Here is a 55385-nt window from a genome sequence, read left to right as displayed (position 1 = left end):
TTCGGACAATTCGTCAGGGCGCGGGAGTACGCCCCCAGAGATCCGCATCCCATGTGGCCAGACCCCGTGCCAATGAATGCAGTGCCGGAGTAAGCCTGCCGCGTTTCTTCAAGATCCCGCCGCAGCCGCCCAGCTAGCCTGCGCCCATGACCTCATCTCCCCCAAGAAAGTCCCGCTCCTCTTCTTACTCGTCACCGCTTTTTTGTTTGCTATGGGCATCAGCCTGGTCTTTCCGGTGCTGCCTTACATCGTCGCCGAATATGTGGCGCAAATCTCGCGGCAGGCCGCCGTCATCGGGATGCTGGGCGCGGCCTATGCCTTCATCTTGTTTTTCTCGGCTCCGGTGCTGGGTACCATCAGCGACGCCTACGGACGCCGTCCCATCCTGATCCTCACGGGTTCGGCCATCGGCTATATCCTTTTCGGCATCGGTGGCAGCTGGTGGGTGCTGTTTTTGGGCGCATCGACGGCCTGTTCGCGCGCGGCTTCGGCGCACTGTTCGGCTACGTGGCCGACATCACGCCGCAGGAAGAGCGCGGCAAGATCTTCGGGCAAATCGATGCGACGACGGGCGCGGCCTTCATCCTCGGCCCGGCGCTCGGCGGCCTGGCGTCGCACCTCAGTCTCAGTGCGCTCAACGCGCTGTGGGGCCTGTTCGTGCTGCCGGAAAGTTTGCCCGTCTCGCGGCGCAGCAAGCACTTCGACCCCTCACACCTCAACCCGCTGCGACAGCTCTCGGGCGCGTTGGCGTATCCGGCGGTGCGGCGGCTGGTTACGGTCATCGTCATGTTCCTGTTGCCGCTGTCGGTGATGCAGGTGACCCTGGCGCTGCTGGAGCACGAGGTCCTCGGCTGGGAACCGTCGCAGGCCAGCACGCTGTTCATTATCGTCGGCGCAACCGACATCGTGGCGCAGGGCTTCGTGTTGCCGCGATTGATCAAGACCCTCAAAGAACGCGGCGTGGCGATCCTGGGCATCTCGCTGGGAGCTGCCGGGATGCTCGGGATGGCGCTGCTGCCCCTGTTCACGTACCCGGCACTGTTATATGTCAGCACGCTGCTTTTCGCCGTTGGCGAGGGCATTTTCACCGCCTCACAGAACACGTTGATCTCCATCGCTGCGCCCGCCGGGGCCCAGGGGCAGGTGCAGGGCGGCGCGCAGTCGTTCGGCTCACTGGCGCAGGTCGCCGGGCCGCTGGGCGGCGGACAGCTCTACTCGCGCTTCGGCCCCGGTGCGACTTTCGGCACGGTGGCGGCGCTGGGCTTGCTGCTGTGGCAAAAGCCGCTCGCCGCTGACGCACAGGGAGCGGCCTCGGAACCGGCCTGAGCGCGGGGCCGCGCCCGCTTCAGTTCTCCTCGGCGCTGCCCGGCGGCCCCGCCTCGCCGAGCAGCGCCTGCACCGTCTGCTCGCCCAGCGAGGTGCAGAACAGGCCCGACAAAAACAGGTCGTTGATCGCCTGCGGGCCGAACATCCGGTGCATGGTGTACAGCTTGAGCGACACCCGGTGTTGGCCTGCCTGCACCTTCACGGTATCGAAGGAACCGGGCTGCCAGGTGCAGCGAACAGGAATGAGTTCCGGATAGAGCTGGGGCATTCTGGAGTGCAGCATCATCTCTCATTGGTGAGTCGAATTAGTGTGGCGGATCTAGAAATCATGAAGACATATGCCAGTAAAATGGCTGTATTACCCAAAAAAGATGAAGCTACCTTTACTTTCCCTGACTGTCCGGTGCGTCCGCTTTGGTGAAGCTGGGCAGAGATGAACAGTCAGAACGCCAACCCGGACCCCGGCACGCCGGACAGCCACCACCAGGCGGCAGCGCCCCTCCCTGTGGTGGTGATCGGCGGCTCGGCGGGCGCGCTCGAACCGCTCAGAGACCTCGTCTCGCGCCTGCCTGCCGGACTGCCTGCTGCCGTGCTGGTGGTGCTGCACTGTCCGCCCGACATGCCCAGCTACCTGCCCCAGATCTTGCAGGCCGTCAGCGACCTGCCGGTGCATCCGGCCCAGCAGGGGGAGGTCTTGCAAGCCGGACATCTCTACACGGCGCTGCCCAACCGGCACCTGCTGATCGCGGGCGAGAAGCTCCGGCTGGGCTTCGGCCCACGCGAGAACCGTTCGCGGCCCAGCATTGACGTGCTGTTTCGCTCGGCGGCCTACACCCACCGCGCCGCCGTTATCGGGGTGCTGCTCTCGGGCATGCTCGGCGACGGGACCTCGGGGCTGTGGACCATCAAGCGCCTGGGCGGGCAGGTCATCGTGCAGCACCCGGAAGAGGCCCTTTATCCGGGGATGCCGCTGAGCGCCCTACAAAATACTGAGGTGGACGCCATCTTGCCGGTGCAGGGCATCGCGGCGCGTTTGCAGACGATACTGGCCGTGCCGGGCTTCGGGAGGCCAAATGATGGCCAGGAGGACGCTGAAATGACGGAGCGCGAACTGCAGCGCCTGGAACTGGAGGTCGGCGTGGCCGAGGGAGCCAACGCCTTCGCAGCGGGCATTCTCAACGAGGGGGCCTTCACGGCCTTTACCTGTCCGGAGTGTCACGGCGTGATGGTCAAGCTTCAGGAAGGCCGGGCACTGCGCTTTCGCTGCCACACCGGGCACGCCTACAGTGCCCAGGCGCTGCTGAGCGAGCTGCGTCAGACCGGGGAAGTCAGTTTGTGGAACGCGGTGCGCGGTCTGGAAGAACACGTGATGCTGCTCGATCACCTGGCCAAGCACAGCGCCGAGGCCAGCGAGGCGGCCAGCGCCGAACTCTACCGCCAAGAAGCCGAGGCGGTGCGCCGCCGTATCGGGCCGCTTCGACTGGCCGCGACCCAGCCTATCGAGGCCTACGGCTGGCCGCCGGAGCCGCCCAGCGCCGCGCCCGGCAGCCCAGCGTCCCGAATCCCGCAGTCCAGCCAGCAGGACCTGGCATCCAGCGACCTGGAAGACGGCCCGCTACCTCGAACTGCCCAGCGGCGCGGGCAGCCCCAACAACGTGCTGGAAATGGTGCAGCCCGATGTGCGCTACGGCCTGACCGCCGCACTCAAGGTGGTGCGCGCCGAGCAGCGCGAGGTGACGGTGCGGCGACGCCGGGTCAGCACCGAGCCGGATACGCCGGGATCGATCGCGCAGATCACCGTGCGGCCCCTGCACGGCCCGGAAGAAGGCCTGATGATGCTGGTGTTCGGTGAGCAGCTGACCGAAGCCCTGCCGCTGCCGGCTGCGCCGGACGAGCAGTTCGATCAGGTGCAGGGCCTGACCCGCGATTTGCAGTACACCCGCGAGACCTTGCAGGCCAATATCGAGGAAATGCTGATCTCGCTCGAAGAACTCAAGAGCACCAACGAGGAGTACCAGACCACCATCGAGGAACTCAAGAGCACCAACGAGGAACTGATGACCTCCAAGGAGGAATTGCAGTCGCTCAACGAGGAGCTGATCACCACCAACAGCGAGCACCAGCGCGTCATCACCGATCTGGCCCAGGCCAACGACGACATGAACAACCTGCTGGAAAGTGCCGGAATCGCCACGCTCTTTCTCGGCAACGACTTCAGAATCAAGCGCTTCACGCCGCGCTTTGCCAGCTTGATCCGGTTGCTGCCCAGCGACGTGGGGCGGCCCATCGGCGACTTCTCGCTCAAGCTGCGTTACCAGCATTTTCTGCGCGACGTGGCCCAGGTGCTCGACACCCTGCTGCCGTTCGAGACCCAGGTGCAGACCCAGGACGACCACTGGTATCTGCTGCGCATCACGCCCTACCGCACCGCCAGCAACTTCATCGACGGCCTGGTGGTGACCTTTACCGATCTGGACCTGATGGACCGCCCGATGACCCAGCCCGGCGCGGCCTCCGGCGTGCGGCCCGAGCCACCGGATTCCGACCCGTCCGAGTAAGCCTGCGCCGCCTCTCTCCACCCCCGGCGGCCGACCCCCCGCTCAATCTCAGTGGTGCTGTGCCGGGCGCTTGGGCAGCGCCACCCAGAAGCGCGCGCCCTCTTCTTCCTTGCCCTCGCCCCAGACCCGCCCGCCGTGACGCAGCACGATCCGCTTGACCATTGCCAGCCCCAGTCCCAGCCCCGTGAACTGCTGGGCGCTGTGCAGATGCTGAAACAAGGCGAACAGCCGCCCCTTCTGGCGCATGTTGAAGCCGACGCCGTTATCCTCGATCAAGATGACGTACTCGCGGGCGTTTTCCTGGGCGCTGATGCGGATCTGAACGTCGGGGCGCGCGGCGCTGAACTTCAGGGCGTTGTCGAGCAGATGAAAGAACACCAGTTGCAGGGTGCGGCTGTCGCCGGTGACGGTGGGCAGTGGTTCCTGCGTCCAGGTGACGACGCGGCCCTCGAGCTGGGGCCGCAGGGTCTTGCGCACCTCGGTCAGCACTTTTTCCAGGCTCACCGGAATGAAGCGCGCCCGCTGCCGCCCCAACCGGAAGTACTCGGTGAGCGCTTCGGCCAGTACCTGCACCCGTTCGGCGGCGCTCACCACTTCCTGAAGGTAGTGCTGCTGGGTGTGGTCGGCGGGCGGGTCGGTCAGCTGAGGCAATTTCTGGCGCAGCAGGGCCGCGAAGCTGCCGATGTGGCGCAGCGGGGTGTCGAGGGCCTGCATGGTGGAATGCACGAAGGTTTCGAGTTCCTCGTTGAGTTCATGAATCTGGGTGGTTCGCTCGGCGACGCGCTCCTCCAGCGTTTCGTTGAGCGCCAGAATGGCGGCCTGCGCACCCTTGAGCGCCGAGATGTCGGTCACGGCCACCTGAATGTCCGCGCCGCTCATGACGGCGTCGAGTTGCCCGTCGAGGACGTCCGAACCCTGGCGCAGCAGCCGCAGTTCCAGCCGCTGTCCCCGCGGCTGCCCCGGTCCGTTCAGGCGCTTGAGCAGCGCGGCCAGCGAGGTGCGCGACGCCTCGTCGACGAACAGAAGGAAGCGCCGCCCCAGAAGCTGCTCGCGCCCCAGGCCCAGCAGCGCCCGGCCCGCCGCGTTGACCTCGGTGATGTGTCCGCCCGGATCGAGCGAGAAGTAGCCCACCGGAGCCAGGTCGTAGAGTCGCCGGTAGCGGTCGCGGGCTTGCTCGAGTTCCGAATTGCTGCGCTGCAATTCCTCGTTTTGCAGCGTCAGCTCGACCTGATGTACCTGAAGTTCGTGCTGCTGAAGCTGAAATTCAAGCTGGAGCTGCTCGAGCGTCGGCGTGGTCCCCGCCAGCGGCTGCGTCAGGAGTCGGTCCTCGGCCTGCTGGCGCAGATCCGGGGATGGGCGTCCAGACGCAGAATCCCCTGGGGCATGGCCCATTTCAGGTTCTCCGCCAGTATTCAAGCGCACTGCAATTCAGCACGCCTGCCCCAGGAGAGGGCTGAAGCAAGCTCGAAAGGGGACGGTAAGACACTCATCAGGCATTTATCCTAGTGCTTGCCCGGCGTTCAGAAACAGCAGTAGAGGACATTGTAAGGAAAAGAAAGCGCCGGGTTGCCGCTGGCCGGGTGCCGTAGACTGGGTCATGAAACCCCGCACCCCGTCCGCCCACCTGGCCCTGATGCTCGCCGCGCAGACCGAGGCGGCGAGCGAGCGGTATCTGAAACTCATCTACGCGGGCGGGGTCTTTCATGACGCCGCGAGGGTGAGTGCCGAGCGGCTCGGGCGCGGTGAGCGCGGCTACACCCTGATGCCCAACGCTTACGGCGGCGAGTGGAGCCTGGTGCTGGGGAGCGGGGCCGACCTGATGACCAACAAGGTCCACCTGACATATCTGGGCGGCGACCAGACACTGGCACACAACCTGGCCCGCAGCGGTCCCACCATCGGCAAGCTGATGGCCCGGCTCAGTTCGGGCGCAGCCACGAGCTGCTTTCAGCTCAGCGCCGAGCGATTGCCTGCCCTCAAGAGCTGGGTGGAGGCCAGTGTCAAAAGCGGCGCGCAGGGCGACGTGAACGCCGAGCGCCGCTTCGGGCCGCTGCGGGTGCAGGTGCTGACCAGCCGCCGCGAGCAGCAGGCCGACGTGGACGTGTTGCTGTGGCGCGGCGGGTTGGTGGGCAGCACGGGAGAGATGCCACGCCCCCACCTGGAATTCAGTTCGTGAACAGGAGCGGGGTCGGGGAGGATTCGGCGCAGGCCAACCGCCAGCCGGAAGAGGAGGACCAGACGCCGCCGACATCGCCGGGTTTGGTGGGCAGGGCCTGCGGCTGCGGCACGCTTCCGGAGATCAGCTACGGTCCCTGAGCGCGTTGGCCAGGGTTGCATTCAGGCTGACCTTGCCCCCACACATCAGGTGCCAGCTGTTCAGATACACCCATGTGCAGCCCGCTGGCGTCCGGGAGGGGTGTGTCGGCAACGCCTGAATCGGCGGCATGACGGGCTTGATGGGCAGGGTCTGGACGATCTGCACCGGCTGAAGTGGCCGGGCCGTTAGCGCGGCGCGGGTCTGGGCCGAGGCGCTGCCGAGCGAACTGGCGAGAGTGGCGAGCAGCATCCGCGCACGGCGAAGAATTTGGGGCTGGGCATGCTGGGGCCGGGCGGCTCGGCATGCGGGAGCGGAAAGCGTGCCTTCCCGCTGCTTTCCCTTGCTCTGTGACTAGTTCCCGGCCCCTTGAACGGACCATGAACAGGTGCGGCAGGCCACCGAGGACCCAGGAAAAAGCCGGGCCGCCTCTGTAGCCGTTCAGGGACTTTTCCCTTTCCCGGCGGTGTTAAACTGCCTTCATGACACGCCTGACTCCAGATGACGCCGCCCTGCTCGCCAAGGCTGAGCGCGGAGAGCGGCTCAACCACGCCGAAATCACGGCCCTATACTCGCTGCCGCTGCCGGATGTGGCGGCGGTGGCACACCAACTGCGGTTGCGCCGCAGCGACCCCGAGACGGTCACCTTTCTGATCGACCGCAACATCAACTACACCAACATCTGCAACGTGGGCTGCAACTTCTGCGCCTTCTACCGCACCAAGCGCCAGAAAGACAGCTACACCCTCGATTACCAGCAGGTGTCGGCCAAGATCGTGGAACTCGAAGCGGTGGGCGGCTCGCGCATCCTGATGCAGGGCGGGGTCAACCCCGAGTTGCCGCTGGAGTACTACACCGGCCTGCTCAGCTATGTCAAGTTGCACCACCCCAGCATCCGCATCGAGGCGTTCAGCCCCGAGGAAGTGTTGTTCATGGAAAAGACCTTCGGTCTGGACCTCGACACCCTGCTCGACACGCTGATCGCAGCGGGCCTGGACGGCCTGCCCGGCGCGGGCGGCGAGATTCTGGAAGACGACATCCGGGCCAAGGCGGCCCCGGCCCGCATCCGCAGCGCTGATTGGTTCCGCATTCTCGATGCGGCGCAGCGCAAGGGCCTCTACACCATCTCGACCATGGTCATCGGCTTCGGCGAGAGCTATGCCCAGCGCGCCAGCCACCTCATCAAGATCCGCGACCAGCAGGACAAGGCCCTGCACGACTACGGCGTCGGCTTCGCGGGCTTTGCCATGTGGAGCCTGCAAACCGAGCACACCCGCTTGCACGGCAAGGCCCCCGGCGCGTCGGCGCACGAGTACTTGCAGCAGCTCGCCATCGCCCGCATCGCGCTCGATAACCAGCCCAACATCCAGGCATCGTGGCCCGCCCAGGGTTTCAAGGTGGCCCAGGCGGCGCTGTATTACGGCGCATCCGACCTAGGCAGCACCATGCTGGAAGAAAACGTGGTGTCGGCGGCGGGCGGCGGCGGGCGGCACAAGGCCACCGTGCGCGAACTCACCCGTATTGCCCACGACGCCGGATTCCGGCCCGCCATCCGCAACAGCTACTTCCAGATTCTGCGCTACCCCGACGTGGAAGCGGTGCTGGACACCGGTAGGGGAGCCGAGGCCGAGGAGGCGCGGGCGGTGGGCGTCTGATCGCGCCAGCACCCTACCGGGCGGGCTGGATTCACTACACCAACGTGGCCCCGATTCTCGACGACCTGAAGTTGCCGCCGGACGTGAGCGCCGTGACGGGCGTGCCCACCCAGATGAATGCGGCGCTGCTCTCGGGCGAGGTCGATATCGCCAACATCAGCGCGGTGGAGTTTATCCGCAACGCGGACAGCTTGGCCGCCCTGCCAGATTTCAGCGTCTCGGTGCTGGGGCCGGTCTACAGCGTCAACCTGTTTCACCGGGTGCCCTGGCGCGACCTGAAACGGGTGGCCCTGACTGCCCAGAGTGCCACCAGCGTGGCCCTGCTGGAAGTGCTGCTGCGCGAGAGCGGCGTCATGCCGGTGCTGGAGCGTGCCGAGGGCAACGCCCAAGAACTGCTGGCCTCCGGCTACGACGGGGTGCTGCGCATCGGCGACAGCGCCCTGCGCGAGTGGTACGGGGTGGTCGGGCCGCTCACCGAGGCCACCACCATGACCGCCCTGCCGCACACGCGCGGCGGCGTCACCGTCACCGATCTGGCCGAGAAGTGGTTTGAACTCACCGGCCATCCCTTCGTGTTCGCGGTGTGGGCTTACCGCCAGGCGGCGCCGCCACCCCCCGCGCTGGTGCAGGCCATGCGCGAGGCGCGGCGCAGCGGCATCGGCCACCTGAGCGAGGTGGCCGAGCGCCACGCCCGCAAGCTGGGCCTGCCCGCCCGCGTGGTGCAGCACTACCTCTGGAACTTCCGCTACCACCTGGAAGCCCCGGACCGTCTGGGCCTGAACGAATTCGCTGCCAAGGTCGCGCCCGGCCACGCGCCGCTGGTGTTCGGAACGCCGCCGGGCTAAGAACACCCGGACGCGCCGCTGCCTGTCAAGACTCTAGGCTCAAGATCGGCGGCGGCGGCGCTTGCAGTTCCATGTCCTCGCCGCTGAGTGGGTGACGGAATTTCAGGCGGTGGGCGTGCAGCCAGTACCCGCCGTCGCCGGGCAGTCCCGGCAGGTGGGCCAGCGGCAGGCCGCCCGGCGCGTAGAGCGGATCGCCGATGAGCGGGTGCCCGATGCTGGCCAGGTGAATGCGGATCTGGTGCGGGCGGCCCGTGCGGATATCGACTTCAAACAGGGTGCCCTGCTCTCGGCGCTCCAGCACTGTCACCAGGCTGCGCGAGGGTTTGCCGCTGGGGCTGGCGGCGTAGACCTCGCCTAGCCGGGGGTGCGGTACCGGGCCGATCGCCGCGCCGATGTCGTAGCAGTCTCGCTCGGGGCGGCCCTGCGCCAGCGCCAGATAGAACTTGCCGATGTGCTGCTCGCGCCAGGCCTGGCCCAGGCTGGAGGCGGCGGCAGTGGTGCGCGCAAACAGCACGATGCCCGAAGTCCCGCGCCCCAGGCGGTGCAGCGGACTGGCTCCCGGAAAGTCGGCGCGGACGAGGTACAGCAAAGTATGTTCCAGAAACCCCCCACCGGGCAGGGTGGGCAGGCCGCTGGGCTTGCTGACGGCAATGAGGGCGGCGTCCTCATGCAGCAGCGAGAAGTGCAGCGGAGCGGCTTCCTCGTGCCACGGCGGGCGCTGCCAGACGAGCTGCTGCCCGGCCCTGAGCCGCACTTGGCCGCTGGCGACCGTTCCGCCGAGCGTGACCTCGCCGCGCGTGAGCCGGACTTGCCACTCCTCGGGCGTGGAGTGCGGGTAGTGCTTTGCCAGGTACGGCACCAGCCACTGCCCCTCGGCGCGCTGGCCCAGGTGTTCGCGGTAGGTGTAGCCGCCGTTGAGGGCCATGCACCGAGCTTAGCGCAGGCTCCCGGTCTCGGCGGCGCAAGTTTCCACGCCATTATCTGATGCAAGCTGACTCAAGCCTAAAGAGCACACTCATGTGTTGCCGTTAGGATACGTTTCATGTTGATGGCTTTTCGCCCCCCGGCCCTGCTGGCCGCGACCCTGCTGCTGACCGGCACCCTTGCGGGCCAGGCCGCCGCCCAGACCACCGCTCCTGCCGCACCCACGACGCCTGCCCCCGCGACTGCGGCCCCGACCACCCCGGCTCCAACCACGACCAGCCCCGCCCCAGCCACTCCGGCCACGCCCAAGGCGCCGGTGCGCCTGAACGTGCCGGGCAATGCGGCCTCGGCGCTGGGCATTGAGGTCAGCGGCGTGGTGTCGGGCCGCTTGCTGGGCTGCCCCAAGGCGCTCAAGCTGAGTGCCGGGGCGCTGTGCCTCTATGCGGCCAACTCGGCCTCAACGCTGCGCCCCGCCATCAAAACCAAGCTCGGCACGCGGGCAGGCGAGTGGAAGCTGTCGGGCAAGGCCAGCAGTCTGGCCGTGACCAGTGGCAAGAGCCTCTCGCTGGTGTTGCTGGCCGAAATTTCTGCCAAGGAAACCCTGGTGGTCGTGGACACCCCGGCGGCGGCACCCGCGCCCAGCGTCGCCCCAGCGGGCCGCCCGGCCACCCCGGCGGGCGCGGTCAAGGGCGAGCCGTACCTGCTGGGCAGTGATTTGAAGGGCCTGGCCAACGTGACTTCACTCGGCGCAGGGCAGTTCAAGCTGGAGCGCACCGGCCAGCCGACCCTGACCGTCACGGCGGGAAAGACCAGCGCCCAGCTCGGCGGCGGCGGCGTGACCCTGCCGCTGGCCCCCATCTCGGACGGCAAGAACCTGGTGCTGCCGTTCTCCGCGCTGGGTGCACTCGGCTGCACGTCCACGCCCAACGGCAAGGTGCTGACCGTGGCCTGCGGCGCGAACAGCGTGGGCATCAAACCGATTATTTTCTGATACGGACTGCAATCGATCGAAAGCGGAGGAACAGGTCGGGTAATCTGCTCCTCTGGTTTTCATGTTGGTCTGTCGGAGTGCGCACCACAAAAAACCCCGCCCAGGCTCGGGCGGAGGGGTTCAGAGGCGCGCCGTGAGGCTCAGTCCGTCGCGGGCGCGACGCCGCCCGGCAGCGCTTCGGCCTCCACTTCACGCGGCTTCTGGCGGTTTCTCTCGAAGCGGTAGAACACGCTCGGCACCACGTAGAAAGTCAGCAGTGTACCGGTGACGACGCCGCCCAGAATCACGATGCCCAGGCCGCGCCGGAATTCTGCGCCCTCGCCGCCGCCGAAGATCAGCGGAATGCTGATGACCAGCACCGTCACGGTGGTCATGATGATCGGCCGGAAGCGCAGTTCGGCAGCCTCGATCAGCGCTTCTTTGATCGGCAGGTGGCGCATGCGTTCCACTACGAATTCCAGGTACAGAATGGAATTCTTGGTCGCCAGGCCCAACAAGATGACCATGCCCAGAATGGTGATCACGTCCAGCGAGGTCTTGAAGAAGAACAAGGTCCAGACCGCGCCGACAATGGCCAGCGGCACCGGCAGCAGCAGATACAGCGGGTAGCGAAACGAGTTGAACTGACTGCCCAGCACCAGGTAGGTCGCCAGCACCGCCAGGATCAGCACGGCGGGGCCGTAAACCACCAAGTTGCCGGTCAGGCCCGCCGAGCCGAAGCTCGAAGCGTTGCCCAGCGCGACCCCGCCGCCCAGAATCCCGGCCTTGGTGGCGTTGTCGATGACGGTCTGCTGATACGCGAAGGCGTTGGGGCCGCCCTTTTTCAGGTTGATGTCGATGGTGGCGGTATAGGACTTGTTATAGCGGTTGAGGGTGGCGGGCGCTTGCTGAAGGCGGAAGCTGCCCAGGCTGGAGAGCGGCACATTGGAGGAAAGTGCCGAGGAGTAGACCGTCTGCGACAGGAGCGACTGCTCGGTTTGCAGCAGGCTCGGGTCGAGCTTGACCACGATATCCACGCTGTTGTCGCCGTCGCGCAAACTGCCCGCCTTGCTGCCGTCGTTGTAGCTTCTGAGCGCCTGGGCCAGATCCGAGGTGGTCAGGCCCGAGCCGACGAGCTGCGACGGATTCGGCACGAAGTTGCGCTCCTGGCGGGTGGCGCTCAGGCTGCTGGTCACGCTGCTGAGGTTGGCGTCCTGGCCCAGCAGCCGCACCAGATCGCGGTTCCTGGCTTCCAAGAGGTCCTGATTGGGCGCGCTGAGGGCCAGGCTGATGTCCGAGGAGCCGCCGGGGCCGTTTTGTTGGGCGGCCACGCTGAGGGTGTCGACCGGCACGCCCGCCAGCACCTTTTTCAGGCCCTGCTGATACTGCGCGACCAGATCGTCGATGCCGGGGCGCAGCTTCTTGTCGGTCAACGTGACGCTGATGGTGCTGCCGTTGGCCCCGGTGCCCTGCGAGGAGCCGCTGCCCACGCTGGTCGAGACCAGCCGCACGTCTTTTTGCGCCAGCAGGTACGCTTCCATTTTGCGCGTCGCGCTGTTGGTCTGGTCCAGGCTGGTGCCCACCGGCAGGCTCAGGCTGGCCGACAGAATGCCGCCGTCGCTCTTGGGCACGAAGGCAAAGCCCACCTTGCCGATGGGGATGGCGATGGTGAACAAGAAGGCCACCGCCAGCAGGATGATCAGCAGGTTGCGCGGCAAGGCCCAGGCCACGCTGCGGGCGTAGGCGCGCGCCAGCCGGATCACGGCCCCGTTGACGATGCCGTGCAGGGTGGTCGTGACCGCTTCCAGCAGACCCAGCAAGGCCATCAGCACGTAGCGCACCACGCCGATGATCAGCGGGTAGAGCAGCAGCGCGGCGAAGATGGCCGGGCCGGTGCGGCGCGCGACGACGGCCAATCCCACGCCGGACACCACCAGTCCCAGGAGGCCCCAGGCGCTCAGCAAGGTGCGGCGCGCAAAGCCCCACCGAATGATTTCCGGCAACCGGCCCAGCAGCTTGCCAAACTGCGGCCAGCCGATGGGGTCGGGGTCGCGGGTGTAGGCCATGCGGACGGTGAGAAACAGCAGCGATTCCAGCCAGCTCAGGGCGATAGCAGCGATCAATCCGATGGCGAACTGCCGGAAGAACTGCCCCAGGATGCCCGGCATGAAGCTCAGCGGCACCAGCACAGCCAGCAACGAGAAGCTGGCCGCCGTGACCGCCGAGAACACTTCCGAGCCGCCGTAGAGCACCGACTTGAGCTGGTTGTAGCCCAGATCGCGGTAGCGCTGCACGTTCTCGGCCACCACGATCGAGTCGTCCACCACGATGCCAATGGCCACGATGATGGCCAGCAAGGAAATCAGGTTGAAGGTAAAGCCGAACAAGCTGTAGAGCAGCGGCGCGGCGCTGATTGAGATGGGAATGGCCAGCACCACCGCGAAGACCGTGTTGAGCCGCCCCAGAAACAGCAGCACGACCACGCCCACCGCCGCGATGCCGATCAGAAATTCCTTGAAGGTGTCATTCACCGTGGCGCGGGTGGTGCGGGTGGAGTCTTCCGAGAGGGACAGGCTGTAGCCTTTGGGTAGCTTGACCGTTTCCATACTGGCGCGCACACTGTCGGCCACCGACACCGAGTTGGTGCCGGACGCCTTGCGCACGCCCAGCAGCACGGCGGGCTGGCCGTTGAAGCGGGCGTAGCTGGTGGCCGCCGCCGAGGTGTCGCGCACCGTCGCCACGTCACTGACACTCAGCCCGGTCTGTGGGTCCACGGTGATGCGGCCCACGTCCTGCACGCTGGTGGGCGTGTTGCGGGTCGAGAAGCCGATGGAACTGCCGTTCTGGGTCAGCGACCCGGCAGGCAAATCGAGCGCCGACGCATTGATGGCCGCCGTGAGCCGGGCCGGGGTCAGGTTGTAGCTTTGCAGCTTGGACGGATCAATCAGCACCTGAATCTGCCGGGTCGGCCCGCCCGACACGGTGATGTCGGCCACGCCCGCGACCCGCTGGAGCCGGGGCACCAGGGTGTCGGTGGCGTAGGTGGTCACGTCGGCGGCCCGCGCGGTGCCGCCCTGCAGGGCCAGCGTCAGAATCGGCTGGGCGTTGGGGTCGAACTTCTGCACGATCGGTGCGTCGGCGTCGCTGGGCAGGGTGCCTCGGATGGCCGCCACTGACTGCGAGACGCTGTTGGCCGCCGAATCGATGTTGGTGCCGTCCTGAAAGGTGATGATCACCGCACTCTGGCCGCTGGTACTGGTGCTGCGGATGTCCGAGACGCCGCTGATGGTGCTGATGGCGTCCTCGATCTTGCGCGAGATCTCGCGGTCCACCTGATCGGGTGTCGCGCCGCTGTAGCCGGTGGAGACCGCTAGGATCGGCACCTCGAAGTTGGGCAGCAGCTCGACGCCCAGCCGGGTGGTGTTGAGGAGGCCCAGCAGCACCACCGCCACGAAGATGCCGATGGAAAACACGTAGCGCGCCACGCTGAAATTGATGGCCGGGTTGATCTTGGGCAGCGGTTCGGAGGAGTGCGGGCCGGCGGGGGCCGTCTTGGTCAAGCTGACCTTCTCCGCCTGGGCCTGCTCGCTCGCCTCCGCCCGGCCCTTCATCCGGGCGCGCATTTTGCCGATCAAGTTGCTGTCGTCGCCTGGGGGCTGATCCGCCATACTTTATTCACCGACCTTGATGCTCGCGCCGTCTTGCAAGCTCGGCGGGACCGGATAGACGACCTGCGTGCCTGCCGGAATCCCGCTGACCGCCACCTTGCCCTGCGACTCGGCCAGAATCTTAACGGTCTGACGCTGGGCCGCGCCGCCGTCGGCCAGATACACCGCGTTGTCGCCGCCGTCGTTTTGAATGGCTCCGCTGGGCAGCAACGTGCCGGAGGCCAGGCTGACCCGGTAGCGCATCTGGCCCACCCCGCCCACCGGCAGGGTGCTGGCGCTCGCGCCGGAGAGCCGGGTGGTCAGCGGCACCAGTCGGTCGCTGCCGGTCACCCGGTCACCTTCCTTGATGACGGCCAGGTAGGTCTTGCCGCCGTAGTCGAAGTTGAGCTTGCTGCCTGCGCTCAGCGCGGCGGCGTCGCCCGGTGAGACGTTGAAGTCGGCGGTCAGGCGGCTGCCGTCCACCAACCGGAACACGGCGGTGCCGGTGTTGACGTACTCGCCCAGCTTGGCGCTGACCGACGCCACCGTGCCGGAGAAAGGAGCGCGCACACTGGCCTTGGTCAGATTCTCCTGCGCCTGGCGCAGCGACACCTCGGCGCTGCTGACCTGGTTTTTCAGCAGGGCCAGGCTGCTGCCCCCGCTCTGGCCGTTCTGGGTCAGGTTGTTCCTGGCCAGCGCCAGGGCCGACTGGGTCTGGGCCAGGGTCGCCTCACTGGCGGTCAGATCCGCCTGGCTGATGCCGCCGAGCGCGTACAGCTTGCGGCTCGACTGGGCGTCTTGCAGGGCCTTGTCGGCGTTGGCCTGCGCCGCCGTGATGGCCGACTGAAGTTGCCCGGTGCCCTGATTGGTGTTGCGCTGGGTTTGCGAGAGGTTGATCTGGGCGTTCTTGAGCTGAAGCTGGGCACTTTCCAGGGTCTGGCGCAGCGCCGAGGTGTCGAGCTGCACCACCACCTCGCCCGCCTTGACGCTCTGGCCTGCCGTGACCAGCACCTGCGTCACCGCGCCGCTGGTGAGGGCCGCCACCTGACTGTCCTGAACCGCCGTGACGGTGGCGCTGGCGGTGCGGCTCACGCTCAGCGCTCCCTGCGTGGGTTTGATCACGCTGACGTCGAGGGCGCTGCTCTTGGGCGGCGCGGCGTCGAGATTGTTGGTGGTGCTGGCGGTCGTTTTCGCGTCGGTGCCGCTGTCGGCGGGCTTGGTGCAGGCTCCCAGCAAGAGCGCCAGACCCAGCAGGGTCGCCAGGGCCGGTGAGGGGGGGCGGCCAGCCTTCATTACTGCGCCAGTCCCGTCACGTCTTTGCCAGCGGCCACCGAGAGCGCGGTCAGCGCCTTCCAGGACGCGTCCTGGGCCTGGGTCAGTGCGAACTGCGCCGAGAGCAGCTGGACCTGGGCGTTTTGCACGTCGATGGCGGCGGCGGTGCCGGCCTTGAGTTTGGCCTGGGCCTGATTCAGCGTGGTCTGCTGGGCATTGAGGCTGGCCGCACTGATGCCGACCTGCTCGCGGGCGTTCTGAGCGGCGCGGTAGGCGTCGTTGAGTGTGGTGAGGGCGGCCTTGCGGCCACTGTCGAGGTCCCGCTGGGCGTTACTCAGGGCGGTCTGGGCGTCTTGCAGGGTGCGAACCGGGGTGTAGTCGTTGTCTGAGACCTTGACCTGGAGCTGGGCCGACTGCACCGCACCCGCAGCCTGCACCAGCGTCGGCAGGCGGTCCCCCAGTCCGGCTTGCAGCGAGGCCAGCGTGGCGCTGAGCTGGGGCGGCGCGGGCGGCGCCTTGACCGTCACGGTGCTCTGGCCGAGGCCCAGCGTCTTGGCGAGCTGCGCGGCGGCAATCGGGCGCTGCGCCCTGGCGTCGGCGAGTTCCTGCTGGTTGCTGCTCAGGCTGTTCTGGGCCTTGGTCACATCGAGCGGGGTGGCGACCCTGGCGGCCAAGCGGGCCTGGGCAATCTGCAAGCTGCGGCTGTAGTAGTTGACCTGCGCCGCGTTGAGGTTCTCGCGCTGCTCGGCCTCATAGATACTGAGGTACTGCGTCACCACCGTCTGCATCACCGTCAGCTTGGTGTTGCTCAGATTCACCTGGGCGCTCTCTAAGCCCTGCTGGGCGCTGACCTGATCGGTGATGATGCTGGTGGGGTCGGCCTGCACGGCTTTGATGGTGGCCTGGGCTTTTTGCAGATTGGCGCGGCTGGTGGTGGTGTCGGGGCCGCTGGCCAGGGCGCGGGTCACGGCGCTGCCCAGATCGAGCGCCGCACTCTGCGCGCCAGCCTGCGCCGCCAGGCTGAGGACGGCCAGCAGGGCCAGGGTGTTGAGGGTAAAGGGCCGGGCAGTGGTGCGGCTGGGGGTCGTCATGGTTTGGCTCCGTTATTGGGGTCTGGGGTGGCGGGGTCAGGGGTACTGGGGCCGGGGACGGTGGAGGTGGTGGACACGGAACTGAGCGACACCAGCAGCAGGGCCGGATCGAACTGGGCGCTGGCCACGGCGAGCTGCACCTGGGCCAGGTACGCGGCGTTGAGCGCCTGATCGACGCCGAACTGGGCATTCTGCACGCCCACGCTAGCCACGTTCACGTCCAGTGCCGTGCCGAGTCCGGCGCTCAGGCGGGCCTGAGCGGAGGTCAGGGCCGCCTGAGCCCGCACCAGGGCGGTGCGCTGCACGTCGAGCAGGCGGCGGGTGTTGAGGGCGTCGTTGTAGGCGCGCCGCACGCCGAGTTCCACGCTGCTGCGGGCACTTTCCAGGGCCAGTTCGGCGCTTCTCACACTGCTCTGGGCGCTGGCGATGGCCGCGTTTGGGGCCGTGCCCAGCACATTGAAGCTGCCGGTGAGGCCCAGTGAGAGCGAGGTGGGAATCGGCGTGGTGCCGCTGCTGGTCGGCAAGCTGAAGGTGGCGGCCACCACTCCGGTCTTAACATTGAGGCTGCCGCCGACGCTGCGCCCGCCGCTCCCGCTCAGGCTCAGCTCGCCGTAGTTCACGCTGGCCGAGACATCAGGGAGGCGCTCGCGCTGGGCGCTGGTGAGCGCGGCGCGGGCTTCCTGAAGCTGCGAGGTGGCTTTCAGAATCTCGCTGCGCTGGTTCATGGCGCTGCCTAGCAGATCGGCCAGCGGCGCGGGCGTGCCCGATAAGCTCGGCGCGCTCGGCAAGATCAGCCGGGCCGCCAGTCCCACGTCCAGCCCCGCGTCGCTGAGCAGTTGCCGCTCCCCGATCTCGCGGGCAGCCTGGGCATTCACGGCGCTCGACTGGGCGCTTTCCAGATTGCCCTGGCGGGTCAGCAAATCTTCGAGGCTCAGCAGGTTGTCCTGGCGCTGGCGCTGGGCCACGCCGAGCTGCTGGCTGGCCAGAGCGGCCTGCGCGGCGCTCAGCGCTTCCTGCTCGGCGGCGAGCCGGGCCGAGAGGTAACTCTGGGCGGCCCCCACGAGCAGCGTCTGGCGGCTGTCCTGGAGGTCGAGGGCGGCCCGGCTTAGTGCCCGCTCGGCGCTGCGAACCCCATCGAAGGCGCTTCCCCACGGCAACACGGCGGCGCTGACCTGGCCGGTGAGGGTGCTCACCGCTTGCCAGTCCCCGCTGTCTATGGGCGATTTGCCCGCGCTCAGGCTGCCGCCCAGCGTCAGGTTCAGCCCGGCCCGGGCGCGGGCCGAGTCGAGCGTGTACTGGGCGGCCCGGTACTGCTCCTCGGCGCTGCGCCAGCCTGCCGAGCCGCGCAGGGCCTGCTGCACGGTCGCGAAGGTCAGCACCACGTTGCTCAGGGCCACAGGCGGCGCGGGCACGGTGATGGCAGCGGGGTCGGGCGGGGTCGTGGTCTGCGCCAGCGCGGGGGTCAGGGCTGCACACAGCAGCCAGGCAGTCAGCCTCGCCGTGCGGGCGGCACTTGTGGAGCGTGGAAGAGCATTCAAGCAGTCACCTCGGCGTGAGAAAGCGGTGTCGGAAGAGCATCTGGTCGAGGGAAAACTGGTGCGAAAGCGGGGCGGGCTGGCAGCTGGCCGCAGAAAACCGATCCATGTTGTAGCGCCCCCATAAATCGTGGGTCAACTTACTTTAGGTGGAGGTGACGGGGTCGGTCCCGTCTCAGCGGTTCTCCGCAGGTGGAGCCAGGCCGGTCCACCAGGCGTCGAGCAAGTGCTCCACGTACTGCTCGGTGTCGATGCCTGGCCCCAGCATCAGCTCGCGGTGGACATGGCTGGTCAGCGCACCGAGCAGGGCGTCGGCGACCACCTCGCAGTCCATCTCGCGCAGCCGTCCGAGGGTGATCTCGGCCCGCAGGTAAGCGGCGATGGCGGCGCTGTCCTCGGCCACCGGGTCGCGCTCGGGCCGGGGATGGCTGCCGGGAGCGTGGCCGCGTGACCACATCACCATCAGGGGCGGCAGAATGATCCGCGCCGTGTGGACAATCAGCCGCGCCAGGCGTTTGAGGTTGTCGCACAGCTCGCCCTGACCGACCAGGTCCGTGATTTCCTTGTGCCAGCTGCGCCCCTCACTCAACCCGATGGTTTCGGCGAACAGATCCTCCTTGGTCGAGAAGCGTTTGAAGAGGGTGCCTTCCGACACCCCGGCGCGGCGGGCGATCTCGGCGGTGGTGGCCGAGAACCCCTGCTCCAGAAAAACTTCGCGGGCCGCGTCCACGATCTGCTGATCACTGATGGTGCGTGGTCGGGCCATAAGTAAGTATGGACTCACTTACCAACCCGTTGTCAAGGGACGGATTTGGGACGGCGGGGAGGTGGGGCCATGTAACGAGGGCTGAATCACACTTCGACAGTAGGCGACCCGCCGTGAAGGGAGCAAGAAGGCTCTGTGAACGCCATTCGAACATGCCGTTTGGAGAAGCTGGTTGCGCCGCGCCGCCTGGAACACTGCACACCCTCGCCGCGCCGCCGGACCGCTAAACTTGGGGCATCATGGCCGACTTCAGGAGCGTACCCACCCACACGGCAGGCCCCGTCGAGCACCTGATGCTCGCCAAGCCCAGAGGCTTTTGCGCGGGCGTCGTGATGGCGATCGGGGCCGTCGAGAAAGCGGCCCGCAGCGAGACCCAGCCGTTGACGGTCTACCACAGCATCGTTCACAACCACACCGTCGTCGAGCGGCTCGAGCAGGACCACAGTGTTCACTTCGTCGAGGACCTGGACATCCTGGAAGCGCTGCCGAACGGCAGTCAGACGCTGGTGTTCTCGGCGCACGGCGTCTCACCGCAGGTCCGGCAACGCGCCCGCGAACTGGGCCTCTCCACTATCGACGCCACCTGCCCGCTGGTGACTAAGGTCCATACCGAGGCCAGGAAGTACGCCCGCGAGGGCTACACCATCCTCTTGATTGGTGACAGCGCCCGCCACCAGGAAGTCATCGGCACGCTGGGTGAGGCCCCGGAGAACACCATCATCGTGGGCGTGCTGGGCAAGTCCGGGCCGGGCCTGCACGACCCGCACACGGTCGAGGTCCCCGACCCCGAGAAGCTGGTGGTCCTGACCCAGACGACCCTCAGTGTGGACGACACCCGCCGCACGGTGGAGATTCTCAAGACCCGCTTTCCGTCCATGCTGATTCCGCCGAGCGAGGACCTGTGCTACGCCACCAAGAACCGCCAGGACGAGGTGCGGCGCATCGCTCCCCAGGTGGACGCCTTTCTGGTGCTCACCAGCACCCACAGCAGCAACGGCATGCGGCTGCTCGAACTGGCGGCCAGCCTCTGCCCGCGCGCTTACCGTCTCGATACCGTCGCCGACCTCGACGCGCTCGATTTGAGCGGTGTGCGAACCATCGGCATCAGCAGTGCCGCCAGCACGCCCGACGATCTGGTGCAGGCCGTCGTGACCGTGTTCCGGGCACGCAACCCGCAGCTTCAGGTCACCGAGCAGGGCGAGTGGGAGAACATCCTGTTTCGCGAGCCGAAGAAGGTGGGGCCGCAGGAGGAAGTGCTGCGCAGCCAGCGCTGAGGTGGTGAGATTCAGCTGATGCGCGCCGCTATTTTCGGAGACATCCACGGCAATCTGCCCGCCTTGGAAGCGGTGTTGGCCGATCTTCGGCGGCACGCGCCCGACGTGCTGATCTGCCTGGGCGACGTGGCGATGACCGGACCCTTTCCCGCCGAGTGCCTGCACCTGGTCGCCTCACTGAACTGCCCGGTGGTGATGGGCAACGCCGACGCGGAATTGCTGTCGCCCTGGCCCGCCTTCCAGCCGCGCGGCCTGCCCGACGAGCGCGAAATCTATGAGCTGGACGGCTGGAGCCACGCGGCTGTGGGGGAGAGGGAGCGCAGGCTGGTGCGGACGTATCAGCCGACCGTGGATCTCTTGCCGGGTGTGCTGGCCTTTCACGGCAGTCCCCAGAGCAACACCGAGGTGCTGAACGCCGAAACGCCCGAGGCCCGGCTAAATGAGCTGCGCGCCGAATTCGCTTCGGCTTCCCGCTGGATCGGCAGCCACACCCACCGTCCACTGCTGCGCACGCTCGAAGGCTGGCAGCTGCTCAACCCCGGCTCGGTGGGCCTGCCGTTCGAACTCAGGAACGGCGTCTACGTGAACGTGGCCCGCGCCGAGTACTTGCTGCTCGACCGGCTGGGCGAACACTGGAACGCGCAGTTTCGGCAGGTGGCGTATCCGGCGCGGGCCATTCAAGACGGCTTCCGGGCCGCCCGCGTGCCGGAAGCTGAGCGCTGGGCCTCGGACTGGGTGGACGCCTGAGGGTGACCTTCGGCTAAGCTGGACCCATGAGTCTTCACATGAACGCCAAAGAAGGGCAGATCGCCCCCACCGTGCTGTTGCCTGGCGATCCCAGGCGCGCCCAGCACATTGCCCAGACCTTTTTCACCGACCCCGTGCAGCACAACGACGTGCGCGGCATGCTGGGCTTCACCGGCACCTACAAGGGCCAGCCGGTCTCGGTGCAGGGCACCGGCATGGGCATGGCCAGCGCGGGCATCTACATTCACGAGCTGATCAACGATTACGGCTGCCAGACACTGGTGCGGGTCGGGACCTGCGGCAGCTACCGCGAGGACGTTCACGTGCGCGACCTGATTCTGGCGCAGGCTGCCTGCACCGATTCCAACATCAACAACATCCGCTTCGGGGCCAAGAACTTCGCGCCGATTGCCGATTTCGGGTTGCTGCTGCGGGCCTATCAGGTGGCCCAGACCCGCAACCTGCGGGCCCACGTGGGCAGCATCATGAGCAGTGATACCTTCTACCACGACGATTTCGACCAGTACAAGCTCTGGGCCGAGTTCGGGGTGCTGGGCGTGGAGATGGAAGCCGCGCAGCTCTACACGCTGGCCGCCAAATTCGGCGTGAAGGCGCTGACTGTGCTGACGGTGTCCGATCACCTGATCACCCACGAGGAAACCACCGCCGAGGAGCGCCAGACCAGCTTCAACGGCATGATCGAGGTGGCGCTCGACGCGGCGCTCGAAACGACCTGAGCGGCTCACAGTCGGAGGGTGCCCGGCGCGCTTGAATGGCCGTATGACTTTACCCGAGAGCGCTTCCGATCTCTTCTCCAACGGGCACGGTTTTACGCCCAGTGCGCAGATACCGATTGAGCAGACTCCGGCGCAGCTGACCCTGGGCGCGCTGTGGCTGGTCTTCTCCGGCGACAAACTGCTGCTCGGCCCCGATCTGGCCCTGCCGACCCGGCAGCCCAGCGGCAGCGAGGGCGCAGTGTACCTGGGCCAGCAGTCCGGGCAGCCGGTCTGGGCGGCGCGGCTGACGGCGGAGGTACTGGCCACGCTGGACACACCACCATTCAAGCTGCACCGCCTGCGTGGCCTCTACGGGCGCGTCCCGGACTGGCTGTGGCTGCTCGGCGGCTACGCTTACCAGATCGTCGAGTGGGACCGGACCCACCGCTTCTGCGGCAACTGCGCGACGCCGACGGTGCCGGACCCCGCCGAGCGGGTGCGGCGCTGCCCGAACTGTGGCCTGAGCGTCTACCCGCGCCTGGCCCCCGCCGTGATGGTGCTGCTGACCCGCCGCTACGAGGGCCGCCTGCAACTGCTGCTGTGCCGCTCGCCTCAGTTTCCGGCGGGGATGTACAGCGCCAACGCGGGCTTCGTCGAACCGGGTGAGAGCGTGGAGCACGCCGCCCACCGCGAGATGAAGGAGGAAACCAATCTGGAGATCATGAACCTGCGCTACTTCGATTCGCAGCCCTGGCCGTTTCCGCACAGCCTGATGCTGGCCTACAGCGCCGAGTACGCGGGCGGCGAGATCGCAGCGCAGCCCGGTGAGATCGAGGACGCCCGCTGGTTCGACGAGGCCGACTTGCCGATGCTGCCGGGCCGCGCCAGCATCGCCCGCCGCTTGATCGAGTCGGTGGTGGGGCCGCGCGCAGGCGAGTAAAATGTCAGCATGCCCCTTTTAGACGACCTGCAAAAGATTTTGCGCGAAACCTTCGAGGGTGGCCAGCCGGGCCAGTCCACCCTGTTTCTGGACAGCACCCAGGCCGACGGCAGCGGCAACCACGGCCTGTTCGGCACACTGGCCGAGTTGAGCGCGGTCCAGGCATCCGACCCCACGCCGCTGAACCTGAGTACCGCCGCCCACGCCGCCCACATCGCCTACTACCTGGAAGTCGGCCTGATCTTTATGCGCGGCGAGACGCCTTCTGGGCCGTTCGACTGGAAAGGAAGTTTCGTGCCGGGAACGGTGGACGACGCGGCCTGGCAGGCCCTTCAGCTTCGCCTGCGCGCCGCCTACGACGAGATGATGGCCCGCGTCGCCGCTGCCGAGCCGCTGGCTATCGAAGAACTGGTCAACCCGGCGGTGCACAGCGCTTACCATCTGGGGGCCATTCGGCAGGCGGTCAAATTGCTTTCCTAAGCGCCGCGCCAGTCGGCCTCAGGCCCGTCGCTGCAACCTGGCGATAAAAAAGCCGTCCACGCCGTCGTCCATCATGGTCAGCACGCCTGCGCCGCGCTGGCTGACAGGCACCCGCAGATCGGGCAGGGGCGCGGGCGAGAACTCGGGATGCCCGGCCAGGAAGCGCTCGATCCGCTGGGGTCCCTCGGCAGCAGTTACGCTGCACACGCTGTAGACCAGGCTGCCGCCGGGCAAGACCAGCGGCGCGCAGGCGCTGAGCATCCGGCCCTGTAAGTCGGCCATCCCGGCCACGGCCTGCTGCGTCAGGCGCAGGTTGATCTCGGGGTGGGCGCGCAGGGTGCCGCTGCCGGTGCAGGGCGCGTCGAGCAGCACCAGAGGGGCCGGATGCACCTCGGGCGTGTGGGTCAGGTCGGCAGTCACGAACTCGGCCTTGAGGTGCAGGCGGCCCAGGTTCTGCCGCGCCGGGCGCACCTTCTTGTCGTTCACGTCCACGCTTGTTACCTGCGCGCCGAGCGAGGCCAGCATCGCCGCCTTGACGCCGCTGCCGCCCGCCAGATCGAGCACACGCACACCCTCGACCTCGCCCAACGCTAGCACGCAGGCAAAGCTCGCCGGGTTGATCGGCTGCGCCCAGCCGTTCTTGAAGGCCGCCGTGACGCCCAGGGGCCGCGAGAGCGACACCCGGTAGACATCGCCGTAGCCCGGCTCCACCTCGCAGCCCTCGCCGCGCAGGGCAGCCACGCCGTCATTCGTCAGGCGCAGCCACAGTGGCTGAGGTTCGAGCAAACTCGCTTCCACAGCTCCGGCCTGCGGGCCGTAGGCATCCTGAAGTTCCGCTGCCAGCCACTCGGGCAGGGCGGCCACGTCGGGCAGACTCTCCAGGCGGCGCAGCACGGCATTGACCAGTCCGGGCGGGCCGAAGCCCCCGCGTGCCAGATCGACGTACTCGTTGACCACCGCGTGAACCGGGGTGCCCAGCACGAATTTCTCATAGGCCCCGGCCAGCAGCACGGCGCGGGTGCTGTCGCGGGTGGTACTAGTCAGCAGCGGCATGAGGGCCGCGTTGAGGCGGCGGTAGTGGCGCAGCGTGCCGTAAACGAGCTGGGTAGCCAGGCCCGCGTCACGGCCCGGCAGGTGACCGCGCTTGAGTTCGCGGTCCAGTTCGGAGGAGGCGTACGCGCCGCCGAGCACGCGCGTCAGCACGCGCAGGGCCACTTCGCGGGCCGGATTGGGGGAGGGAGCCGTCATCCCTTCAGCATAGCGGTTCTGATCGGGGTGGCGGGAGGCACACCTCCAAGGTTCTTGAGCAGATTCTGGGACGAGCGTGGCCTTCACCAAACCTTCAGATTCTAGGCGTATTGCTCTTGGGGACGGGGGGACGGAAGGCTGGAGATGCGTGAGTGCAAGGTTTTTCACATTAAGCTGTTTTCTGCAATTTTTAGTGCTGATTCACACCTCTAACATTTTCCTCACTCCCCGACGATAATGAGACATGAAGAAATTCACATTGTTGCCGCTGCTACTGGTGTCGTGTGGGACTTTGCCTGCTGCGCCACTGGGGAGCCTGGCACTTGGTCCTCAGGCGTGCAGCGCTGCCTGCTCACCCTTCGCTGGCGAACCCGACACCAGTTCACGCAGCTACCTGGTGAATTTCAAAGAGATCGTTTATCTGCGGGCCAACAGCAGTCGGGTCAACGTGCAGTTCGGCAAGGACGCTGCCGACCCGGCCTGCTTGCTGAGCGTGAAAACGTCTGCGGGTGCCACCTCGCTGGAGCGCCGCGCAGGCGCCAGTATTGTGCTGGGAAAGGCGCTGCTTGACCAGAGCCAGTGGCAGATGGACTGTCCCATCTACCACAGCGGCTGGAGTGTGTTTTAGCTCAGGCGTTGTAGGTGCTGCTCGACGTGCTGCCGCCGCGCCCGGTCCAGTTGGTGTGAAAGAACTCGCCGCGCGGCTTGTCGGTCCGCTCGTAGGTGTGTGCGCCGAAATAGTCGCGCTGCGCCTGCAAGATGTTGGCACTCAGGCGCTCGCTGCGGTAGCCGTCGTAGTAGGCCAGGGCGCTGGAGAAAGCCGGAGTCCAGACGCCGCGCAGGGCCGCTGCCGCCACCACCTGTCGCCAGGCCATTTGCGATTCCTGAATCGCCTGGGTGAAGTAGGTGTCGAGCAGCAGATTGGGCAGCGCCTCGTTGTCGCCGAACGCCGCCTTGATCTTGTCGAGAAAGGCCGCCCGGATGATGCAGCCGCCGCGCCACATCTGGGCGATGCTGCCGAAGTCGAGGGTCCAGCCGTACTCGGCTGCCGCCAGCGCCATCATCTGAAAGCCCTGGGCATACGAGCAGATCTTGGAGGCGTAGAGCGCCCGGCGCACCTGTTCCACGAACACGGCGTGGTCGGGGGCGTCCACGGCGTCGGGGCCGCGCAGCACCTTGCTGGCCTCCACCCGCTGGTCCTTGAGCGAACTCAGGATGCGGGCGAACACGGCCTCGGCGATGGTGTTGGCGGGCGCGCCCACATCGAGCGCCGTCACCGAGGTCCACTTGCCGGTGCCCTTCTGCCCGGCGGCGTCCAGAATCACGTCCACCATCGGCTGCCCGGTCTCGTCGTCGGTCTTGCGCAAGATCTCTGCCGTGATCTCGATCAGGTAACTGTCGAGTTCGCCCTTGTTCCAGTCGTCGAAAATCTCACCGATCTGGGGCGCGCTCAGGTTCAGCGCGCTGGAAAGCAGGCTGTAGGCCTCAGAAATCATCTGCATGTCGGCGTACTCGATGCCGTTGTGGACCATCTTGACAAAATGCCCGGCCCCGCCCTCGCCCACCCAGTCGCAGCACGGTTGGCCGCCGACCTGCGCGGCGATGGTCTGGAAAATGGGTTTGAGTTCCGGCCAGGCCTTGGCATTGCCGCCCGGCATGATGCTGGGGCCGTTGAGCGCACCCTCCTCGCCGCCCGAGACGCCCGCGCCGACAAACAGCAGGCCCTTTTCCGAGAGTGATTTCTCACGCCGTACGGTGTCGGGGAAGTGGGTGTTGCCGCCGTCGATGATGATGTCGCCCTCGTCCAAGAGCGGAGCCAGCATCTCGATAAAGGCGTCCACGGCAGGTCCGGCCTTGACCATCAGCATCACCTTGCGCGGCTTCTTGAGCAGTGACACGAAGGTGGGCAGATCGTCTGCGCCCAGAATTGTCTGGCCCTTGGCGCGGCCCGTCACGAAGTCGTCGACCTTGCTGGTGGTGCGGTTGAAGGCCGCCACCGTGAAGCCCTTGGAGGCCATGTTCAGAATCAGGTTCTCGCCCATGACCGCCAGCCCGATCACGCCGATGTCGGCTGTGGCCTCGCTGACCGGCGCGGCGATGAGCTGATTGCCGCCCACCGCCTCGGAGCGGACCGCGTTGGCGCGGCTGACCTGGGTGGTTTGGGCGGCTTGGGTCAGGTCGGCGGAGGTGGCCGCTGCGTTCTCGTCAGGCTGGGTCATGGCAAAGACTCCTTGGGGTGAAAGGCGAAAGGGGCAACGGGGTATCTGCTGCCGCAAGCTACGGTTCATCATAAAGCAGATGATGAAATAAAGTGGCCCGGACGCGACCTATATTCCGTGGAGCTGCCGAACAGTGGGACCACCAAAAAGGAGCGCAGCCAGGCGGCCCGCTCCTTTGAGGAAGTGAGGTTGAGATGATCGGGAGTCGGCGCTCAGCCTTCCATCGAGGCCAGTCCGCCGCGCGGCTCGCCGCCCTGGCCCTCGCCCTTTTTGGGGAGTTTCAGGTTGGGCATCGGCAGGGTGGTCAGGAAGGCCAGCAGCGCCACGAAAATCGCGATCAGGTAGATGCGGCTCACCGTGTTGGCGAATCCCACCTTGAAGGCCCGGCTCGACAGGTTGTAGGTCGTCTTGGCGTCGGCCAGGGCGCTGGTCTGGGCGCTGCCGAGCTGCGACTTGATCTGCGCCAGCACCTGGGCCTTGCCCTGGTCGCTCTGAAGGGCGGCGGCAGGAATCCGGGCCAGGCCTGTCCTGAGCCCCTCGGGCAGCAGCTTGTCCTGAACGATGCTGTTGAGGTTGCCGCTCTGCACGGCGGTCTGCACGCTGCCGAAGGTCTTGGCGAAGCTGTCGTTGATCTTGGCGTTGATTGTGTCCAGGGTCGGGGCATTGCCGCGTCCCTGTGAGGCGCTGGCCTGCGAAGCGCTCTTGGCGGCAGCTTCGAGTTGCGCGGCGATGGCAGGCGGCTGACCCGCCTCGGCGGCGCGGAACTGGGCCGGAACCTGGGTCGCCAGGGTGCTGGTCAGCACCGCGCCGAACACGGCGGTGCCGATGGTGCTGCCCATCTGCTGAAAGAACTGGCCGCTGGAGGTTGCCACGCCGATTTCCCAGCGCTGCACCGCGCTCTGAATCGCTAAGTTGTAGAGCGGCAGGGCCGGTCCGATGCCCAGGCCCAGCACCACCATGAACACGATGACGGTCCAGTACGGCGTGTCGGCGTTCAGGGTGGAGAGCAGGTAGAAGCCGCCGACCATCAAGGCCAGGCCCCCCAGGATCAGCGGTTTGTATATGCCCAGTCGGGCGGCGATCTGGCCGCTGACGATGGAGCCGAAGATGAGTCCCATGGTGAGCGGAATGGTGGCGGTGCCCGCCTTGGTGGCGCTCACGCCCTGCACGTTGACGAGGTAGAGGCTCAGAAACAAGATCGCGCCGAGGAAGGCCGCGCCCAGAAAGAAACGGGCGGTGACACCCCAGGCAAAGGTCGGGTTCTTGAACAACGAGAGCGGCAGAATCGGGCTTTCGTGGCGCGACTCGACGAACAAAAACAGCACCAGCGACACAGCGGCAGCGGCGAACAGCGCCAGCACGGTGGTGTTGGTCCAGCCGTAGTTGGGTTCCGCGCCGAAGGTGAGCGCCAGCAGCAGCGGCACCGAGAAGGTCAGGACCAGCAGCGCGCCCAGGTAGTCGATCTTGGGCTTGAGGCCGCTGGCCAGCCGGGGCATCTTGCTGGCGATAAAGGCGATGGCGATCAAACCGATGGGCAGGTTGACGTAGAAGACCCAGCGCCACGAGATCTGGTCGGTCAGAAAGCCGCCCAGCAAGGGCCCGATGACGCTGGAGATGCCGAAGACAGCCCCGAACAACCCCTGGTACCGGGCGCGCTCGGCGGGCGCGAAGATGTCGGCGATAATGGAAAAGGCCACCGAGGTGAGCGCGGCGGCACCGAAACCTTGCAGGCCCCGGAAGATGATCAGCTGCATCATGCCGCCGCCGAAGAGGTTACCGAACCACGGCTCACCGGCCATGCCGCACAGCGCCGAGCCGATCAGGAAGATCACGATGCCGAACAGCAGCACTGGCTTGCGTCCGTAGATGTCCGAGAGCTTACCGTAGATCGGCACCATCGCCGTGCTGGCCAGCAGATAGGCCGTCGTGACCCACGAATACAGATTGAGGCCATTGAGGTCGGCGATGATGCGCGGCAACGAGGTCGAGACGATGGTCTGGTCGAGCGCCGCCAGGAATAGGCCCAGCAGGGTGCCGACCAGAATCAGGACTTTCGTGTTCTGCGGCAGTACATCGGCGTAGTTGATGCGTTCTTCCAGATTGGTGGAATTGGGGGGTGGTGCGGCTTGGGTCATGGGGTCTCCTGGTGGGGGGTGGGCTGCGGCGGGTTGGGCTGCGGGCGGGCAGGCTGGGCACGGTTACTGGCCCGCAGAGCGTCGGCTTCCGAGATGAGGGCGGTGATGGCCTGCTCGGCGCGGGTGATCGTTTCAGGATTGACCTGGCCGAACACCTCGCGGTACGCGCCCATCATGGCTTTCTCGCGGACGCTTAGAAACTGCTGGCCCTTGTCGCTGAGGGCCAGCAGCTTTTCGCGGCGGTTCTCGGGATTCTCGCGGCGCTCCATCAGTTCGCGGCGCACCAGTTCCTGAATCAGCTGGCTGGTGGCCGGGAGGCTCACGCCCAGGTGTTCGGAGAGCAGCGTCAAGCGGATCGGCGCGAACGCCCGCACCTTATACAGCGCCGTCATCTGGGTAAAGCTGACATCCTCGCCTTGCAGCTCGCTTTGCAGCGTGCCCATGATTCGGTCGGACACCAGGCGGTGAAGCTGCTGCATACAGACGGTTAAGCGCTCGGCGGGGTCGTTGGGGTCGTGGTCGGGCGCAGCGCAGTGGGGAGGATCGAGGTTGCTGGTCACCGGCTGATGGAAGGCATTCTTCTGCACGCTTAAGATCATGAAACTATTCGTCCAAACGAAAAGTCATTTATGCCACATGATTGGGCAGGCCGAACGATATAGGCCTATAAGCATTCTGGCGTAGGCCACCGGGTGGTCATTAGGCGACTAGATCTGGTAGAGGACACCACAAAAAGCCGCACCCACTGGGGATGCGGCTCAGAAAAGCGGTGCTGAAAACTGTTTAGTGGCCGTCGCCGTCGGTGCTCTCGCGCTTGCCCTCGTTGAAATTGGCATTCGCTTCGGCGTTGTGGACCTCAGCCTTGGCGCGGTCTTCCACGGCCTTGGCCTTGTCCCCGGCGTTGTCCAGGGTGCTGCCGCCCAGGTGGCTGGCCGCCTCATGTCCGGCGGCGCGCAGACGATCCGCGCCCTCGTTGACCTTGGCCTTGGCAGAGTCTAAAAAGTTTTCAGCGGCAGATTTATCGTCACTCATCGTGGAGGACCTCCTGCGAATTTGGATTCCCGGTGGGGTACAGGTACTGTTTCATCCAACCCTGCTGCTTGGGTGAGGTCTGCGTAAGGGTAAGTTGACTCAGTGGGGAGGACTGCTCCCGGCCCAGTGACAGCCTGCCCGCCGCCGCGCCCCAGGGCCGGGGGTGCGGTAAAGTGGGCTTCTATGACTACCCACATCAAAGCTCCGGCCCAGGGCGAGAAGATCGCCATGCAAGACGGTAAACTGCATGTCCCGAACAATCCCATCATTCCCTTCGTGGAGGGTGACGGTACCGGCCCCGACATCTGGAAGGCCAGCGTGCGGGTACTCGACGCGGCCGTCGAGAAGGCCTACGGCGACGAGCGCAAGATCGAGTGGATGGAAACCTACGCCGGTGAGAAGGCCGTCAACACCTACGGCGAGGGCGTCTGGCTGCCCGAAGAAACGCTCGACACCTTCCGCGAGTACCTGTTCGGCATCAAGGGACCGCTGACCACGCCGGTCGGCGGCGGCATCCGCAGCATCAACGTGGCCCTGCGCCAGGAACTCGACCTCTATGCCTGCGTGCGCCCGGTGCAGTACTTCCAGGGCGTGCCCAGCCCGGTCAAGCGCCCCGAAGACGTGGACATGATCATCTTCCGCGAGAACACCGAGGACATCTACGCTGGGATCGAGTACAAGGACGGCAGCCCCGAGCGCGACAAGCTGCGCAAGTTCCTCCTCGAAGAGATGGGCGTCACCGCCATCCGCTTTCCCGACACGGTGGGCCTGGGCGTCAAGCCGGTGTCGCGTGAGGGCACCGAGCGGCTGGTACGCGCCGCCATCCAGTACGCCATCGACAATGGTCGCAAGAGTGTGTCGCTGGTTCACAAGGGCAACATCATGAAGTTCACCGAAGGGGCTTTCCGCGACTGGGGCTACGACCTGGCCAAGCGCGAGTTCGGTGGCGTGGAGATCGACGGCGGGCCGTGGCTCAAGTTGCCCGGCGGCATCGTCATCAAGGACATCATTGCTGACAACTTTCTGCAGCAGATCTTGCTGCGCCCCACCGAGTACGACGTGATCGCCACCCTCAACCTCAACGGCGATTACCTCAGTGACGCGCTGGCGGCCCAGGTGGGCGGCATCGGCATCGCGCCGGGGGCCAACATCAACTACGAGACCGGCCACGCCATCTTCGAAGCGACCCACGGCACCGCGCCCAAGTACGCCGGAAAAGACGTCATCAACCCCAGCTCGGTCATCTTGTCCGGCGAGATGATGCTGCGCTACATGGGCTGGACCGAGGCCGCTGACCTGATTCTCAACTCGCTCACCAAGACCATCGGCGAGAAGACCGTCACCTACGATTTTGCCCGCAACCTGGAAGGCGCGAACGAGGTCAAGACCAGCCAGTTTGCCGACGCTTTGATCGCCAACATGTAAACCCGCTTCATCACCAAAGGCCGGGGCCACGCGCTCCGGCTTTTTGTGGCTGCCGACCGGACTTGTGGCTGCGACCACGACCTGGGCTTGTTCGGTCCTGTCCGGCAGCGTAGAACTCTGGGGATGATGGCGCTTCTCTGGCACGCTGATGTTCGTTTCCGTGTTTTCGGCCCGACCTTCCTGCAGGTCAGCGCATGACTCGCTCCAGTCCAACTCAGCATCCGCTCGATAACCCGGTCTGGCATGCCCTCACCGGGCCGCAGGCGAGGTTCGCCCTAGGCGGCGGCCCGCTGCGGTTCTTCGCGCCCGCCGTCGCCCCCTTCGCCGCCTTCGGGGAGCGCGACGAGGCGGCGCTGACAGCGGCTCTGGCCGACCTTCCGGACGGCCCTGACGCTGCGCCCACCCGGATCACGCTGTTGCGACCCCAGCCCGAATCCGCGCCCGCTGTTTGGACACTGGCATATCAGAGCAGCCTGGTGCAGATGGTTTGCCCAAACGACTTGCAACTGGTTGATTCGGCGGCATCGGTGGTGCGGCTCGGCCCGGCAGATCTGCCCGAGATGCTGGACCTGGTGGCGCTCACCCAGCCGGGGCCGTTTGGTCCGCGCACGCCGGAACTCGGCGCGTATTTCGGCGTGCGCGAGGGCGGGCGATTGGTGGCGATGGGCGGCGAGCGGCTGCGGCCCGGCGGCTACACCGAAGTCAGCGCGGTGTGTACCCATCCCGACTGGCGCGGGCACGGTCTGGCTGGCCGCACCGTCAGCCGGGTGGCCCGACACGCCTTTAGTGAAGGCCAGACGCCGTTTTTGCATGTGATGACTGCCAACACCGGAGCCATCGGCGTCTACGAAGCGCTGGGCTTCGTGGAGCGCAACCGCCTTCAGGTTTCGGTGTGGGCCCGGCCCTAAACTGAGCGTATGATCCTGCCGATTCCCACCCAGCCGCTCTATTACGCCGCTCCAGCTGAACTGACCTTCACGGCCCTGGTGACCCAGGTAGAGGTCGGTCCGTCTGGGAGCAACCGGGTCGCTCTCAGCGCCAGCGCCTTTTATCCGGAGGGCGGCGGTCAGAATGCCGACGTGGGCGACCTCACCTGGGCCGGGGGCGAGGCGCAGGTGACCGACACCCAGAAGGACAAGGCCGACAAGGCAAGCGGCGTCATCTGGCACACCCTCAGCGGCGATGTGCCGGAAGTGGGGGCGGCGGTGCGCGGCGTGGTGGACGCCCGGACCCGCTGGCACAATATGCAGCGCCACAGCGGCGAGCATCTGCTGGCCCAGGCGTTTTTCCGCCTTGATTCCCGGTTCGCGGTGGCGGCAGTCGGCATGCGCAACGCCGAATGTACCATCGACCTGGCAGGCCAGCCGACGGACGCTGACGCCCAGGCCGCCGAAACGCTCTTGCGGGAAACGCTGGGACGAACCCCCCTCAAACTCCGCACGGTGGAAGTTCCCGAAACAGAGCTTGCCCGCTACCCTCTGCGACGCAGCACCAAGGTCACCGGCACGGTGCGGCTGGTCATCTTCGAGGCTGAAACTGGAGCAGCAGACGGGCCGCTGTTCTTCGACGTGAGCGCCTGCGGCGGCCTGCATGTGCCCTGGGCGGCGATGGCCGGGCCGGTGACGGTGCTGCGGACCGAGCGCATCAAAGGTGGGCTGACCCGCGTGGTTTTTATGGCGGGCGAGGCCGCCGCCGAGCGGCTGGCCGACACCTACCAGGCGGCTAGGGCGCTGGCCGCGACTTTCAGCGCTGGCCCCAGCGACCTGACGGCGCGGGTGGAGGCGCTGCGCTCGTCCCAGCGAGACGGCGAGGCGCAACGCTCAGCGCTGCGTTCAGCGCTGCTGCGCCACGATCTGGCCGCCGCGCCCGTCGAAGAGCTGGGTGCGTGGCGGCTGCGCGTGCTGAGCCTGACGGACCCGGCCTCGCTGCCCATCGCCCTGAGCGCCGTGCCTGCCGGAGAAGTGCTGCTCGTTACTGCGCCGGGTGGGAAAGTCGGCCTGGGCACCCCGCCGGGTCTGCACGCGGGCGAGGTGCTGCGGCAGGCGCTGGCGGTGTCGGGCGGTCAGGGGGGCGGTAAGCCGGACGTGGCGCAGGGCCAGACGCCGGACCCGGACGGCTTGCTGCGGGCACTCCGGGCCGCGCTTACCGCTTCCTGAGAGCCGACGTCGGAAGCCCGGATTTCGGAAGATCAGGCTTGGAACCGGATCAGAGGGGTTTACATGAACGCACTGTCATGAAAATGTGCCAACGCCGGGGGAGAATGAGAGAAATTCCGCATGGCCTGGAGCGTCGCCGCTGCACCGAACGCTGCTCTCGTGCTTGCTGGGCCGTGCCCCTGGAGTCACGCACATGAACACCGAAACAAGTCCCCCGACCTTCCTCTCGCCCGATCCGCTGGACCGCCGCGATTTGATGGCCCAGAACGTGCTCACCCTGATTCACATTGCCCTGCAAGCCACAGATCTCGGCTCGGGGGTGGTGCCGACACTCGACGCCCTGATCAGCTCCACGGCAGCGGTGGGCGCGGCGTATTTTCAGATCGCCACGCCCACCTCACCGCTCGGCAGCCCGCCCGAACTGTTGCAGCCGACGCCCCTGATCTATCAGGTGCGGGCGGCGTCGGGTGAATTGCCCGACACGCCGGGCATGCAGGCCATCGCCGCCCACGGTCTGCCCGCCGACACCCCACTGATGCAGGCCCTTTACAGCCGCCGCACGCCGATGTTCTTCGATGACGTGGCCTTGCAGCCGCAGACGGCGGGTTTTCCCGAACTGGGGGTCGCCAGCCTGGCTGCCGCCCCGGTGCTGGGCATGGATGGCCAGCTGCTCGGCGCTTTCCTGATGCATACCTTCGTGCTCCACGCCTGGAGCGAGGAGGAGGTGCGGCTCTTTAGCAGCGTGGTGGGCACCATCGCTGCCCTGATGGCCCGGCTAGCAGCGGAGGAGCAGGCGGCCTCAGCGCGTGAGGCGGCGCTGCGGGCACTGGGACTGGCGCTCGAAACCCGTGACCGCGAAACCCAGGGCCACACCGACCGGGTAACGCGGATGGCCAGCCAGCTCGCCGGGCGTTTTGAGCTCAGTGAAGCCGATGCCCAGGCGCTGCGCTGGGGCGCTTATCTGCACGACATCGGCAAGATCGCCATCGCCGACTCGATTTTGCACAAACCCGGCAAGCTCAACGAGGAGGAGTTCACGCTGATGCGCGCCCACGCCGCGTTCGGCCACCAGTTCGCCAGCACCCTGGGCTTTTTGCCGCCCGCTGCCCTGGCGGTGGTGAGCCAGCACCACGAGCGCTGGGACGGCCAGGGCTATCCCACCCAGCTGCGCGGCGAGGAGATTCACCTGCTGGCGCGGATTTTCGCACTGTGCGACGTGTACGACGCGCTGATCAGCGTTCGGTCCTACAAGTCCGCCTGGACGCACGAGGAAGCCTGTGCCGAAATCGCCCGTCAATCGGGCCAGCATTTCGACCCGCAGGTCACGGCAGCCTTTTTCGAACTGATCGCGGCCCAGACCGCGGCGGAGAGCGCCTGAGCGCCGTGGTCTGGGCTGACCGGTCCTCCAGGACGATGCAGGAGGCCGCCGCTTGAGTCCTGCCGATTTTGTCATCCGCGATCTCTTCAGCGCCCCGGAGATGCAGGTCCTCGAAGACATCCAGCGGGCTGCCTGGGGCTACTCGGAGACCGAGGTGCATCCCGGCAACATCTTTCGCATTCACGCCCACGTCGGGGGGGTGGTGGCAGCCGCTTTTCCGGCCACGCCTTCCGGTGAAGTGGGCGGCGAGGCGTTCGGCTTCGTGTACGGCTTTCCGGCGTACCGTGAGGGCCGCGTCTGGCACCACTCGCACATGCTGGCGCTGCGGCCCGAGTGGCGCGGCTCGGGAGCGGCGCTGGCCCTCAAGCAGCACCAGGCCCAGCGCGTGCGTCAGATGAACTTGGACCGAATCACCTGGACCTTCGATCCGCTGGTGACCCGCAACGCCCGTTTCAACCTGGGCAAGCTGGGCGCGCGGGCAGTGTCGTATCACCCGGAATGGTACGTCTCGGCGTCGCTGCCCGCCGACCGCCTGATGGTGGAGTGGACGCTGACTGAAACGTTTGCCCCGGCAGTGACGCCCGCGCCCAGCGGCGTGCTGGTGCTTTCGGCGCGGGGCCAGGCTCCCGGTGTACCCGAGCTGAGCGCTGACGCGCCCCGGCTGCTGGCCGAAGTGCCGCTCGACGCTGCCTCGCTGCCTGACCCGCTGCCGCTGGCCTGGCGGCTGGCCCTGCGGGAGGCGCTGAGCCACTACCTCGCTTCGGGCTACGCCGTCACCGATCTGCTGCGCCGGGGCGAGCAGGCGTTTTATCTGCTGGAACGCTGAGGGCTTCAGGCCACACGGACACCGACTCGAACCGTTTCGTGGAGCCGGTGAACTCCGACTTGGCGGGCAGTCATCCTTAAAGGACAGATTCACCCTCTACAGCGACTGCTCACAGTGAGTTGCAGAGCCATTAAACGCTTTCTCGGGTGCGTCGGAAAGAAGCGCGGTCCCGATCAGTTCAGCTTCGTCTGATCCGGTTTGCTGTCGCTGGTTCTGTCTTTGTTGAGGTCAACAGGCGCGGCGTCCACTGTTTTGTCGCTGCCCGGCTGCGCCTTGCTGCGCTCCTCGGCGCGGCGGCGCAACTCCGAGGCGAGGTCGGAGAAATCGCTGGCGGTGGGCAGGATGTTCTTGGTCTTCTTCCGGGCTTCCTGCACCACCTGTGAGCGCTGGTGCTGATCGAACGGCAAGCCCAGGCGCTTTTGCTCGAAATACTGCTCGGCCAGCCTGCCCAGGGCGTAGGTCCAGCCGTAGACAGCGGGCGCGGTGATCAGGCCGCCCACCACCGGTAGGGCCAACTTCGCCAGTCCGCGCATGACCTGGCGGGCCAGCATCCCGTAGGCAATCGTCGCGCCGAGTTCCTGAATGATCTCGCGGGCGCGCTCGGCGCTGATCTCGAAGCCGTGAATCTTGCCGATGTGCAGCACCATCTTGATTTGCAGCGGCGTGATCAAGAGCAGATCGGCAAACGGCAGCGGCTCCACGGCCACCGCGCCGGTGAGCAGGGCGGCGTTGCGAATCACGTCCTCGCCGTTTTCCTCACGGGATTTTTCGGGGTCGATGTCAAAGTTGAAGTTGTCGAGAACCTGCTTGAGAAGCGGGAGCATGCCGCTATGGTAATGCGCCCGGCTGAGACGCGTGGGTCACTGGCCTTTAGCTGGGCTTGGTCAGGTGCGGCTTCTCTGCTGCTTGGCCCTCACTCCTCGCCCTCCCCGGCCATCTCTTGGAGTAGGGGCCGCAGTGCGGGGAACTCGCGAGTGGCGCTCACCCATACCAGTGCCGGGTCGAGGCCGAAATAATCGTGGGCGACCAGATTGCGCACGTCGCGCAGGGTGGCCCACGGCACTTCGGGATGAAGGTCTTGCAGACGCTGGGGCAGGTACTTGGTGCCCTCGCCGATTCTGAGTAGCCGTAGCAGCACGGCGTCAAAGTGCAGCGGGTCGGCGGCGAAGCTCTCCAGGGTGTGCGGCGCGGTGTAGCTTCGCAGAGCGGCGATGTCGGAGAGCAGTTCGTGAATCCGCCATTTCCACCGCTTGCGGCTGTCTCGCGGCGGGTGCAGCTGCGGCTTTCGCGCGTCCACGGCGTCGAGCAGGACCTCGCGTTTCAGGGGCGGCTTGAGGGCCGCCTCGGTCACGGCATCGGTGCGGTGACCCAGCAGCCGTTCGAAAAACTCGCGGGCACGGGCCAGGGTGAGCAGTCCGGCTCCCGGCGCGAAATCGAGCAGCACATCCACATCCGACTCGGCCCCGGCTTCCTGGCGCGCCACCGAGCCGAAGACCCGCACCCGCGTGACGCCCAGCGCCTGCCACTCCTCCTCGCGCTCGCGGATCAGGCTCAGGACGGTGGTGAGGTCTGGACGAACTTCCTTGAAGTGCGGCGCGGTCATGCTCCCAAGATAGTGCGCCGGGCCAGGACAAAAACCGCCCCCGCGAGCGTATAGGGGCAGCGGTGGCGGTCTAAGGGCTTCTCTGTGCTGTGGAGTTTAAGCGTTGTGGGCCTCGCGGGCGATCTTGAGGGCCGCCGCCCACCAGACGAGTTCGTCGAGAAGCGCCTCCACACCGGGTTGCAGGTGGGCCATGTCTTCGAGCGCTGCGCCCTGCTGCCAAGCTCCCATGAAGTCGGCTCCCTGGATGTGGACGCCGGTGCGAATCGGGGCCATCTGAAGCTCCACAGCGATGAGGCGCAGCTGCTCGATGGCCCGCGCCGCGCCCACCGAACCGTAGCCGACGAAGGCGGCAGGCTTCTTGTTCCACTCGGGGTAGGCGTAGTCCAGGGCATTTTTCAGCACGCCGGTGGGCGCGTGGTTGTACTCCGCCGTGATGAAGATGTAGCCGTCGAACTCGGCCAGCTTCTTCTGCCAGCGCACCGCGACCTCGTTGGTGGTGGGTGCCCAAGCGTTCGAGGCCACCTCGTCGAAAAACGGCATCGGAAAATCGCGCAGGTCGAGCACCTCGAATGCGGCGTCGCTGCGCTGGTCGGCGATGTCCTTGACCCATTTGGTCGGCTTGTCGGCAAAGCGGGTGGCGCGGGTGCTGCTGATGATGATGGCGAGCTTGAGCATACGGTCTCCTGAAAGAAGGGTGAGAGGCTCGGGGCGTTGGAGTGGATCTCCGGATTTACTCTACTCTTTTTTTCGAAGGGGTTTACTTCTTGAAGCTAGGACTGTTGGCAGCGAAAACCCTGACCGCCGGGCACGGGTCAGGGTCCGGGCAACTACGGTGCAGCGGTTAGATGCTCTGCACCTCGAAGGTCAGCTGCTGTGCCGCCGTCTCAGGATTGGGGTCGCGGCCCGACAGGGTGGCGTAGGCGGCCCGCGAAGGCGTCAGGTAGGTGGCCTGCACCCGCCGCAGATCGTCCAAGGTCACGCGCATCAAGCGGGCTTTGTAGTCTTCCTGAAGGTCAGCACTGAAGCCCGCCAGATCAGAGAAGATGCGGCTGCGGGCCAGGCTGTCGGCGCTCAGCAGCGGGTCGAGCTGGCGGCTGGCGCTCAGCAGCGCTTCGGTCAGCTCGCGCTGACTCAGTTCGCCGCCTAGGAAGTCGGCCACCCCGGAAAAGACCTCAAAAGTGCGCCCGATGTGCGGGTCGCGGTAGCTGCTCATACTGAACACGCCGCTGCGCGGATCGAACGAGGCGCTGCCGCCGTAGGCCCCGCCCTTCTCGCGCAGTTCCTTGAGCAGGTACTCGGTTCTCAGCAATTTGCTCAGCGCCAGTAGAGCCGGACTGTCGGCATGCACGAACGGCACCGTGGCAAAGGCGACGGCGTTGTAGGCCACTGGGGTATCGGCGGTGCGGGCCTGCGGGGTGCGCGGCGCCAGCGCCGGGTGGGAGGTCTGCCGGGCCGTGCCGCCGAAGAGGCCCGCGATCGGGGCGAGGTCGAGGTCCAGATCGTTCTCGGTGGCACTCAGGGCGATGCGGGCGCGGGCGGCCAGGATGACGGCAGTGAGATCTTCCAGGCGCGCGCGCAGTTCGGCCCACTGGCCTCCGGCCTGCCAGGCCTGCAGCCTCTTGAAAGCGGTGAAGCCGCCCTGGCGTTCGTCGAGGGCTTCCAGTGGGCTGATCTGTGCCCCGGCCAGGGTGGCGGCGTAGGCCGATCCGTTGCCGACGATGCCCGAGCGCATGCCGGCGACCCGCTGGTTGACCAGCTGCGAGAGGCGCTCGTCGCTGAACTTCGGCTCGGCGATCACGGCCCTGAGCAGGTCGACGAGTGCGCCCGCGTTGCGCGCAAGGGCCTTGCCGCTGAAGGTCAGGCTGGTGCGAACAGCCCCCAGGTCGTCCGGGCTACTGCCCTTGCCCGCCGAGGCGCTGATGCCGCCGGTCACGGCCTCGATGCGGCGGGCCAGCGCCACCTCGTCCATGTCCGCCGCGCCGTTCCGGGTCACGGCATAGGCGTAGAAGGGCAGCAGATCGAGCTGATCGTCACTCAGTTCCGGCAGCGGCAGTTGCACGTCCAGGTACACCAGGCCCCCGGTGGGCTGGGCCGCGCAGTAAAGGTCGGCGCTGGACGACGCCGTATGGGTGTAGGCGGGGCGCGGCACGCTCAGCGTCACGTCGTCGAGTCCCAGGCTGGGCAGCAGCGAGTGGTCGTCCGCCGGGGCGTTTTGCAGCGCTAGCGCGTCCTCGACGATGGCGGCGCGGTCGGCGTCGGTCAGCCCTGCACCCAGGCGGGCCACCATCGCGCGCTCGGCCTCGGCCTGTTGGTCTTGCATGGCCGGGTCGGGCGTCAAGGTCAGCGTCACGCGGTGGGGGTTCTCCAGCAGCCACTGACGAATCATCGGCTCGAAAACCCGGCCCGCTTTGCGCTCGGCGCTGAGTTTTTCCAGTTCGGCGGCCAGGTTCAGGCTCGCCACCGGGTCGCCGCCGTAGAGCCAGGGATTGACCACCGCGAACAGCAGCTTGAGAGCGTAGGGCGTGCCCGCGTTGCTGACTTCCCGCTGGGCGATCTCGAACTGATGCAGGGCGCTGTCGATCAGTTCGTCGTCCAGCCCTTCGCGCTCGATCTGGGCCAGGGTCTCCAGCACCAGCGCCTCCACCTTGGGCGCGTTCTCGGCGCTCAGCCCCTTGAGGCCCGCACCGAAGGCCGCCTCGCGGAAGTTGTCGTGGTAGCCGCTGCCGTCGGCCAGGGCGCTGCCCAGCCCCGAGTCGATCAGCGGCTTGTAGAGGGGAGCCGCCGGGTTGCCCAGCAGCACCTCACTCAGCACGCTCCACTTGAGGTTGTCGTAGGCCTGGTAGGTCGGCGTCACCTTCCAGGCCACCACCACCTGCGCGCCGCGCTCACGGTCGGTCGAGGGGTAGCGCACCTCCTGGCGGCGCGGCGACTCAAAATTGGGCTGGTCGGGAATCTGCACGTCGAGTTCGTTCGGCCCGAACTGACTCATCACCTCCCGCTCAATGGTGCCGAGTAAGTCGGTGAGCGGCAGCTGCCCGTAGCTGTAGAAAAAGGCGTTCGACGGGTGGTAGTGCGCCGCGTGGAAGGCCTTGAGGGCGTCGTGGGTCAACTCGGGGATGTTGGCCGGTTCGCCGCCGGAGTTGTTGGCGTAGGTCAGATCGGGGTAGAGGGCCTTGCCGAGCGCTTTGTACATCACCGCGCCGGGGCTGGCCATCGCGCCCTTCATCTCGTTGTAGACCACGCCCTGCATCTTCAGTTCGCTTGTCTTGTCGGCGGGATCGGTGTTCTCGAAGCGGTGGCCGTCGCGCAGAAAGCTGAAGCGGCTGAGGCGCGGGAAGAAGGCGGCGTCGAGGTAGATCCCCAGCAGGTTCTGAAAGTCGCTGGGGTTGCGCGTCGAGAACAGGTAGGTCGTCCAGTCGGCAGCCGTCATGGCGTTCATGAAGGTGTTCAGCGAGCGCGGAATCATAGCGAAGAACGGGTCCGACACCGGGTATTTTCTGGAACCCATTAGGGCGATGTGCTCTAGGATGTGCGGCACGCCGGTGCTGTCTTTGGGCACGGTGGGAAAGGTCACGGCGAAGGCAGCGTTCTCGTCGGCGCGGGCGATGTGGATGTGGCGGCTGCCGAGGTCGTGGCGCAGCTCGACGTAGGTCGCGGCGGTGTCGGGCAGCGCCTCGACGCGCTCCACGGTGTAGCGGCCCAGGCGCTGGCCCACGCGGGGCAGCGGGGCCTGGGTATGCCCTTGTTCTGAGATGGTCATGACGAGAAGTCTAGCGCCGGGCCGCGCCATGGAAGGCAGCCTGGCTGACGCTGGGCGGTTGTGAGGGCGGCGGCTCAGCAGACCGCGTATCGGTACTCACCCAGAGCCGTTAAACTGCTGTCCATGAACCGACTGTTTCCCGCCCTCGTTGGGGCGACCTTGCTCCTGAGCGCCTGCGGCAGTGGCAGCACGCCGAGCGCCACCTCGACGTCCAGCCGCGATCTGCTGAGTTTCAGCAGCGCGTCGCTGGGCACCGCCTATGTGGGTGAAACCTACAGCGGCACCGTCGCGCCGCTGGGCGGCACCGGCCCCTACAGCGTGCGCCTCACCAGCGGCACGCTGCCGGACGGCCTCAAGTTCTCGGGGGGCGGCAGCGCCACCATCACCGGCACGCCGACGGCGACCGGCAGTGCCACCTTCACGCTGGAAGTCAGCGACGCCAACCTCAGCGTCAAGTCCCAGACGTTTAACCTGTCGGTGGCCGAGCTGCCGCCGCTCGATTTCGTGCCGAAGCTGCCGGGCGGTGAACTGCGCGGCGAGACCCGCATTCCGCTGAACGTGCAGGGACCGCGTGGGGTGCGGGCGGCCCGCTTTACCTGGGTGCTGCCCGACAACGCCCAGGTGACCGGCGTGCAGTCGCTCGGCGGCACCGACGCGGGCCGCCCCATCGTGTTCTGGAAGCAGAGCGGTCATACCCTGGTGCTTGATTTCGGCTTCCGCCTGACGCCGAAAAACGCTTCTCAGGTCGCCATGATCAGCCTCAAGCCCTCGAACAATCAGCCGCTGACGCTGGGCGTGGTGGCCTCCGGCTCCACCAGCTTCGTGCTGGCCCAGGACGGGGCGGGTAAGGTGGTGCGCGAGGTCAAGCCGCAACCGGCGCCTGGCAGTCCATCAACCGATGCGGCGACGCCTACTTCCCCGCCGGGAACCGGTTCGGCGTCGACCCCGGCCAGTAGCAACATGGCCAACCCCATCCCGGCCCAGCCCGCCACCGAGCCGCCTACAACCGACCAGAGCGGTGCCGACAAAGCTGATCCGGACAAGGCGGACCCGGCCACTCCTGCGCCCGGCACCACCGACCCCGTCAAACCAGATCCCACCCCGCCCGCCCCGGTCACACCTGGAGACGGCAAGTGAAGCGCCTCTTCAACGCTCGTTCTCTGGGTCACGCCGCGCTGATGGGCCTGCTGACCCTGGCGGCAGCCACCTCCGCGCCGAGGCTGACGCTGGTCCAGCAGGCCATCAAGGCTGACGTGATCGTGCGGGCCACCGTGCAAGCCCCGACGAGCGTGCAGGAAAGCGGGCAGACCTGGACGGTGTACCCACTGACCGTGCTGGAGACCCTGGCAGGCGACGCCCAGAGCCTGCCAAAGTCGCAGGACAGTCCCAGCGTGTGGGTGCTCGGTGGTCTTCAGGACGGGCCGCTGCTGACCGGCGGCGAGATGCTGCTGCTGCTCTACAAATCGCGCTATGACAGTCCCCTGGTGGGCTTCAACCAGGGGTTTTACCCGGTGCAGGGTACGGGAAGCAGCAAGGTGGTGCTCAATTTGCCGGACGGTACCCCCGGCGTGACTCCGGTTGCACCAGTGGCGAACGTGTCAGCTGTGCCCGCCGCTTCTCCCACCGTGCCTGTCGGGGCCGCGCCGACCGATGCGGCTGCGGCGACCACGACGCCAGCGCCCACCACCCTACCCAACGCGGCGCAGCTGAGTACGACGCAGCCGCCCATAGTACAGCCGCCCACGACACAGCCGAACGTGGCCCAATCCACCCTGGTTCCTGTCACTCCCCCTGCGTCTTCTGCCACCGCTGCTACCACGACGCCACCTGCAGCGGTGACCCTGCCACCCACCGCCCTCGACGAATCGGCCTCCGCATCGGTGACACCTGCCGTGCCCGCTGTGCCGACGGCTCCGGTTAACCCGGCTTCCACCCAACCGGCCTCGTCTGCGCCCGCTCCAGTTGATGTCGCTCCGGTCAGCCCAGCGCCCGGCACTCCAGCAACTGGCACTCCAGCGATTGGCAGTCCAGCGCCCGCCAGCGCGCTCACCCCCACGGCAGCCGCTCCCGCTGTGCCCAACCCTTCCGTTCCGGCAGGCTCACCGTCCATCGGATCGCCCGCCCCGGCACAGACCGACCCAGCCCTACCCAATTCGACTCCGCCCGGTACAACCCAGCCCAACCCGGCACAGAGCACGCCAGCGCCGACCGGTTCGGGCCAGCTGAGTGCCAGCCCGGCTCCAGCCACGGCCACCTCAGTGCCGACGCTGCCCCCGGCTGCAGAGGCCGCGCCTGCCGCGCCACTGCCCGGCCAGATGTCGCTGGAAACCTTTCGCAAAACCGTACTTGACGCCCGTGCCCAGGCGGGTAAGTGAAGCGCTGGTTGATGGTGGCCTGCCTGACGCTCAGCGCGGGTGTTCTGTCCAGTACGGTGCAGGCGGCCAGCTTCGCCAGTGTGCCGCTGCGGCCCGACGGTCAGGCGCTGCGGCAGGCGGTGGTCGCGGCGCTCGCGGCCCTCAGCAGTCCTGACTTCCCGGTGACGCTTGACGACAGTGCCCAGGGCGGCGGCGCGCTGCTGGTGCTGGGCGGCAGCGTGCCGTTCAACCCCGACGTGTCGTCGCGCACCCTGACGGTGGGTGGTGTGCGGCGCACCGAATTCAATCCCCAGGGACCGCTGCCGCTCGCGCAGGCGGTGCGTGCCGAGATCGGCAGTTTGCTGGGCCTCAGCGAGTTCACGCCCCAGGCGGCCCGGCGCAAACTCAGCGGGGCCGACGTGAACGGCGACGGTCAGGTCGATCTGACGGATCTGGCACTCCTGATGGGCAATTACGGCAAGACCGGCGGCGGCCTACCTGGCGACCTCAACCGCGACGGACGGGTGGACGAGAGCGATGTCCGTCTATTCGGCGACGAGTACCGGATTCCCTGAGCTGGACTTGCCTGAGTCATACTTGAAGGCCATGAACGACATCCCTGCATCCGCCGCGTCTGGCACCATCGATCTGCAAGATTTCCTGAAGCTCAAGGGGCTGGTGGACACCGGGGGCGAGGCCAAATTCCGGGTCCAGAATGGCGAGGTCAAACTTAACGGCGAGGTCGAGACGCGCCGCCGCAAAAAACTCCAGCGCGGCGACGTGGTCGAAATTCACGGCGTGCTCCACCCCGTCGAATGGTGATCAACGCGGTGCTGGCGAGCTGGCTGGGCGAGCTGGCCGCGTTTCGCGCCCGTAAGGACGCCCACTTTCGCAGCGGTCGTGGGCCACTCACAGAAGTGAGCGGGTTTGGGGGCCTGAGTTATTTTCCACCCGACCCAGCCTGGAATCTGCAGTTGAAGGTGGACCGGCTGTCCGCCGAAGCCGTGACACTGGCGACCACCACGCCCGGCGAAACCCAGCCGTTCGTCACCTGGGGCATAGCCGAATTGCCCGGCGGCGAGCGGCTGACCCTGTATGCCCGCCAGGGTGACGAGGCCCCAGCGGCGCTGTTCGTGCCGTTCCGGGACGGGACCAGCGGCGGGCTGACCTACGGCGCGGGCCGCTACCTCGACGCGCCGCTATCCGGTGACACCGTAACGCTGGATTTCAACCGGGCCTACCATCCCTACTGCGCCTACAGCGACGCCTGGACCTGCCCACTGCCGCCCGCAGGCAACTGGCTCAGGAGTGCAGTGGAAGCGGGGGAGCGGTTGCCCGAACTGGCCTAGCGGGTGATGACCGCGTAGTACACCTCGGTCACGCCGCCCCCGGCCAGCGCGTCTCGGCAGGCCTTCAAGGTTGCGCCGGTGGTCATCACATCATCGACCAGGAGTAAGGGCTGCGGGGTGGCGCTTTCCATCAGGCTCAGGCCACTGCCCTGGACCGCGAAGGCTCCGGCCAGGTTGCCCAGCCGGGCCTGACCGCTGAGTTTGGCCTGCTGGGTGGTGGCGCGGGTACGGCGCAGGCTGTCGTGGTAGGGCAGACCCAGTTCGGCGGCCAGGCAGCGGGCCAGCAGCTCAGCGTGGTTGAAGCGGCGCTGGCGCTGGCGCCCCGCGTGCATCGGCACGGCACTCACCGCCCTCAGCTGCCACTCGCTGGGCACACCGCGTGCCAGGGCCGCGCCCAGCACCTGCGCCAGATCGCGGTGGCCGCCGTATTTCAGCTCGCGGGCGGCCCGGCGCAGCATGGCCTTGTGTTCGCCCAGGAGCACCAGATGCGGCACCGCGGCATTGTTGAGCATCGAGTGGCGCTCCAGGCGCGGGCGCAGTTCGGCCCGGCAGGACCGGCACAGCCCGCTCTCCTGCCCCAGCGCCGCGCCGCAGCCGGGACAGGGACGCGGCAACAACGCGCGCAGGAAGCCTGCCAAATTGCTCAGCGCCGCTCCGCTGCGGCCAGCTCGTCCACGAACAGCGGCACCGTCTCGGCCTCGATTCTGGCCCAGGCCTCGTCCATGCCGTGCGGATTGGTATACAGGGCCGCTGTCGCCAAGCAGGCGTAGTAGTGCCGGATGATCCGGCTGACCCCGTCCGGGCCGAGCCGGGCGCGCTCGGCCGCACTCAGCAACTCGGCGAAGACGGCGGGCTGCTCCAGCGCCGGGTGCCCGCCCTGACGGATGGCGGCGCGAACAAAGTCGGCCACCTGTGCCGGGTTGTGCCAGAAGCCGAACATCAAAGTATCGGTCATGGCGTCCAGGCGGCTGAGGGTGCCGGGCGCACAGGCCCGCGAGATCATCTGGCGGGCCAGCGCTTGGCGTTGATTGCGGGCCAGACCGTACTCGCCCAGCGACAGTTGCGCACCAGCGGGCGTCAGGCCGCCGCCGAGGGTGCGCCGCAGCCGGTAGGCCACGATGTAGTGCTGGTATTCAAGCAGCAGTTCGCTGACCGGGCTGGGAGGGGTGGAAGGCACCCGAAAAGTCTAGGGTGCGGCGCGGCCCGGAACCGTGACCCGGCGCGAGGTCTGCGTGCCTACAGCTCCGGCTCAGGGTGCCCGCTACCATACAGCGGTGTTGCCGCTGCCGATGGCCCTGCCCGACGAATCTAAGCACGCCCGCGTGACCCGTGCCCTGCGAGAGGGCATTCAGACGGGCCTGCTCGTTCCCGGCGAGAAGTTGCCGGGCAGCCGCGAGCTGGCCCGGCACTGGGGTGTGGCCCGCAACACCGTGATGGGCGCGCTGGAGCAGCTTGAGGCCGAGGGCTATCTCGCTGTCCGGGCACGCAGCGGCAGTGTGGTGGCCGCCCTGCCGCCGCTACCGAGTACGGCTGGGCCGCTGTCTGGCCCGCCGCTGCTGCTCAGCGCCTGGGCACGCCGGGCGCTGGAAGCCCAGGGGCCGCTGCCCGGCGACGCCCGCAGCAATCAGGCGGCAGGGCATCCAACGGCGTGGACCGATTTCCGGGTCGGCCAGTCACCCAGCGGTCTGTTTCCCTCGGCGCAGTGGGCGCAGGCGCTGGCTCAGCATGCCTTCGATGCGGCCAGCAGCCCGCCGGATCCGCGCGGCCCGCTCGTCACGCGCCTGGCGCTGTGCGAGTGGCTGCGCCGGGAGCGCGGCGCACGCCTCACGCCCGACATGCTGCTGCTGACCGGCGGCGCGCAGGAAGCGCTCGATGCCCTCTCGCGGCTGCTGCTGGAAGCGGGCCGAGTGGTGGTGCTCGAAGATCCCGGTTACCCCGGCGCGCGCGCGGCGTTTCAGGCCACCGGAGCCGGACTCTGGCCGCTGGCGGTGGACGATCAAGGAGCCGGAACCGACAACCTGCCGCCGAGGGCGGTGCTGGCCTACCTGACGCCCGGCACGCAGTTTCCCACCGGGGTCACGCTCTCGGCAGCTCGGCGGGCAGCGCTGATCGACTGGTCGCGGCGCAGCGGCGCGTGGCTGATCGAGGACGACTACGCTGCCGATTTGCACTACGCTGCCCGCGCGCCCGCCTCGCTGCAAGGCCAGGCCCCCGAACGGGTCATGCTGCTGGGCACCTTCAGCCAGAGCCTCGCGCCTGCCCTCAGGAGCGGCTACCTGGTGGCCCCGGCCCACGTCACCGAACTGCTGACCCGCACCCGCCCGGTGACCCAGCGTACTCCACCCACCCTCGACGCGCTGGCGCTGGCCGGGTTTCTGTCGAGCGGCGGCTACGCCCGGCACCTCAGGCGTGCCCGCAGCGAACTCAGAAGCCGCCACGACACGCTGCTCTCGGCCCTGAAACGGGAGTTGCCCGGCTGGTCGCCGCGCCGGGTGGCTGCCGGAACCCATCTGTACCTGCCGCTGCCGCCGCACCTGAGTGAATTGGAGGTGCAGCGCCGCGCTGCACAGGCGGGCGTGGGCCTGAGCGTCTGCGGCGAACTGCGCCTGCGTCCCGGCGAGGCCGCTGTGCTGCTGGCCTTCGCGCACCTAACGCCGGTGGCCATCCGGGAGGGCGTCGAGCGCCTGGCGGCGGCGCTGCGCTGAGTCGCCGCCCATCTTCACAATTCCGACTTCACAGTTCTGAAGCTGATTGGGCGTCAGAACGGCGTGACAGCGACTTGGGCAAGATGCACTCATGGCTCTCGTTCACCGCTGGACTGCTGTTACCGCCGTGCTGCTCGCCTTCTCCGCCGCCTGCGCTGCCCAGGTCGCGCCCGCCCAGGCTGCGTCCACCAAAATTGTGCCCGTTCAAACCTCAGCCGCCAAAGCGGTACCGATCAAGGTCGGCATCGCCTTCGATACCGGCGGCAAGAACGACCGCTCCTTCAACCAGGCCGCCTGGGAAGGTGCGCAGCGCGCCGCCAAGGATTTCGGCGTGAAGGTGAGCCTGTTTAGCCCGGTCGAGACGGCCAAGGGTGTCACCACGCGCGGGGCAGAGCCGCTGGCTCAGGGCGGCGCGAATCTGGTGATCGGGGTCGGATTTGCCAATAAGGAAAGCATCGAGGACACTGCCCGCAACCACACCGACACCAAGTTCGCGGTGATCGACGATCTGCCCACCGGCGACAACACGGTCGGGCTGCGCTTCCGCGAGCAGGAAGGCTCGTTTCTGGTCGGCTACATCGCGGGCAAGTCCAGCAGCACTGGGCGATTGGGGTTCATTGGCGGTCAGGACGTGCCGGTGATTCACAAATTCGAGGCGGGCTTCAAGGCGGGCGTGAAATTCGTCTGCCCAAGCTGCCAAGTCTTCTCGTCGTACATCGGCACCACCCCGGCGGCCTGGAACGACACGGCCACGGCAGGCAAGCTGGCCGCCTCAATGCAAAAGCGCGGCGCGGACGTCATCTTCGCGGCGGCGGGCGGCAGCGGCGCGGGCGTGGTGGCGCAGGTCAACGCCGCACAGTGCCTCAAGGCCGTCGCCCTGCCGCCGGGCCTTGCCTTCAAGTCCGATCTGTTCGCGGCGCTGCCCAAGAGTGAGACTTACCAGAAGCGCTGCGCAGGTGACAGCCGCCCGACGTTCTTCATCGGTGTCGACAGCAACCAGAATTATCTGGGTGACGACGACAAGAACCCGGCCACCCTCAATCACGGCCTGACCAGCATGGTCAAGCGGGTGGACAACGTGGTCTACAGCCTTATTCAGGACGTGACCCACCAGCAGCCCTGGCGCACCGGCGACCAGAGCTACGGCCTGGAAAACGGCGGTGTCGGCTACGCCATCGACAACTACAACCGCGCACTGATCAGCCCGCAGCTCGAAACCCTGCTCGGCAAGGTGCAGCACCTGATCGTCTACCGCTCGATCAAAGTACCAGTGAAATAACCGTCAGGCGTCAAGCGGCTCCGGGTCGCCTCAGCGCTCAAACTCTTTTTCGAGCCAGGCCACCTGGCCGCCCTGGGCCACCAGTGCCTGCCCGGCCTGTTCCAGAAAACGCTCGCGAGCGGCCTCGGCGTCGGTGCGGGAGAGGCCGTGGGCGGCAGGGTCGGCCAGCACAGCCCGCAGCGTCTCCAGAACATTGACTTCGTGGAGTCTCTGCTCACCCACCTGCATATCGCTGCGATAATGAACCAGGTAGTCCAGCGCGAAGAAGGCCGGTTCGGTGACGCAGCCGCCGGTGTAAGGCACTAGGCCGGGCGCGCGGAAGGTGATGGTCGGGGTCATGCCGCTCACTGTAGCGGTGCGGAGAAAGTGCAGGGAAAAATAAGAAGTGAGGGGAACACTCGCGAACGCCTGTGTTCCCCTTGCTTTTCCGACTCAGGCCAGCAAGGCGCGCTGTTGCGGCGAGGACAGCAAGGTGGTGCGTCCGCGCAAATACAGATCGTCGAGGAGGCGGGCACCGAAAATTTTGGCAATGACGGATAGCCGGTACTCCAGCATATGTCCAGCCAGCTTCAGCCGAACCCGGTCATTGGTGCCCGGTACCCACATACAGTCAATTGGTTGAGTCTCATTCATGGAGGCTCCTGTTCAAAGGCCGTCAATGTTGCCGCGTCCAGACCCGGTGGCCTGACAGCAAGTATTGTCCTTTGGTGCCTTAAGTCTAGGCCACGACCTTCCCGTTCTGGCAAGAAATCACAGAACCCCCCTTCACACTCTGATCATGGGCCGAAATTCACCCCGATCACCGGGTGATGCCTACGATGTGCGCGCTTCTGCCAGCATCTCGGAGAGTCTCGAGAGGGCGCGGCTGTATTTCTTGGCATATGCGCCGTGTTTGTAGCTCTCGTCGAACAGTTGACCGAGGCCAACGCCGCTGAAGGCCGCGCCCAGCCCGAGGTCGTAGAGCTTGTCGATGAAGTGCACGAAGCGCAGCGCCACGTTCTGGTCGCGCATGGGGGTGAGGTTGGAGATACCCAGCGCCCCGACCCCCGAGAGCAGCCGGGCAAAACGCGAGGGATGCACCTCCAAGAGCAGATGGCTGAGGTCGCGGTGCGCCAGCAGCGCCAGGGTCGCCGGGTTCTGCCGCTTCTGCCAGGCGCTGAACTCGGCCTCTGTCATGGTCTGGGCGGGCGCGGCTCCGCGCTGACGGTAATCGGGGCCGTCGAGCCGCAGGTTCTGAAACCGGCTGGCGATGCCCTTGATCTGGCGCTCGAAATCGCGGGCATTGAAGCGGCCCTGGCCCAGCGCGCCCGGCTCGGTGTTGCTGGTGGCGACCACCGACGTGCCGCCAGGCATCAGTTGACCCAGAAAGGTGTTGGCCATGTGGGTGTTGCCGGGGTCGTCGAGTTCGAATTCGTCGATGAGCAGCAGGTCGTGGTTCTTGAAACTCTCTACCGCCCGCGCCATGCCCAGCGCCCCGATGAGGTACATCAGATCCTGAAAACTCATCAGTGCCGCTGTGGCAGGACGAGCCCGGTTCACGGCGGCGTGATAGGTGCTGGCCAACAGGTGCGTCTTGCCGACCCCGAAGCCGCCGTCGAGGTACAGGCCCTGACCCTCGGGCGGCGGGCGCTTGAACAACCGGAAGCCCCCGCCGCGCCCACTGCGGCTGGCCTGCTGCGCGAAGGCTTCCAGCGCGTCTCTGGCCTGGACCTGCGAGGGAAAAGCAGGGTTGGGCTGGTAATTCTCGAAACTGACCCCGGCGAAGCGGGCGCTGGGAGTCAGGCCCTCGGTGAGCTGCGCCGGGGTCAGGCTGGGGCGGCGGGCGGCGAGGTCGATCACGGGCGGCTCAGGACGGACCGGCCATCGAAGATTGGAGCGGCAGGCTGGAGCGCAGCAGCCGCACATCGTCTTCCAGCGCTTCGAGCAGGTACGGGCCGGTGTGGGCCGACACCAGCACCGTCTCCAGCGGCTCCAGGGTGAGTGCCCCAGTAGCCGTGCGGATGTTGAGCTGGCCGCTCAGCAAGGTCAGGGCGTGCAGGCTCAGGTTGCGGGTGTGACTTTCCAGGCGCTCTCCCGCCTCGATCTCGGCCACCTCCAGCTGGAAGTACGGACAGGCGGCGACAGTGGCGGCCTCCGCCGCGCCCAGGGGCGGCAGCGCCACGACCTCGGCGTCCAGGTCGGCCCGCGTGACCTTCACCGATTCCTCGATGTGGAGTTTGCGCCCGGCGCTCTCGGGACGGTCCCAGTCGTAGACCCGGTAGGTGGTGTCGCTGGTCTGCTGCACTTCGTAGAGAAAGGTGCCCGGCCCCAGTGCGTGCAGGGTTCCGGCAGCGATGAAGACGGTATCGCCCGCCTGCACTGCCCGCTCGTCGGCCACATCGAGTACCTTGCCCGCCCGGATGGCCTCTGCCAATTGCGGCGGCGTGGTGCCGGGTTTGACACCTACCAGAATCTTCGCGTCGGGGTCGGTGGCGATGAAGTTCCAGGCTTCAGTCTTGCCGAACTCGTGCTCGCCCACCAGTTGGCGGGCCTGCTCGTCATTGGGATGGACCTGCACACTGAGCCACTCCTTGCAGTCGAGCAGCTTGATCAGCAGCGGAAAGCGCTCGCCGAAGCGCCGTGTGTTGCCCTCGCCTAGCAGGGTGTCGCCCAGGTCGGCCAGCACCTCCGCCACCGTCTGCCCGTCTCTCGGGCCGCCCTCCACTGCATTGCCCTCGAACACCACCCAGGCTTCACCGATGGGCATTTCACCTTCCGGCACGGCTTTCAGGCGACTGCCGCCCCAGACGCGGGCGTGGTACTGGGGCCGGAGCTTGTAGAGCAGGGGCGGCAGGGGTGTGGTCATGCTGCTCAGGATAGCGGGGCTGGAAGCCGAGGGAAGGCCAGCATGGGAGAGGCGACTCAGCGTTCGAGGGCCTGCACCAGTTGGGCCTTGCTCATGGTGCTGCGGCCCTTCACACCCGCTTGCCTGGCGCGGTTGTAGAGTTCGTCGCGGCTCAGCTCGGGCAGTGCTCTGTTGGGGTTGCCGGTGTCCTGGGTGCGCTTGTTCGGGGTGCGGCCCTCCTCGCGGCGGTGTTTGTTGACGGTGCGCGCCGCGATCTCTTCGGCCTCGCCTGCACTCTTGCCGCCGTGCCGCTCGCTGTCCTTGACGTGCTGATACTGGCGTTCGTCCTTGTCGTTCCAGGCGTCGGGCATCGGTGTTCCTCCGTGAAATCACCTTAAAACCGGGCCGCGCCGCCGACATGAAAAATCGCTCCTTCAAAGCTTGAGCGGCTTATCATGTCGGGATGAACTTACTGGCGCGCATTCTGGGGATCGTCGGCGTGGTGCTGATCGTGGTGGCGCTCGCGCTGCTGTTCGGCAATGTCATCACCATCAACAAGCTCGACGCCATCGCCTCGGCGCTGCGAACGAACGTCACCACCAACCCCTCGCCCAGCGTGATGCTGACCTTCGCGCTGGGCACCATCGGCGGGCTGCTGGCCGGAGCGGGCGGGGCAATGCTGGTGAGGGGGCGGCGGGCCGCTTAACGCTCGGGCGTTACCACCGCCTGCACCCGGCCCACCACCCCCGACGTCAGACGCACTTTGATGCCGTGCGGGTGGCTGGCCGAACTGGTGAGCAGTGCCGACACCACGCCGCGCGTGAGCTGGCCGCTGGACTGATGCTGCTTCTGAATCACGTCCACCGTGACGCCGGGGCGGATGAGGGAGCGGGATGGGGGAGTCATGGGCGCCATCATAGGGCCCGTCCCTGTCCCGCCCGCTTTTCTGTCAATGGAGTCAGTGGCGACTTGCTCGGTTCCAGGCTCTCAAACTTCCAGCGCCAGTTTGTCCACATCGTTCAGCAGCGGCGTGCCTGCCGGGTACTCGCCGTTGAAGCAGGCCAGACACAGCCCTGGCCCGCTGACCGCCTCGCGCAGCCCACGCTCGGAGATGAATTTCAGGCTGTCCGCGCCGATCAGCTCGCGGATCTGGTCAACGCTGTGGGTGCTGGCGACCAGTTCCTTACGGGCGGCGGTGTCGATGCCGTAAAAGCAGGGGTGCTTGATCGGCGGGCTCGACACGCGGAAATGCACCTCGGTGGCTCCCGCCTCGCGCAGCAGATTGACGATCTGGCGGCTGGTGGTGCCGCGCACGATGCTGTCGTCGATCAGCACCACCCGCTTGCCGCGGACCGCGCTGGTCGGCGAGAGTTTCATCTTCACCTTGAGGTCACGGGCGGCCTGGGTGGGGGCCAGGAAAGTGCGACCCGCGAAGGGATTTTTGTACAGGCCGTAGTCGAAGGGAATGCCGCTCTCGCGGGCGTAGCCGATGGCCGCGCCCATGCCCGAATCCGGCACCGGCACCACGATGTCGGCGTCGACCGGAAATTCGCGGGCCAGTTGCTCGCCCATGCGGATGCGGCTCTCGTGGGTGTCCACTCCGTCCAGGCGGCTGTCCGAGCGGGCAAAATAGATCCACTCGAACGAGCACGGCGTCGGCCTGCCAGGATGCACCATCAAGCTGTGCAGGCCGTCGTGGTCGATCCAGACCAGTTCGCCGGGCAGCACGTCGCGCAAGAGCCGCGCGCCCACCGCAAATAGGGCGCACGGCTCCGAGGCGATAACGTAGGCGCCGTCCGGTCCCTCGCGCTGCCCAATGACCAGCGGACGCACGCCGTTGGGGTCACGAAAGCCGATCAGGGCGGTGCGGCTCATCAGCACGCAGGCGTACCCGCCCCGGAGTTGCTGCATGGCTCCGGCGGTGGCTTCTGGCAGGTCCATATGGCTCTCGCGGGCGATCAGGTTGAGCATCACCTCACTGTCGTTGGTGGTGGCAAACAGCGCACCTTCCATCAGCATCTGGTTACGGACCTCGCGGGCGTTCACGAAATTGCCGTTGTGGGCCAGCCCCAGAATGCCCTTGTTGGTGCGGGTGGTCAGCGGCTGGGCGTTGAAGCGCAGGTTGCTGCCGGTGGTCGAGTAGCGGACGTGTCCGATGCTGACCCTGGCGTTGGCGAGGCGCACCGAGTCGAGGCGGCGCTCGTCGAACACCTGCGTCACCAGTCCCAGATCTTTTTCGACGTGGAACTTGTCGCCGTCGCTGACCGCGATGCCCGCCGCTTCCTGGCCCCGGTGCTGGAGGGCGAAGATGCCCAGGTAGGTCAGCCAGGCCAGATCGAGCGGCTGCGACGAGTAGATGCCAAAGACGCCGCATTCGTCGTGCGGCTTGTCGTCGCCGTCGTAAGGGGGCAGGTCAGACAACGTCACCCCAGCACCACGTTCAGGGGTTCATCGTAGGCCGCGCTCAGCTCTGTGAGGTTCACGCTCAACTCTACATTCTGCCGGGGCAGGGCAATGGTGACGCTCGCCCCGCCCGCCCCGCCCAGCCGCACGAACGGCACGTCCAGGCCGCGCAGCAGCGTCTCGGCTGCGCCCGGATCGCTGACCGCCACCACCACCCGGCTGTGTGCTTCGCCGAACAGTAGGGCGTCGGCGCGGGTGTCGGAACTGATCTGGACCTTCAGGCCGACGTTCCCAGCCATCGCCATCTCCGCCAGGGTCACGGCCAGGCCGCCCTCCGCGCAGTCGTGGGCGGTGTCGGTCAGGCCCGCCCGGATGAGGCCCAGCACGCCGTCGATGACTGTTTGCTCCAGCTTCAGGTCCAGCGGTGGCACCTTTCCGGCTTCCAGGCCGTGAACGGTTTCCAGGTACTGCGAAGCGCCGATCGAGTCGCCCAGCTCGCCCAGCAGATACAGCACCTGCCCCTCACCCTTCAGCCCCAGTGTGGCCCGCTTGATGATGTCGGGCAGCACGCCCACCATGCCAATGGTCGGGGTGGGGTGAATGGCGACGGTGCGGTGTGTACCGTCTGGATTGGCCTCCACGTACTGGTTGTAGAGGCTGACATTGCCGCCCGTGACCGGCGTGTTGAGCGCCCGGCAGGCGTCGCCGATGCCCTGCACGGCCTGCTGCATCTGGTAGTACACCTCGGGACGGTGCGGATTGCCGAAATTGAGGTTGTCGGTGATCGCCAGCGGTGTGGCTCCCACGCAGGCCAGGTTGCGGGCAGCTTCAGCCACCGCCGCCGCTGCGCCGACATACGGATCGAGCTGTACGAAGCGCGGGTTGCAATCTGAGGTGGCGGCCACGCCCATCGCGGAACCCTTGACGCGCATCACGGCGGCATCGGCGGCTCCTGGCAACACCACCGTGTTGGTCATCACCTGCTGGTCGTAGCGCTCGAAGATCGGGCGTTTGCTGGCAATGGTAGGGTGCGAGAGCAGTCGCAGCAGCACGCCGCCGAGATCATCCGGCACCGGAATATCGGTCAGGTCGTGCTCGCGGGCGGCGATGATGCCCAGCGATTCCACGCCCTCGCGGGTGTACTTGGGGGCCTCGTTGAGCAGGTCTACCGGAAGGTCGCAGACCACCTCGCCCTTCCACATCAGGCGGTAGTTGTGGTGCTCTTCGACCTGCCCGATGTTCACCACGTCGAGTTCCCACTTGGCCAGCAGGTCGTAGAGTTCCTGCTCGCGCCCTGGCACCGGCACCAGGATCATGCGCTCCTGCGATTCGCTGAGGCACAGTTCCATCGGCACCATTCCGGTTTCGCGGGTGGGCACGTCGTCCAGGTTCATGGTGATGCCCAGACCCGCCCGGTAGGCCATCTCACAGGTGCTCGACACCAGTCCCGCCGCGCCCATGTCCTGCACGCCCGCCACCACGCCCGCCTCGATGGCCTCCAGTGTGGCTTCCAGCAGCAATTTTTCCATGAACGGGTCGCCCACCTGCACGGCGGGACGGTCGGCCTGTGAGGCGTCACTCAGGTCGGCGGAGGCGAACACCGCGCCGCCCAGCCCGTCACGCCCGGTC

At 66.8% G+C, this 55385-nt stretch carries 55 protein-coding genes and 1 pseudogene (2 of these 56 only partly in view); 28 read left to right on the top strand and 28 right to left on the bottom strand.

The window, feature by feature from the left end; all coding sequences use genetic code 11:
- Nucleotides 1-93, top strand: the 3' portion of a protein-coding gene (locus tag GUI70_RS00570) for an AraC family transcriptional regulator (RefSeq protein ID WP_161880332.1). It extends 753 nt beyond the left edge of the window; 93 of the gene's 846 nt are visible here — the last part of the coding sequence; its start codon lies beyond the left edge, outside the window; it ends in the stop codon at nt 91-93.
- Nucleotides 77-1326 (top strand): annotated as a pseudogene (locus tag GUI70_RS00565) (MFS transporter). The gene GUI70_RS00570 and the pseudogene GUI70_RS00565 overlap by 17 nt, the downstream one beginning before the upstream one ends.
- Nucleotides 1327-1345: 19 nt before the next feature.
- Here the strand turns inward: GUI70_RS00565 and GUI70_RS00560 are convergent.
- Complete coding sequence (locus GUI70_RS00560; protein ID WP_161880331.1) at nt 1346-1609, bottom strand: hypothetical protein; 264 nt, start codon at nt 1607-1609, stop codon at nt 1346-1348.
- Nucleotides 1610-1759: 150 nt separating this feature from the next.
- On the opposite strand from GUI70_RS00560, the gene GUI70_RS00555 reads away from it, so the two are divergent.
- Nucleotides 1760-3178: a chemotaxis protein CheB gene (locus GUI70_RS00555; RefSeq protein ID WP_237724605.1), complete on the top strand. Its 1419-nt coding sequence runs from the start codon at nt 1760-1762 to the stop codon at nt 3176-3178.
- Nucleotides 3159-3884, top strand: a complete 726-nt coding sequence (locus GUI70_RS25130; protein WP_306468248.1) for a PAS domain-containing protein — start codon at nt 3159-3161, stop codon at nt 3882-3884. The genes GUI70_RS00555 and GUI70_RS25130 overlap by 20 nt, the downstream gene beginning before the upstream one ends.
- A 48-nt stretch (nt 3885-3932) precedes the next feature.
- Here the strand turns inward: GUI70_RS25130 and GUI70_RS00545 are convergent, their stop codons facing one another.
- Nucleotides 3933-5276 carry a sensor histidine kinase gene (locus tag GUI70_RS00545; protein WP_161880330.1) on the bottom strand — a complete coding sequence of 448 codons (1344 nt, stop codon included), beginning with the start codon at nt 5274-5276 and terminating at the stop codon, nt 3933-3935.
- 205 nt (nt 5277-5481) lie between these two features.
- On the opposite strand from GUI70_RS00545, the gene GUI70_RS00540 reads away from it, so the two are divergent.
- Nucleotides 5482-6060 carry a hypothetical protein gene (locus tag GUI70_RS00540; protein WP_161880329.1) on the top strand — a complete coding sequence of 193 codons (579 nt, stop codon included), beginning with the start codon at nt 5482-5484 and terminating at the stop codon, nt 6058-6060.
- Complete coding sequence (locus tag GUI70_RS00535; RefSeq protein ID WP_161880328.1) at nt 6057-6200, top strand: hypothetical protein; 144 nt, start codon at nt 6057-6059, stop codon at nt 6198-6200. Before GUI70_RS00540 ends, GUI70_RS00535 begins: the two co-directional genes overlap by 4 nt.
- Here the strand turns inward: GUI70_RS00535 and GUI70_RS00530 are convergent.
- Nucleotides 6184-6450, bottom strand: a complete 267-nt coding sequence (locus GUI70_RS00530) for a hypothetical protein (protein ID WP_161880327.1) — start codon at nt 6448-6450, stop codon at nt 6184-6186. The two genes, GUI70_RS00535 and GUI70_RS00530, sit on opposite strands and share 17 nt — an antisense overlap.
- Before the next feature lie 230 nt (nt 6451-6680).
- Between GUI70_RS00530 and GUI70_RS00525 the strand changes: the two genes are divergently transcribed.
- Nucleotides 6681-7853, top strand: coding sequence for a CofH family radical SAM protein (locus GUI70_RS00525; RefSeq protein ID WP_161880326.1), 1173 nt, complete (start codon nt 6681-6683; stop codon nt 7851-7853).
- The gene (locus tag GUI70_RS00520; protein WP_161880554.1) at nt 7853-8698 is read left to right on the top strand and encodes a menaquinone biosynthetic enzyme MqnA/MqnD family protein; all 846 of its coding nucleotides are present in this window, start codon (nt 7853-7855) and stop codon (nt 8696-8698) included. Before GUI70_RS00525 ends, GUI70_RS00520 begins: the two co-directional genes overlap by 1 nt.
- A gap of 25 nt (nt 8699-8723) precedes the next feature.
- On the opposite strand, the gene GUI70_RS00515 is transcribed toward GUI70_RS00520, so the two are convergent.
- Complete coding sequence (locus GUI70_RS00515; protein WP_161880325.1) at nt 8724-9623, bottom strand: RluA family pseudouridine synthase; 900 nt, start codon at nt 9621-9623, stop codon at nt 8724-8726.
- A gap of 117 nt (nt 9624-9740) precedes the next feature.
- On the opposite strand from GUI70_RS00515, the gene GUI70_RS00510 reads away from it, so the two are divergent.
- Nucleotides 9741-10613: a hypothetical protein gene (locus GUI70_RS00510; protein ID WP_237724603.1), complete on the top strand. Its 873-nt coding sequence runs from the start codon at nt 9741-9743 to the stop codon at nt 10611-10613.
- A 140-nt stretch (nt 10614-10753) separates the two neighbouring features.
- Here GUI70_RS00510 and GUI70_RS00505 read toward each other — a convergent pair whose 3' ends face one another.
- From GUI70_RS00505 to GUI70_RS00485, 5 genes are all read right to left on the bottom strand, one after another.
- Nucleotides 10754-14260, bottom strand: coding sequence for an efflux RND transporter permease subunit (locus GUI70_RS00505; RefSeq protein WP_237724602.1), 3507 nt, complete (start codon nt 14258-14260; stop codon nt 10754-10756).
- Nucleotides 14261-14263: 3 nt separating this feature from the next.
- Nucleotides 14264-15532, bottom strand: coding sequence for an efflux RND transporter periplasmic adaptor subunit (locus GUI70_RS00500; protein ID WP_161880324.1), 1269 nt, complete (start codon nt 15530-15532; stop codon nt 14264-14266).
- The gene (locus GUI70_RS00495) at nt 15532-16602 is read right to left on the bottom strand and encodes a TolC family protein (protein WP_161880323.1); all 1071 of its coding nucleotides are present in this window, start codon (nt 16600-16602) and stop codon (nt 15532-15534) included. Before GUI70_RS00495 ends, GUI70_RS00500 begins: the two co-directional genes overlap by 1 nt.
- Nucleotides 16599-18140: a TolC family protein gene (locus tag GUI70_RS00490; protein ID WP_161880322.1), complete on the bottom strand. Its 1542-nt coding sequence runs from the start codon at nt 18138-18140 to the stop codon at nt 16599-16601. The genes GUI70_RS00495 and GUI70_RS00490 overlap by 4 nt, the downstream gene beginning before the upstream one ends.
- Nucleotides 18141-18312: 172 nt before the next feature.
- Entirely contained in the window at nt 18313-18903 is a 591-nt protein-coding gene (locus GUI70_RS00485; RefSeq protein WP_161880321.1) for a TetR/AcrR family transcriptional regulator, read from the bottom strand.
- A gap of 239 nt (nt 18904-19142) precedes the next feature.
- On the opposite strand from GUI70_RS00485, the gene ispH reads away from it, so the two are divergent.
- Genes ispH through GUI70_RS00460 form a run of 5 tightly spaced genes read left to right on the top strand, consistent with a single transcriptional unit; the run spans nt 19143 to nt 23060 of the window.
- Entirely contained in the window at nt 19143-20177 is a 1035-nt protein-coding gene (ispH, locus tag GUI70_RS00480) for a 4-hydroxy-3-methylbut-2-enyl diphosphate reductase (RefSeq protein WP_161880320.1), read from the top strand.
- A gap of 18 nt (nt 20178-20195) precedes the next feature.
- Entirely contained in the window at nt 20196-20924 is a 729-nt protein-coding gene (locus GUI70_RS00475; protein WP_161880319.1) for a metallophosphoesterase family protein, read from the top strand.
- 26 nt (nt 20925-20950) lie between these two features.
- Nucleotides 20951-21661 (top strand): purine-nucleoside phosphorylase, encoded by a 711-nt coding sequence (gene deoD / locus GUI70_RS00470; protein WP_161880318.1) that lies wholly within the window; start codon nt 20951-20953, stop codon nt 21659-21661.
- Nucleotides 21662-21704: 43 nt separating this feature from the next.
- Nucleotides 21705-22580 carry an NAD(+) diphosphatase gene (nudC, locus tag GUI70_RS00465; protein ID WP_161880317.1) on the top strand — a complete coding sequence of 292 codons (876 nt, stop codon included), beginning with the start codon at nt 21705-21707 and terminating at the stop codon, nt 22578-22580.
- A gap of 9 nt (nt 22581-22589) precedes the next feature.
- Nucleotides 22590-23060 (top strand): DinB family protein, encoded by a 471-nt coding sequence (locus GUI70_RS00460; protein WP_161880316.1) that lies wholly within the window; start codon nt 22590-22592, stop codon nt 23058-23060.
- Between the two features lie 18 nt (nt 23061-23078).
- On the opposite strand, the gene GUI70_RS00455 is transcribed toward GUI70_RS00460, so the two are convergent.
- Nucleotides 23079-24308: an RsmB/NOP family class I SAM-dependent RNA methyltransferase gene (locus GUI70_RS00455; protein WP_161880315.1), complete on the bottom strand. Its 1230-nt coding sequence runs from the start codon at nt 24306-24308 to the stop codon at nt 23079-23081.
- Nucleotides 24309-24552: 244 nt separating this feature from the next.
- Here GUI70_RS00455 and GUI70_RS00450 point away from each other — a divergent pair, with 244 nt between their 5' ends.
- Complete coding sequence (locus GUI70_RS00450; protein ID WP_161880314.1) at nt 24553-24936, top strand: hypothetical protein; 384 nt, start codon at nt 24553-24555, stop codon at nt 24934-24936.
- Between the two features lies 1 nt (nt 24937).
- On the opposite strand, the gene gnd is transcribed toward GUI70_RS00450, so the two are convergent.
- The 4 genes from gnd to GUI70_RS00430 all read right to left on the bottom strand — a co-directional run bounded on the left by gnd (nt 24938) and on the right by GUI70_RS00430 (nt 29694).
- A complete protein-coding gene (gene gnd / locus GUI70_RS00445) occupies nt 24938-26527 on the bottom strand; it encodes a decarboxylating NADP(+)-dependent phosphogluconate dehydrogenase (RefSeq protein WP_202630352.1) in 1590 nt (529 codons plus the stop codon).
- A gap of 212 nt (nt 26528-26739) precedes the next feature.
- Nucleotides 26740-28662 (bottom strand): MDR family MFS transporter, encoded by a 1923-nt coding sequence (locus GUI70_RS00440; protein WP_161880313.1) that lies wholly within the window; start codon nt 28660-28662, stop codon nt 26740-26742.
- Nucleotides 28659-29261: a MarR family winged helix-turn-helix transcriptional regulator gene (locus GUI70_RS00435; RefSeq protein ID WP_161880312.1), complete on the bottom strand. Its 603-nt coding sequence runs from the start codon at nt 29259-29261 to the stop codon at nt 28659-28661. The genes GUI70_RS00440 and GUI70_RS00435 overlap by 4 nt, the downstream gene beginning before the upstream one ends.
- Before the next feature lie 184 nt (nt 29262-29445).
- Nucleotides 29446-29694: a hypothetical protein gene (locus GUI70_RS00430; protein WP_161880311.1), complete on the bottom strand. Its 249-nt coding sequence runs from the start codon at nt 29692-29694 to the stop codon at nt 29446-29448.
- 183 nt (nt 29695-29877) lie between these two features.
- Here GUI70_RS00430 and icd point away from each other — a divergent pair, with 183 nt between their 5' ends.
- From icd to GUI70_RS00405, 5 genes are all read left to right on the top strand, one after another.
- Nucleotides 29878-31119 (top strand): NADP-dependent isocitrate dehydrogenase, encoded by a 1242-nt coding sequence (gene icd / locus GUI70_RS00425; protein WP_161880310.1) that lies wholly within the window; start codon nt 29878-29880, stop codon nt 31117-31119.
- Nucleotides 31120-31313: 194 nt separating this feature from the next.
- Nucleotides 31314-32027, top strand: coding sequence for a GNAT family N-acetyltransferase (locus tag GUI70_RS00420; protein ID WP_161880309.1), 714 nt, complete (start codon nt 31314-31316; stop codon nt 32025-32027).
- 9 nt (nt 32028-32036) lie between these two features.
- The gene (locus GUI70_RS00415; RefSeq protein WP_161880308.1) at nt 32037-33275 is read left to right on the top strand and encodes an alanyl-tRNA editing protein; all 1239 of its coding nucleotides are present in this window, start codon (nt 32037-32039) and stop codon (nt 33273-33275) included.
- A gap of 193 nt (nt 33276-33468) precedes the next feature.
- The gene (locus GUI70_RS00410; protein ID WP_161880307.1) at nt 33469-34653 is read left to right on the top strand and encodes an HD domain-containing phosphohydrolase; all 1185 of its coding nucleotides are present in this window, start codon (nt 33469-33471) and stop codon (nt 34651-34653) included.
- Between the two features lie 52 nt (nt 34654-34705).
- Nucleotides 34706-35479: a GNAT family N-acetyltransferase gene (locus tag GUI70_RS00405; protein ID WP_237724601.1), complete on the top strand. Its 774-nt coding sequence runs from the start codon at nt 34706-34708 to the stop codon at nt 35477-35479.
- Nucleotides 35480-35652: 173 nt separating this feature from the next.
- On the opposite strand, the gene GUI70_RS00400 is transcribed toward GUI70_RS00405, so the two are convergent.
- The 4 genes from GUI70_RS00400 to GUI70_RS00385 all read right to left on the bottom strand — a co-directional run bounded on the left by GUI70_RS00400 (nt 35653) and on the right by GUI70_RS00385 (nt 40842).
- Entirely contained in the window at nt 35653-36303 is a 651-nt protein-coding gene (locus tag GUI70_RS00400; RefSeq protein ID WP_161880306.1) for a YcjF family protein, read from the bottom strand.
- A gap of 89 nt (nt 36304-36392) precedes the next feature.
- The gene (locus tag GUI70_RS00395) at nt 36393-37082 is read right to left on the bottom strand and encodes a HepT-like ribonuclease domain-containing protein (protein WP_161880305.1); all 690 of its coding nucleotides are present in this window, start codon (nt 37080-37082) and stop codon (nt 36393-36395) included.
- Nucleotides 37083-37178: 96 nt separating this feature from the next.
- Entirely contained in the window at nt 37179-37757 is a 579-nt protein-coding gene (locus GUI70_RS00390; protein WP_161880304.1) for an NADPH-dependent FMN reductase, read from the bottom strand.
- A 166-nt stretch (nt 37758-37923) separates the two neighbouring features.
- Complete coding sequence (locus GUI70_RS00385; protein WP_161880303.1) at nt 37924-40842, bottom strand: insulinase family protein; 2919 nt, start codon at nt 40840-40842, stop codon at nt 37924-37926.
- A 123-nt stretch (nt 40843-40965) separates the two neighbouring features.
- On the opposite strand from GUI70_RS00385, the gene GUI70_RS00380 reads away from it, so the two are divergent.
- From GUI70_RS00380 to GUI70_RS00360, 5 genes are read left to right on the top strand one after another with little or no spacing between them, the layout of a single operon-like run.
- Nucleotides 40966-41979, top strand: a complete 1014-nt coding sequence (locus GUI70_RS00380; protein WP_237724600.1) for an Ig domain-containing protein — start codon at nt 40966-40968, stop codon at nt 41977-41979.
- On the top strand, nt 41976-43217 hold the full coding sequence (locus GUI70_RS00375; RefSeq protein WP_161880302.1) for a hypothetical protein: 1242 nt from the start codon (nt 41976-41978) through the stop codon (nt 43215-43217). Before GUI70_RS00380 ends, GUI70_RS00375 begins: the two co-directional genes overlap by 4 nt.
- Nucleotides 43214-43771 carry a hypothetical protein gene (locus GUI70_RS00370; protein ID WP_237724599.1) on the top strand — a complete coding sequence of 186 codons (558 nt, stop codon included), beginning with the start codon at nt 43214-43216 and terminating at the stop codon, nt 43769-43771. Before GUI70_RS00375 ends, GUI70_RS00370 begins: the two co-directional genes overlap by 4 nt.
- 31 nt (nt 43772-43802) lie before the next feature.
- Nucleotides 43803-44018: an RNA-binding S4 domain-containing protein gene (locus GUI70_RS00365; protein WP_161880301.1), complete on the top strand. Its 216-nt coding sequence runs from the start codon at nt 43803-43805 to the stop codon at nt 44016-44018.
- Complete coding sequence (locus tag GUI70_RS00360) at nt 44012-44545, top strand: DUF1684 domain-containing protein (RefSeq protein WP_161880300.1); 534 nt, start codon at nt 44012-44014, stop codon at nt 44543-44545. Before GUI70_RS00365 ends, GUI70_RS00360 begins: the two co-directional genes overlap by 7 nt.
- On the opposite strand, the gene GUI70_RS00355 is transcribed toward GUI70_RS00360, so the two are convergent.
- Nucleotides 44542-45183: a ComF family protein gene (locus tag GUI70_RS00355; protein ID WP_161880299.1), complete on the bottom strand. Its 642-nt coding sequence runs from the start codon at nt 45181-45183 to the stop codon at nt 44542-44544. The two genes, GUI70_RS00360 and GUI70_RS00355, sit on opposite strands and share 4 nt — an antisense overlap.
- A gap of 5 nt (nt 45184-45188) precedes the next feature.
- Nucleotides 45189-45722, bottom strand: a complete 534-nt coding sequence (locus tag GUI70_RS00350) for a hypothetical protein (RefSeq protein WP_237724598.1) — start codon at nt 45720-45722, stop codon at nt 45189-45191.
- A 34-nt stretch (nt 45723-45756) separates the two neighbouring features.
- Between GUI70_RS00350 and pdxR the strand changes: the two genes are divergently transcribed.
- Nucleotides 45757-47250: a MocR-like pyridoxine biosynthesis transcription factor PdxR gene (gene pdxR, locus GUI70_RS00345; protein ID WP_237724597.1), complete on the top strand. Its 1494-nt coding sequence runs from the start codon at nt 45757-45759 to the stop codon at nt 47248-47250.
- A gap of 91 nt (nt 47251-47341) precedes the next feature.
- Nucleotides 47342-48529: a BMP family lipoprotein gene (locus GUI70_RS00340; RefSeq protein WP_161880298.1), complete on the top strand. Its 1188-nt coding sequence runs from the start codon at nt 47342-47344 to the stop codon at nt 48527-48529.
- 30 nt (nt 48530-48559) lie between these two features.
- On the opposite strand, the gene GUI70_RS00335 is transcribed toward GUI70_RS00340, so the two are convergent.
- From GUI70_RS00335 to GUI70_RS00315, 5 genes are all read right to left on the bottom strand, one after another.
- Nucleotides 48560-48868, bottom strand: a complete 309-nt coding sequence (locus GUI70_RS00335; protein WP_161880297.1) for a hypothetical protein — start codon at nt 48866-48868, stop codon at nt 48560-48562.
- A 93-nt stretch (nt 48869-48961) separates the two neighbouring features.
- Nucleotides 48962-49162 (bottom strand): hypothetical protein, encoded by a 201-nt coding sequence (locus GUI70_RS00330; RefSeq protein WP_161880296.1) that lies wholly within the window; start codon nt 49160-49162, stop codon nt 48962-48964.
- A gap of 180 nt (nt 49163-49342) precedes the next feature.
- Nucleotides 49343-50368 carry a cell division protein ZapE gene (gene zapE, locus GUI70_RS00325; RefSeq protein ID WP_161880295.1) on the bottom strand — a complete coding sequence of 342 codons (1026 nt, stop codon included), beginning with the start codon at nt 50366-50368 and terminating at the stop codon, nt 49343-49345.
- 7 nt (nt 50369-50375) lie between these two features.
- Nucleotides 50376-51374 carry a type I phosphomannose isomerase catalytic subunit gene (locus tag GUI70_RS00320; protein ID WP_161880294.1) on the bottom strand — a complete coding sequence of 333 codons (999 nt, stop codon included), beginning with the start codon at nt 51372-51374 and terminating at the stop codon, nt 50376-50378.
- Between the two features lie 56 nt (nt 51375-51430).
- Nucleotides 51431-51724: an addiction module toxin RelE gene (locus GUI70_RS00315; RefSeq protein WP_161880293.1), complete on the bottom strand. Its 294-nt coding sequence runs from the start codon at nt 51722-51724 to the stop codon at nt 51431-51433.
- Between the two features lie 92 nt (nt 51725-51816).
- Here GUI70_RS00315 and GUI70_RS00310 point away from each other — a divergent pair, with 92 nt between their 5' ends.
- Complete coding sequence (locus GUI70_RS00310) at nt 51817-52059, top strand: hypothetical protein (protein ID WP_161880292.1); 243 nt, start codon at nt 51817-51819, stop codon at nt 52057-52059.
- On the opposite strand, the gene GUI70_RS00305 is transcribed toward GUI70_RS00310, so the two are convergent.
- The 3 genes from GUI70_RS00305 to purL form a co-directional block, all read right to left on the bottom strand.
- Nucleotides 52056-52259: a YwbE family protein gene (locus tag GUI70_RS00305; RefSeq protein WP_161880291.1), complete on the bottom strand. Its 204-nt coding sequence runs from the start codon at nt 52257-52259 to the stop codon at nt 52056-52058. The genes GUI70_RS00310 and GUI70_RS00305 overlap by 4 nt on opposite strands.
- Before the next feature lie 81 nt (nt 52260-52340).
- The gene (purF, locus tag GUI70_RS00300; protein ID WP_161880545.1) at nt 52341-53765 is read right to left on the bottom strand and encodes an amidophosphoribosyltransferase; all 1425 of its coding nucleotides are present in this window, start codon (nt 53763-53765) and stop codon (nt 52341-52343) included.
- A gap of 11 nt (nt 53766-53776) precedes the next feature.
- On the bottom strand, nt 53777-55385 hold the 3' portion of the coding sequence (gene purL, locus GUI70_RS00295; RefSeq protein WP_161880290.1) for a phosphoribosylformylglycinamidine synthase subunit PurL. Its footprint extends 641 nt past the window's final position; the window shows 1609 of its 2250 coding nt (coding positions 642-2250); the start codon falls outside the window, past its right edge; its stop codon occupies nt 53777-53779.

Origin of the sequence: Deinococcus alpinitundrae (assembly GCF_009982895.1) — a bacterium.
Lineage (GTDB): Bacteria > Deinococcota > Deinococci > Deinococcales > Deinococcaceae > Deinococcus > Deinococcus alpinitundrae.
The sequence above is the reverse complement of the archived record's forward strand: the minus strand, read 5'-3'. Positions and strand labels throughout refer to the sequence as shown.

Coding starts and splice junctions, on each gene's coding strand:
- GUI70_RS00335 (WP_161880297.1), bottom strand. CDS start 48,868: ATGACCCCGACCATCACCTTCCGCGCGCCCGGCCTAGTGCCTTACACC.
- GUI70_RS00440 (WP_161880313.1), bottom strand. CDS start 28,662: ATGACCCAAGCCGCACCACCCCCCAATTCCACCAATCTGGAAGAACGC.
- GUI70_RS00310 (WP_161880292.1), top strand. CDS start 51,817: ATGAACTTACTGGCGCGCATTCTGGGGATCGTCGGCGTGGTGCTGATC.
- GUI70_RS00560 (WP_161880331.1), bottom strand. CDS start 1,609: ATGCTGCACTCCAGAATGCCCCAGCTCTATCCGGAACTCATTCCTGTT.
- GUI70_RS00390 (WP_161880304.1), bottom strand. CDS start 37,757: ATGCTCAAGCTCGCCATCATCATCAGCAGCACCCGCGCCACCCGCTTT.
- nudC (WP_161880317.1), top strand. CDS start 21,705: ATGACTTTACCCGAGAGCGCTTCCGATCTCTTCTCCAACGGGCACGGT.
- GUI70_RS00415 (WP_161880308.1), top strand. CDS start 32,037: ATGATCCTGCCGATTCCCACCCAGCCGCTCTATTACGCCGCTCCAGCT.
- GUI70_RS00400 (WP_161880306.1), bottom strand. CDS start 36,303: ATGCTCCCGCTTCTCAAGCAGGTTCTCGACAACTTCAACTTTGACATC.
- GUI70_RS00530 (WP_161880327.1), bottom strand. CDS start 6,450: ATGCTGCTCGCCACTCTCGCCAGTTCGCTCGGCAGCGCCTCGGCCCAG.
- GUI70_RS00360 (WP_161880300.1), top strand. CDS start 44,012: ATGGTGATCAACGCGGTGCTGGCGAGCTGGCTGGGCGAGCTGGCCGCG.
- gnd (WP_202630352.1), bottom strand. CDS start 26,527: ATGACCCAGCCTGACGAGAACGCAGCGGCCACCTCCGCCGACCTGACC.
- GUI70_RS00510 (WP_237724603.1), top strand. CDS start 9,741: ATGTTGATGGCTTTTCGCCCCCCGGCCCTGCTGGCCGCGACCCTGCTG.
- GUI70_RS00330 (WP_161880296.1), bottom strand. CDS start 49,162: ATGAATGAGACTCAACCAATTGACTGTATGTGGGTACCGGGCACCAAT.
- GUI70_RS00500 (WP_161880324.1), bottom strand. CDS start 15,532: ATGAAGGCTGGCCGCCCCCCCTCACCGGCCCTGGCGACCCTGCTGGGT.
- GUI70_RS00450 (WP_161880314.1), top strand. CDS start 24,553: ATGAAGAAATTCACATTGTTGCCGCTGCTACTGGTGTCGTGTGGGACT.
- GUI70_RS25130 (WP_306468248.1), top strand. CDS start 3,159: ATGATGCTGGTGTTCGGTGAGCAGCTGACCGAAGCCCTGCCGCTGCCG.
- GUI70_RS00505 (WP_237724602.1), bottom strand. CDS start 14,260: ATGGCGGATCAGCCCCCAGGCGACGACAGCAACTTGATCGGCAAAATG.
- GUI70_RS00475 (WP_161880319.1), top strand. CDS start 20,196: ATGCGCGCCGCTATTTTCGGAGACATCCACGGCAATCTGCCCGCCTTG.
- GUI70_RS00385 (WP_161880303.1), bottom strand. CDS start 40,842: ATGACCATCTCAGAACAAGGGCATACCCAGGCCCCGCTGCCCCGCGTG.
- GUI70_RS00305 (WP_161880291.1), bottom strand. CDS start 52,259: ATGACTCCCCCATCCCGCTCCCTCATCCGCCCCGGCGTCACGGTGGAC.
- GUI70_RS00340 (WP_161880298.1), top strand. CDS start 47,342: ATGGCTCTCGTTCACCGCTGGACTGCTGTTACCGCCGTGCTGCTCGCC.
- GUI70_RS00485 (WP_161880321.1), bottom strand. CDS start 18,903: ATGGCCCGACCACGCACCATCAGTGATCAGCAGATCGTGGACGCGGCC.
- GUI70_RS00555 (WP_237724605.1), top strand. CDS start 1,760: ATGAACAGTCAGAACGCCAACCCGGACCCCGGCACGCCGGACAGCCAC.
- GUI70_RS00515 (WP_161880325.1), bottom strand. CDS start 9,623: ATGGCCCTCAACGGCGGCTACACCTACCGCGAACACCTGGGCCAGCGC.
- icd (WP_161880310.1), top strand. CDS start 29,878: ATGACTACCCACATCAAAGCTCCGGCCCAGGGCGAGAAGATCGCCATG.
- GUI70_RS00495 (WP_161880323.1), bottom strand. CDS start 16,602: ATGACGACCCCCAGCCGCACCACTGCCCGGCCCTTTACCCTCAACACC.
- GUI70_RS00430 (WP_161880311.1), bottom strand. CDS start 29,694: ATGAGTGACGATAAATCTGCCGCTGAAAACTTTTTAGACTCTGCCAAG.
- GUI70_RS00460 (WP_161880316.1), top strand. CDS start 22,590: ATGCCCCTTTTAGACGACCTGCAAAAGATTTTGCGCGAAACCTTCGAG.
- GUI70_RS00455 (WP_161880315.1), bottom strand. CDS start 24,308: ATGACGGCTCCCTCCCCCAATCCGGCCCGCGAAGTGGCCCTGCGCGTG.
- GUI70_RS00365 (WP_161880301.1), top strand. CDS start 43,803: ATGAACGACATCCCTGCATCCGCCGCGTCTGGCACCATCGATCTGCAA.
- GUI70_RS00380 (WP_237724600.1), top strand. CDS start 40,966: ATGAACCGACTGTTTCCCGCCCTCGTTGGGGCGACCTTGCTCCTGAGC.
- GUI70_RS00540 (WP_161880329.1), top strand. CDS start 5,482: ATGAAACCCCGCACCCCGTCCGCCCACCTGGCCCTGATGCTCGCCGCG.
- GUI70_RS00525 (WP_161880326.1), top strand. CDS start 6,681: ATGACACGCCTGACTCCAGATGACGCCGCCCTGCTCGCCAAGGCTGAG.
- GUI70_RS00545 (WP_161880330.1), bottom strand. CDS start 5,276: ATGGGCCATGCCCCAGGGGATTCTGCGTCTGGACGCCCATCCCCGGAT.
- GUI70_RS00315 (WP_161880293.1), bottom strand. CDS start 51,724: ATGCCCGACGCCTGGAACGACAAGGACGAACGCCAGTATCAGCACGTC.
- GUI70_RS00420 (WP_161880309.1), top strand. CDS start 31,314: ATGACTCGCTCCAGTCCAACTCAGCATCCGCTCGATAACCCGGTCTGG.
- ispH (WP_161880320.1), top strand. CDS start 19,143: ATGGCCGACTTCAGGAGCGTACCCACCCACACGGCAGGCCCCGTCGAG.
- GUI70_RS00395 (WP_161880305.1), bottom strand. CDS start 37,082: ATGACCGCGCCGCACTTCAAGGAAGTTCGTCCAGACCTCACCACCGTC.
- GUI70_RS00435 (WP_161880312.1), bottom strand. CDS start 29,261: ATGATCTTAAGCGTGCAGAAGAATGCCTTCCATCAGCCGGTGACCAGC.
- deoD (WP_161880318.1), top strand. CDS start 20,951: ATGAGTCTTCACATGAACGCCAAAGAAGGGCAGATCGCCCCCACCGTG.
- GUI70_RS00320 (WP_161880294.1), bottom strand. CDS start 51,374: ATGACCACACCCCTGCCGCCCCTGCTCTACAAGCTCCGGCCCCAGTAC.
- GUI70_RS00410 (WP_161880307.1), top strand. CDS start 33,469: ATGAACACCGAAACAAGTCCCCCGACCTTCCTCTCGCCCGATCCGCTG.